Here is a 57,671-nt window from a genome sequence, read left to right as displayed (position 1 = left end):
TGAATATAAATGCTCTTCTTCCAATACTGCAATGGTCGGTTGGGTAGTCATCTATTTCTCCTTTATTTTTCTATTTTTTCATGTTTAATGATGGCTTGCAATTCCTGAAAGAATATGGGACACTAGTACCATGAAAAAGATATATCGTGAATTTCAAAAAATCTATTACAACTTAGACAAGATTCTATTACTCTTTTTTACCCTGTTCGCATTTATGGAGTTTGTGTGGATACCACTTAATTCGTGGGTCTCAGAAAGGCTATTAGCCCTAACAGGTCATGCTTATCTTTCACCGACGAATCTTTTATCGGTATTTTCTGAGAATCTTTTTGTTTCTGGCTTGTTTATTCTCTTATTTTTCGCCAATATTGGGATTGCCTATCTGGAGTTAGCTCTTCTATTTACTGGGGTTTGGCAATTGTTAGATGAAAAAGTCAAGCACTTATCGGATTACTTGAGAGATGTTAGAGATAGTATGGTCGCAATTATCCGTCATAGTAGCTTACCAAAAATTATCTTCCTCCTTTTTTATTCAGTTCTCCTTTTACCCTTTCTACGTCGAATATTAAATATTTATTATTTTAATAAAATCGTTGTGCCACAGTTTGTCCTTGATTACCTATCCAACACAGTCTGGATAGGGGTCTTGATTTTAGTTTCCCTCCTCCTTTTCTTTTGGCTTGCCTCCCGACTCATGTTCGCACTACCGAAAATCTATTTTGAACATAGGAGTGTGAAAGAATCTATTGCATTTTCTTGGAAGCATACAAAGGGAATCAAACAAGTCAATTACCTTGTGCGTTTAGTTGGCTTGGTCACTTTTCCGGTTATCTTTTTTACGGGAGTTGCATTGTTGCTCTATTCTATACAGCTGTTAGTAGAAGATTATGCTCCAAGTCTTTCATATTGGTTAGCTGTTGTTTGCTATATAGTATTAAGGTTAACCTATTACGGAGTCATTGCTCTCTTTATGATAGGTTTTATCAGTCTATTAACCGGAAAGAAGCTACCAATATACCGTCGCAAGCGTCTCCGTCATCGTCTTCGATTGGCTATTTTTCTGGTATCTAGTCTTGTTTTTGGTGTCCAAGGGGCATTGCTCCTTTATTACCCATTTGACACCTTGCCAGTGACTATTTCCCATCGAGGTGTTGACAATGGCAATGCTGTTCAGAATTCGATTGAGGCTCTGGAAAAGACCTCTCAACTCAAGCCGGACTATATTGAGATGGATGTTCAGGAGACCAAAGATGGCCAATTCATTGTCATGCATGATACAGATTTAATGGCTTTGACGGGCAATACCGGAGGGACACATGACTATACTCTAGCAGAGTTGACGGCGATGACTGCATCAGAAAATGGGATGACAGCTCCTGTTCCTTCTTTTGATGAGTATCTAGAAAAAGCTGATGAGCTTGGTCAGAAATTATTAGTGGAAATTAAAGTAACAGATGCAGATTCACCAAATCTTACACGAAATTTTCTGAAAAAATATGGTCAACGTCTAATTGCTAAAGGTCATCATATGCATTCGTTAGACTATCGTACGATTATTGAAAGCAAACAATATAATGAACAACTGGTTTCTTTCTTCATTCTTCCGTTCAATTCCATTTATCCAACCACTGTGGCTGATGGATATACAATAGAATATACTTCGCTTGACAAGAATTTCATGACTAAGTCTTGGATCCGAGGGAAATCTGTTTATGCTTGGACACCAAACGATGAAGAGAGTATGACCAGGATGCTCTTGCTGCAAGTAGATGGTATTATTACTGATAATTTAACAGGTCTAAAAAGTTTGATGAGTGAATTGGAAGAGAATCATCGCTATCCTGATCTATTTTTCCTTGAATTTCAGCACTTACTCTATAATTTTGAATAACAAAAAGACGTGAACGGTCACTATGCCACTCGCGTCTTTTTATGTTTTAAAATGGTAATTTACCTGCAAATGCACCAAGTTTTTTCTGAGTTGCCTCATCAACTTTTGTCAGAGCATCATTGATAGCCTGGACTGTCATTTCTTGCAATGTCTCAATATCGTCAGCATCAACAACTTCAGACTTAAAATCGATTGATACTAATTTTTTATCCCCAGTAAAGGTTGCAGTAACTAAGTCCTGTACAGAACTACCTGTAAATTGAGTAGCAGCTAGTTCAGCTTGACTCTTCTCCATTTGCTTTTGAAGTTTTTGAGCTTGGCGCATCATATTTTGCATATTCATCATAAGATTATTAAGCTTCCTTTCGTATAAAGGGTTTAGACCCTTTTATTTTGAAAATTCAACCTATTTTGACCACTTTTTCAGAAGTAATCAATTGTAGAGGAGATTTCTTGTATGATTAATATTATATCATGATTAAATAATAACTCAAAATGAAGAATGGGTTAATCAGATTTATCAATCAAACATATATACAATCAAAATTTTTCAAAGTAGCTAGTTATAATCATTTACTCTAGAAATTAGTGCAAAATTCCATGTAACTGTAAATTTGATATATTAACCTATTTTAAATTGACATTGCTGAGCGAACAGGTTATAAATAAAACAAAAACTGATTATAACCAGAGGCAAGGAGAAGTTATGTTTCGTTTAGCAAAAGAAGAACTTGAAAAATTGGGCGCAAGTATTACTGCAAAGGAAATTTCCCAACAACCTGGTTTATGGCAAGAGGCATATCAACTATATGTGTCTCAGCTAGAAGCGATAGAAAGTTTTCTATCGGGGATAAAAGAAAAACATGATTTAATCCAAGTAATTTTTACCGGAGCAGGGATATCAGACTTTGTTGGTCAGAGCATTGCAAATTATCTAAACCAAGTCAATGACTTGAAATACATTCGTTTTTCTACAGTTGGTTCTGTTGAACTAGTTGGACGCACCTATGATTATCTTCAAGCGGATATTCCAACTATTTTAGTTTCGTTTGCCCGTTCAGGAAATTCACCTGAGAGTTTAGCTGTAGTTGAGATTGCCAAACAATTAGTGGATGAACTTTACCAAGTGACAATCACGTGTGCACCAGAAGGAAAACTAGCTGTTGCGGCTGAGGGGGATACCGATAACCTCTTGCTCTTGCAACCAGCAGGTTCAAACGATAAAGGTTTTGCAATGACTGGAAGCTTTAGTTGCATGTCTTTGACAGCCCTTCTAGTATTTTCACCAGCTAGCCAAGAAGAAAAGGCTCATTGGGTTGAAACGATTGTTCGCTTAGGTCAAGATGTCCTTGATCGGGAGGACTATGTACAAGATCTAGTCAATCTAGATTTTGAGCGTGTAATTTATCTGGGCGCTGGTGGTTTCTATGGCTTAGCTCACGAAGCTCAATTGAAAATCCTTGAGCTCACTGCTGGTAAGATTGCTACACTGTATGAATCTCCACTCGGATTTCGTCATGGTCCAAAGTCATTTATTAATGATAAGACACTGGTTATTCTTTTCGCATCAAATGATGCTTATACTCGCCAGTATGATGTTGACTTTACTTAATGAGGATGGTATTGCCAAAAGTGTTGTTGCACTTTCAGCTGATCAATTGGGGGGAACTGAGGCACCGAACTTTATCCTCTCTGAAGGGGGACTATTCTTACCGGATGTTTTCTTAATGTTCCCTTACATTCTTTTTCCTCAGACAGTGTCTATCTTAACTGCAATTAACTGCAAAAATTTACCAGATACACCGTCACCAACTGGGACAGTAAACCGTGTTGTGCAAGGTGTTATTATTCATCCATTAGAAAAGTAGAACATTCATTCGAGTTGTATAGTAGTGCGACTCGTTTTGACTCGTCTATTTGAATTGGTAGAAGCAATTTACATTGAAAAAACGCATAGAATCATAATGAATATGATTTTATGCGTTTTGTTTTGGGTATTCCATTTTAAATAAAACGGAATAGAAATATTTTATTAATGCGGTAAGATTAATTGAGATTGGCTTAAATCAAGGCTGATTTGCCATTCGGAATTATCTCTTACAGTGCACTCAAAATCAGTCGTATAAAGGACTAAGCGGAGTTTATCACCTTTTTTAAGTTTATAAATAGTTGGTTGCAGTTCCCATCGAAGCGTCATCCAATGATTTGGTGTAACGGCTTCTACAGTCAATAAATCGGTACGATTTTGAAGATTGATGAATCCTTTGGTAATCAGGCGATAAGGCGTTTCTGTAAATGGAAGCTCAGTTAGGTTTTCTTGGGCGTAATACCGACCGTTATCCAAGCTGTTTCGAGACACCATTCCTGGAATTGGGCTGAGTCGTTTGGCAGGGCCAAAATCCAAGAGTTGGGCTGAAAGCAATCCTTTGCTGACACTTGATTTGACCTGTAGTTGAAGGATGGCTCTCCCATTTAGATGGATATCTTGATCCAATTCGAAGTCGATGGTTACTTGGTTGGCTTTGTCTCCAATGAGATCTTGGTGAAATGTAGGATAAGATTTGCAATACTTTTCAAAGGTTTCTTCGTCGTAATGATTTTGGATTTGCGCTTGATCTTGTCCCAATGGGAATTGAGATTCTGTCTGTCCTCCAAACGTTTCTAAGTCAGTCCATGTTTGAGCTGCGCTGTTATCTTGCCAAATGACAGTAGGAAGTTGGTAGTCATTGTCATATCCGAGTAATTTTTGGCTAAGTAGAGCATTCATGGATTCACGGAAATCGATTGACTGCCAATTATTCATATAGACATGGGCGCCGTTATGGAAGAAGAGATGTTTCTTGATATGGCTAGGTAAAGCATGGAACATGTTCCACACATGAATTGGTTTCACATTCCAATCTTGTGATCCATGGGTAAAGACAACTTCACAGTTAACCTTGTCCGCGTGGAGAAGATAGTTACGATCGTGCCAGTATTGGTTGTAATCGCCATTTGAACGCTCAAGTCCGACGCGCTCAGCTGCCAGTCCTCTTTCGTAGGCTTCTTTGTTACGAAGGAAGTCACCTGCTTGTAGGCTCTTAGAATAGGTTAAAGCAGTTAAGCTATCTAAATCTTCTCCAGGATAGCCTCCTGGACTGGTAACGAGCCCGTTTTCCCGGTAGTAGTCATACCAAGAGGAAATTCCTGCTTCTGCGATGACGACTTCCAAACCCTCTACACCAGTTGTTGCTAGGGCGTTAGACATTGTACCCAAGTAAGAGAGACCAGTTGTAGCTACCTTGCCATTTGCCCAATCAGCTGTGACTTGAAGTGAACGTGTATGGTCTGTATAGGCCTTATTACGGCCGTTTAGCCAGTCGATAACTGCCTTATACCCTTCTACCTGTTGGTAGTCTCCAGAGGTCATATAGCCCGTAGATCCTAGCGTACCGACACCCGAAACATGAATGCTGGCAAATCCACGACTAAGGAAGTATTCGTTTAGGGAATAAGAGCCAATATGGCCTAATTTTTCAGTTGCGGGGCTGCTTGGGAAATCCCGATTGTCCAATTTCAGTTTGTTGATTGTGCTTGATACGACCGAAATAGTGCCAGCTGGTTTCTCAGTTAACTCGCCCTCCATCTTATGCAGGGCTTTGTCGCTAGCTATCTCGTTGACACCTTGATGATAAGGACTGTTGGTAATGACCGCAGGAATTTGTCCATTAAAGCGTGGACGGAGAATGGACACCTTGACCAAATCCGTTTGCCCACTGTCAGCTGTATCTACAGGAGCTTCAACATAGACCACCTCACGGATGAGCTGTTTGGTCGAAAAAGTTGCTAGGGATTTGCCATTGAAGAAGTGGTACTGGTTATCTTCAGGAATCAGATCATCGCTGACAAGTTGATCTATCAAGGTATTACCAGACTTGGTACGAGTATTGAGCAGATGGTAGATATTTTCGATAATATCGCTGTATACAATTGGGAAATTGGTTTTCTTTACAAAGTCGTCAATATCTGTGTAATCAAAATTTGGAACAAATCCAAGCAATTGGAAAGCTACATGATAGAAAATTTGGTCTGTAACCTCGCGCTCAGAGCGGAAAAAAGTTAGTAAATCTGTTTCCCAGTCCGCAATCATATTGGACAATGGGAGGTCAGTATTGCTAGTCAGAAAATGGCATTTTCTCACAAATGTTTCTAAATTTTCCTTGTTACTGGCATTTGGATTTAGGTGGAAACCGAGACTGGCAAGTTCTTGGAGGTAGATGGAATCCTCTTTTTTGATAAAAGAATATTGGTTAAAGCGCATAAATTCTCCTCTTTTTTTTGATAATAGTCTATAATAGACATTATATCCGATGCTCCTTGCTTTGTCTAAGGGGAAGGGAATTTAAGCAAATAAATTTACCGAGAAAGTGTAAAAATCGACATTAAATCAGTTGTAAAAATGGATAAAATTCTATAAAATAATAAGATACAGTAGGAGGAGAAACGAGATAGAGTGTTAAATACAAAAGCAGCAATTGTTCCGGTTGTACGGATCAATAATAGAAAATTAAATCAAGAATTTTTAGAGAGAGACTTAGGGATGAAAACCATCCTTGAAGAGGGGGCATTTGCAGAGTTTAGTGGACATGCTGGTGTGGAGACAAAGCTTGTACTTGTTGAGTCACCAAGCATGAGAACCCGTGCGGTAAATGGGACAAAAAAGTTAAATAAGATCATCATAAAAGTAGACAAGGCTGAAGAGATAGAAGCCCTATTAGCAGCGGGTACACAGTATAGCAAGCTTTACCAAGGAAAAAACGGATTTGGATTTGAAGCTGTTTCGCCTGAGGGTGATACATTTCTGTTGCATGCGGAAGCATCTGCTGAGGAGTTAAAAACGATTCTTCCACCAGTTCCATTTAAAGGACAGGGTGATTTTTCTGGCTTGACGGCTTTTACAGTTGAGTCAGTTTGGATAAATACTCCGCAGCCAAGCGTCAGCCAAGATTTTTATGAAACTATCTTGCCAAATCAAACTTTTTTGCGCTTCATTGGTGCAGAAGGCGAAGAGTTATTAGCCCCCGCAGAACAAGTATGGGATTTAGATAGTTTACGTTTCCCAGTTGAGAAAGATTTTGATTGGGCAAACTTGGAAAGCCAGTTAGAGGGTCCGTTCTTTAAGGACAAAAAAGAGACATTCATTCAAACTGTGGACCCAAGTGGCATTGAATTGTGGTTCGAAAAATGAGACAAGTTATCATAGACAAGATTTCAGAGCAGATTGAACAAGGGGTCTATCCTGGTGTCAGTCTGGCTCTTTTTTCTAAGGGTCAGTGGCAGGAGTACTATCTGGGCACACAAGACGGTCAGGTGCCAGTTCAGCCAGGCTTGACCTATGATTTAGCCTCCGTTTCCAAAGTAGTGGGTGTAGGGACGCTCGTGATTTTTTTGGTCAATAGCGGAGCTCTGGAGTTGGATAGGACCTTACAGTCTTACTATCCAGCTTTTCAAAATAGCCAAGTAACCATCCGTCAATTGCTCACTCATACCAGTGGTATTGATCCTTTTATTCCCAATCGGGATAATTTAAATGCAGAGCAACTTAAAGAAGCGATATTGAACATTAGGGTCACAGATAATAAGGATTTTCTCTATACAGACCTCAATTTTCTTCTATTGGGCTTTTTGTTGGAGGAATTAAGTGGAGACAGTCTGGACCAGCTTATCAGACGAGACGTTCTAGAGCCCTTTGGCATGTCCCAAACCTCCTTTGGCCCGGTGAGTCAGGCAGTGCCGACAGTGCGTGGTGTGCCGTCTGGTGTGGTGCATGATCCCAAGGCGCGTGTATTGGGTGTCCACGCGGGAAGTGCAGGTCTTTTTTCGACGGTTAAGGATTTGGAAATCTTTTTGGAACATTACCTGACAGAGGATTTTGCGGCAGATTTGACCCAGGACTATGGTTTTGATGTCAAGCGCAAGCGGTCGCTGGCCTGGGATAAAAAGGGGGATTGGCTGTCGCATACAGGCTATACGGGAACCTTTATCATGTACAATCGACCTTTGCAAAAAGCGGCTATTTTTCTCTCGAATCGTACCTTTGAAAAGGATGAGCGTGCCCAGTGGAAATTGGATCGAAACCAAGTGATGGCTCTAATTCGGCAGGTTTTAGAGGGTGAAGTGAAATGAGATATGTTCTTCTACTGAGAGGAATCAATGTTGGTGGTCGTAATAAAATTGTGATGGCGGATTTGCGTCAAGCAGTGGCTGATTTAGGTTATGACAATGTTGAGACCTACATTAATAGTGGCAATCTTTTCTTCGATTCTACAAAGGATAGGAGGGAGATTGTTGCCGATTTTCAAACTTTTTTCACAGAAAGATACCCCTTTGTGGAGCAATATGCTCTGTTAGATGCCCAAGATTATCAAGCAGAAATCGATCAACTTCCAGCTTGGTGGCAAGAAGAATTGGCGAGAAAGGATGTTCTCTTTTTCACCGAAGGTTTGGAAAAGCAGACTATGATTGACTATATTCAATCCTTAATGTTAGGCGACGAAATTGTGTTTATTTCTGCTTATGCAATCTATTGGGGCAAATACTCCGAAGATAGCTATTTACAAACGGCCTACCACAAGCAGTTGGCTAAGTCACCTTTTTACAAGCAGGTAACCATACGAAATTCAAAAACATTTTCAGCAATATCAAACTATTTGAATACTAAAAAAATACTAAAAGTCACTGATTTGTAACGATCTTGACATCTTTCTTTTTGCAATTATTGGTAAAATATAAGCAATGACGAGGATGTGTCATATGAAAAAGTTTTGCTACAAATCTATTTTGTCTTTAGGAGGAGTCCTTGTTGCGCTAACAGTTGCATCGAGTGTAGAGGCTGCTAGTCATGTAGTAGTGGAAGGGGATTCCATGTTCTCTATTGCGGAGCAATATGGGATTGATCCATATCAGCTAGCAGAGGCAAACACTATGGATATTAATGGATTGATTTTGCCTGGTCAAACCTTAGAAGTTCCAGGAATATTTCAAGAAATGACTTCATCAACAAGCCAAGTGAGTACAAGCAAATCTTCAGAGTATGTTGTTCAAGAAGGTGATTCCTTCTATGGAATAGTGGACACTTTTTCGTTGGATCTCAATGAATTTTTAGCTCAAAATCAACTGTCAATTGGAGAATCAATCCATCCAGGACAGATTTTGACGTTAAGACAGACCCTATGGACTCAATCAGCTGATACAAGCGGAAGTAGCTATTATATACCAGGCTATGAGTATGAGCCAGGTATTAACTACCCTGTTGGTCAATGTACATGGGGAGTACAGAAAGTTGCCCCTTGGGCAGGTGACTGGTGGGGCGATGCGGCTTCTTGGGGAGCCAATTCGGCGCGTGATGGTCTCCGTACAGGAACAATACCTGAAGTTGGAGCCATTATCTCTTGGAATGACGGTAATCTTGGGCACGTTGCCTACGTCACCGCTGTTAATGAATTAGGACAAATCCAAGTCTTGGAGGCCAACTACCGTGGTCAACAGTGGGTGGATAATTTCCGCGGATGGTTTAATCCGACGGATACCATCGGAGAAATTACCTATATCTATAATAACTAGGATAAATAATCATCCCTTTTCGAATCCAATTTCGAAAGGGATTTTTTTATGAACTGGTTCTGTATCCTTCCGAAAATCTGCGGTGCATCCTTCCGAAGATTTACTATCCTTCCACAGCACTCAGAAGATTTTTCGACATAGTAAAAAGGACCTGCATTGCAAAGTCCTTTTGTGTTTGCTTGATTAAGCTTGACCTGAAACTTCAGCAGCGTGGTCGTCCATTGAAAGAACTTCGTGGAAGACACGTTGAGTCAATTCAGTTTTTTGCTCTTTAGTGAGGTATTTAGTGTTTACGCAGTATCCAGAGATACGAACGATAACATCTTCACCAGCCATGATTTTTTCATAAACGTCGTTCAAGTCCATAACGTTCAAGTTAACGTGTTGACCACCTTGTTCAAAGTAACCATCAAGGATTGTTACCAAGTTGTTTACTTGCTCATCGAATGTTTTACCAAGCGCTTTTGGAGAAACTTGAGTAGTCAATGAGATACCGTCGTTGGCATGTTTGAAGTTGAGTTTAGAAAGGGTGTTCAAGTTTTGCAACCAACCACCACGAGCTTTAGAAGTTGGGTTAGCACCTGGTGGGAAGAATTCTACCTTAGAAGTGTTCACAGAACCATCTTCATTGAGGAATACACCACGGTGAACTGGAGAGTTACCAGTTTGTTTAGAGTAAGCAACGTTTGAAGTGATTGTCAAGATAGACACAGTAGCTTCAGCATTCTTGTACAATTTATGTTTGTTCAAACGAGTGAAGAATGCTTCCATGAGCCATTTCGCAATATCATCTACGCGGTCATCGTCTTCACCGTAACGTGGGAAGTCGCCTGTTACTTCGTAGTCGTAGATAAATCCATCTTCATCACGGATTGGTTTAACTTGTGCATATTTGATTGCTGACAATGAGTCAACAGTGTTTGCGAAACCACAGATACCGAAGCCCATGTTCGCACGAAGGTGAGTTGGCAAGAATGCCATTTGAACTGCTTCGTAGTTGTATTTATCTGTCATGTAGTGGATGATATTCATGGCATCAACATATGTATCAGTCAACCAGTCAAGGGCGATTTCAAAGTTCTTAATCACTTGGTCGTAGTCAAATACTTCAGATGTGTTTGGTTCAACACCGTCGAATACTTTGTAATCTTTGTGAACGTCATCGTAACCGTTGTTCCAGCTTGAAAGAAGGGCTTTAAGGACGTTTACACGAGCACCAAAGTATTGGATGTTGTGGCGTTGGTCTTCGCTTTCTGGATCAAGTGGAGATACACAGCAAGAGATACAAGACATTTCACCATAACCATCTTTCGCCATTGTTGTTACACCTTCATATTGGATAGAAGAGTGTTTGTGGCTCATTGCCATACAGTAACGACGGAATGAATATGGAAGTTTGTCTGACCAAAGAACTGTCAAGTTTGGCTCTGGAGAGTTACCGATGTTGTCAAGAGTATTCAAGAAACGGTAGTCCATCTTAGTAACACGGTGACGACCATCGTTACCCATACCTGCCATAGATGTTGTCAAGAATGTTGGGTCACCAGAGTAGATTTCGTCGAAGGCTTTTGTACGAGCAAATTTCACTGTACGAAGTTTCAATACGAAGTCATCAACAAATTCTTGGATTTCAGCCTCAGTAAATGTACCACGAGCCAAGTCACGTTCAGCGTAGATGTCAAGTACGATTGGCACACGACCAAGTGAAGTAGCAGCACCATTGATAACACGACATACAGCCATGAAAGCAATGTTTGTCCATTGGATAGCTTCTTTCGTGTTCATTGCAGGTTTGCGAACGTCAACACCGTATAAGTCACCTAAACGCACAACTTGTTGCAAAGCTTGGTACTGAAGGTTGATTTCTTCACGAAGGCGGATTGACTCTTCATCGATTTCAGTAATCGCATTCCAGTCAGCTACTTTTTCTTCCATCAAGTAGTCTGCACCGTAAAGTGCCAAACGAGCGTACATACCGATGATACGACCACGTGAATAAGCATCTGGAAGACCTGAAACGTGGTGTGAGTGGCGAGCACGGCGAATGTCAGCTGTGTAAGCACGGAAGATACCATCGTTTACAGTTGTAGCGTGTTTTGTATAGATTTCATGAAGGAGTGGGTCTGGTGTATAGCCGTTTTCGATCAAAGTTGTTTCAGCCATACGAATACCACCACGTGGCATGAAATTAAGTTTGAAGAGCTCATCATTTTGGAGACCAAAGATGAGTTCGTTTTCTTTATCGATGAAACCTGCTGGAATATCAGCGATAGAAGTCGCACGGTCGATATCCATTGGGAAACGAGTTTCCTCGTATACAGCTTTTGTTTCGTCAATAATTTTCTTGATATGAAGTGTACGCTCAGTTGGGCCTGCAAGGAAGCTTTCATCTCCATCATATGGAGTGTAGTTGGCTTGAACGAAGCGAGTTACACTTGCTTTTTCTTGCCAATCTGTACCTTTGAAGCCTTCCCAGGCTTGGGCGAAAATGTCTTCAGCAACATTTTTTGTTTTTACTTTTGTTGACATGAGGGTTCTCCTTTTGAACATTTCGGTTAATACCGTTATGGTATTATTATAGCACTTGAAAGCACTTACTTCAAGGTTCAGCATTGTGAAAGTTTGTGAAAATTTTTTCAATCTTTTTCATGTAGAAATAGGTACGTGCAAGACGTTTAAATGGAGTCATTTGGATAATCTGTTCAGAGTAGCTTTCTTTTCATTAGCAGCTGATTGCGGTATAATCTAAATTGTAAAGGAGTAACCATGTTAGTATTTCCCTTAATCAATGATTTATCTAGAAAAATTATTCATGTAGACATGGATGCTTTTTTTGCTGCTATTGAGGTAAGGGACAATCCTGAGTTGAAAGGAAAGCCTGTTGTTATTGGAGCTGATCCAAGACTATCTGGTGGTAGAGGCGTTGTGTCGACCTGTAATTATGAGGCGCGTGCCTTTGGGATTCACTCGGCTATGTCCTCAAAAGAAGCCTTTGAACGTTGTCCGCAGGCTATTTTTATCTCTGGTCATTATGAAAAATACCAAGATGTTGGGCGACAGGTTCGAGAAATCTTTCATCGCTATACTGATTTGGTGGAGCCGATGTCAATTGATGAGGCCTATCTAGATGTGACGGAAAACAAGTTAGGCCTTAGCTCGGCAGTTAAAATCGCCAAACTCATCCAATACGACATATGGAATGAGTTGCATCTGACAGCTTCAGCTGGTGTTTCCTATAACAAATTTTTGGCAAAGATTGCTTCGGATATGGAAAAACCACATGGATTAACCTTGATTTTACCAGAAGAGGCTGTGGGGATATTGGCATCCTTGCCGATTGAAAAATTTCATGGTGTTGGCAAGAAAACTGTAAAACGACTACATGATATGGGGGTCTACACAGGGCAGGATCTGTTAGATGTATCAGAGATGGTTTTGATTGATACATTCGGTCGTTTCGGGTTTGACCTCTATCGTAAGGCGAGAGGAATTTCCAATTCACCTGTTAAGGCGGATCGAGTGCGCAAGTCTATTGGTAAGGAAAAAACCTATCGGAAATTACTTTATCGGGATGAGGACGTACTGAAAGAGTTAACCAGTCTTTGTCAACGGGTTGCTGGTAGCTTGGAGCGTAATGAAAAAAAGGGCCGAACAATTGTGTTAAAGGTGCGTTATGGTGATTTTTCTACACTGACTAAACGCCATAGTCTTGATGAATACACCGACCAGTTAGATATCATTGAAAAAGAGGTTCGTCAGTTGATTGAAGAGATTGGACAAGTTGAAAAAGGTATCCGGTTGTTAGGAGTGACAGTCACAAACTTTCAGGCTTGAGTTCTGTGGGAGTGAGAAAGGACTCAATTACAGAAGAGTTTGTTATCAATTTCTCTCCCTTCAAAAGGTCTCCCAGATAGTTGGAACGAGTTCTAACCGCAAACTGAAAGAACATATTAGAGTAAAACCAGCAAATCTACTGACTTGCTGGTTTTTATACTTTAAAAAACTCTTCAATATCTGCCTGATCTATGCCAATCATGGGGTCAATGGTTAGCAGGTTGTCCACCGTTAGAATATATTCTCTAGGTTGGGCACTTGCTTTTTCTGGCTGGTCTTGGTCAAGAAGGGACAGTTGCTGGCTGAATTCTGTTACTGGCTCTGTTTGTTTTGGCTTATCCGATTGAGCAGGTGGCTGGCTTTGCTTGGCTGTGGCTGTTTTGCTTTCGTTGTTTTCAGTCAAGCTTTCCTTGCTGTCGTGCTTTGCCATTTCTCCTTGGAAACGTGGGACCAGATAGGTTTTGCGAAGGGTGCCAGCATTTTTGACGGCGTAGTCAAAGGCGGAGATTTCGCCTAGAAGAATGAGCTTGCTCTTGGAACGGGTGATAGCGGTGTAGATCAGGTTGCGCTGGAGCATGCGGTGGCTGGTGCGGGTGATGGGAAGGATAACGACCTGAAACTCACTACCTTGGGATTTGTGGATGGACATGGCATAGGCCAGGGTAATCTTGTACCACTCATTGCGGGGATAGGTGACCTCGCTACCATCGAAGTTGATGGTAATCTCATCCTGCTTGGAGTCTGTGTACTTGGCAGGTAGAAGGTCGGTAATGTAGCCCAAATCACCATTGAAGACATTGGCCTCGGCATCGTTGACCAGATGGATGACCCGGTCGCCTTGGCGGAAGGCCTGCTCATTGTGGAGGAACTCGAGTTCTCCGTCTTTTAGAGGATTGAGCAGGGCCTGGGTCATGGTGTTGAGTTGGTCAATGCCTGCGGCCCCACGGTACATGGGAGCGAGGATTTGGACTTCGTTTGCAGGGATGCCTGACTTGATGGCTGCGCCGACAATGCGTTCAATCAGAGCTGGAATTTGTTCGTTTTGAGCTTCAAAATAGGAGCGGTCAGCCTTTTTCTCACGGAAATCGCTCGGCAGGGCCCCTTGGCGAATCTGGCTGGCTAGGGTAACAATAGTTGAATCATCGGATTGGCGGTAGATGCGTTCCAGAGTGATGCTGGGTAGCTTGTCAATTTTTAAGAGGTCAGCTAGGACTTGGCCGGGACTGACAGAAGGTAATTGCTCCGCATCGCCGACAATCAGAACTTGGGTTTGGGAGGAAATGTTCTGGAAGAGCTGGTTTGCCAACCAAGTATCTACCATAGAAAACTCATCCACGATGATAAAGTCGGCATCCAAATAATCATCACGGTAGGATTCTTCTTGTCCTTCTACCAGACCGAGGTGGCGGTGGATGGTGGCGGAAGGCAGACCTGTCAATTCATTCATCCGTCTGGCTGCTCGTCCAGTTGGAGCGGCTAGGAGGACAGGGCATTCTTCTCGGTTGCCAGTTAGGTCAATCTTATGCAAGATGGCGTAGACCGCGATAATACCGTTAATAACCGTTGTTTTTCCAGTCCCTGGTCCGCCTGTCAGAATGAAAAGCGGATTGGTAATGGCTTGGACGATGGCTTCTTTTTGAATGTCATCGTAGGTAAGGGAAGACATAGTTTCTAGCTCTGCTATAGCAGCCTCAACGTCTGCGCGTGGGAAGGGTTTGAAACCATTTTTCCCCATCAGGCGGGTCAGGTTTTTATGGATACCATGTTCGGCAAAGTAGAGGCTGTTGTCAAAAATCTTTGTGCCTTCTTGCTGTACCTTGTCGTCTGCAATCAGTCCCGTCAATTCTTTGGCAACAGCAGCGGGGTCGAGCTCTGTATGGCGGGATTTTTCCAGCAGTTCAAGGGTTGCTTCCAGTAAGTCTCTGGCCTCCACATAGGTATCGCCTGTTTCCATGGAGCGATGAATGAGACTAAAGAGCATACCAGCCCGAAAGCGTTGGGGGGAATCGCTGGCAATTCCCAGGTTTTCCGCAATCCTATCGGCAATGGTGAAACCGATCCCTTGGACGTCTTCAACCAGTTGATAGGGATTTTCTTCAATCATTTGGAGTGTTTTTTCCTTATACTTGTCTTGGATTTGAAAGGCCAATTTATTGGGAATGCCATACTCGGCTAGTTTTGCCAAGATCATTTCGGTTCCATAATTGAGCCGGAGTTTTTCGACAAATGCCTGCCTGTTCTTGCTGGATAGGCCTGTGATTTGGGTCAGTTTTTCAGGTTCAGCTAAAATCTTATCAATGGTATCTTCGCCATAGAGCTCAACGATTTTTTCAGCCGTTTTGCGTCCAATTCCCTTGAAATGATCACTGGAGAAATATTTGACAACTCCGGCGGAAGTGGGCTTGCTGCGTTCGTAACGCGAAATTTGCAGCTGCTGACCATACTTGGGATGGGTAACCAGATTGCCATAGAAACGATAGTCTTCTCCTTCAATGACATCGGCAATCGTTCCGGTCACAATTATTTCGTAGTCGTCATATCCTGCGTCAGTTTCCTCGATTTCAAGGAGAAGGATTTTATAAAAATTACTAGGATTTTCAAAAATAATCCGGTCAATAGTACCGGTAACATACACTTCGTTCATAGAGTTTAGTTCCAATAATAATGAAAAAGAAGTTTGGAACGGATTGCTCCAAACTTGTTTGTATTAATCAACAGTCCCGATTCGGTTGAATGGCCACATCCGAAAGACGACTTCCCCTTTGATGTTTTCACGGGAAAATGTTCCTACACTACGACTATCTAGTGAGACAAGGCGATCATCCCCCATCAAGAAGTACTGACCTTCTGGGACCGTTATAGTGAAATCTACGTAACCATTGGCATCCTGTGTAAAGGCCTCAGCAGATTGAGCAACGGCCTGGAATTGAGTATTGTAAGAATAGACTTCTTGAAGTTTATCTTTCTGGAATGCGTCTAGATATTCATCTAAGTAAGGCTCGTCCACTTTTTGGTCGTTCACATAGAGGACATCGTTTTCGTAGCGGATGGTGTCACCTGGCATGCCGATAACACGTTTGACAATTAATTTTTCGTCACCATTACTGTCTGTCTCGCTCGCAACAACAATATCGAAACGATCGATTGATGTTGTTTTCAACATAATCAATTTTTCTTGGTGTTTAAGCGTCGGGTCCATGGAATGCCCGTGAACTGAAACTGGATTCCAGATATAGTATCGACTGGCGAACACAGCTACGATAAATAAGATAAAGAATCCCCATTCGGCAATGAATTTCATGAATGGGGAACGATTGGTACCTTTTTTAATTCCCATGAATGTATTTTCCTTATTTCAATAATTTTTGTGCTTTTTGCGTATTAGCAAAGTGAAGTTTGGCAGTCTCATTGAGACCAGCCGTGCCATATTGTTTTAAGATGCTTGCTGCGACTTGGTCGGATTTACTGCCCGCTCCAGACGGTAGTTGCATTCCAACTAGTTGACCAAGCTGGGCAAGATTTTCTAAAAACATACTTCTTGCAATGATAGAAGATACTGCCACAGCCAGATACTTACCCTCAGCCTTTTCTTCTAGTGTGACGGGGTTGGGAAATTGATTGGCTTCCTTCTTCAAGTACTTTTGATAATTTTGACTGGATGTAAAAGCGTCAATGACAATCTTCTCAGGCTTTATTCCCTTTTGCAAGAGTAGGAAAATCGCTTGATTGTGCAGGGCAACCTTGATAGATACTGCATTATAGCCTTGCTCAATGACTTCGTTGTATTTTTTCGGTGACAATAGCAGAGCTTGGTGGGGGATTTTCTCTTTTAAGAGAGGAGCGATTTGGCAGATTTTTTGGTCTGTCATTTTCTTAGAATCATCCACACCTAGCGACTTGAGAAAAGCATGGTCTTCTGGGCGGACAAAACTAGCAACGACTGCCAAACCTCCAAAATAAGACCCGTTTCCAACCTCATCTGTACCAATCATGGGCAGGTTTTGACCAGGATTGGTTGTCTGTTCAGAGCTTTCTGGCTCATAGCCCCAGAGCCTTGCTTCCTGCTCCGCCATTTCCCCCTGAAAAACGATTTTTCCAGAAGTGTAGATGGACAGGCTAGCACCGGTCAGTTTGAAAAATGCTTCTATGTAGGGATTTTTACTGGCCTGCCGATAGCGGTCATAGTGAGCCATCATGGCCTGTTTTTGCTGGACAGATGCCTTTAGTACAATGGTATTCATGTTCTTATTGTAACACAAATGCTAGTTAGAGTGTGCAGAAAAAGGTAGAATTTACTATAATGGGAAAAGAAAGAGAGAATGTGTAATGACTGAAAAAATGCAGTATAAATGGGCGACTCTGGGAACAGGTGTCATTGCCAACGAATTGGTTCAGGCCTTGCAGGCTATGGGAGGAAATCTTTATTCGGTGGCTAACCGTACCTATGGCAAGGGTGTGGAATTTGCGCAAAAATATGGCATCGAGAAAGTTTATCAGGAAATCGATGATGTGTTTGAGGATCCTGAAGTAGACATTATCTATATTTCTACGCCTCACAATACCCATATCAATTATTTGAGAAAGGCCTTGAAGGCTGGGAAGCATGTCCTCTGTGAAAAATCTATTACGCTTAATTCAGAAGAATTAGCAGAAGCCATTCAACTGGCAGAAGAAAATCAGGTTATCCTGGCAGAAGCCATGACTATTTTCCACATGCCAATCTATCGTCAGTTGAGCGAAGTTGTTGCCAGTGGCAAGCTTGGAGATTTGAAGATGATTCAGATGAACTTTGGCAGCTACAAGGAATACGACATGACCAACCGCTTTTTCAATAAAAACTTGGCAGGAGGCGCCCTCTTGGATATTGGTGTCTACGCACTGTCATTTGTCCGTTGGTTTATGACGGAAAAGCCAAATCAAGTCCTATCACAGGTCAAATTGGCTCCGACAGGTGTGGACGAGCAGGTAGGGATTTTGCTCAGCAATGATGCAGGAGAGATGGCGACCATCGCCCTGACCCTCCATGCCAAACAGCCAAAACGTGGAACGATTGCCTACGACAAGGGCTATATCGAACTCTACGAGTATCCTCGTGGTCAGAAAGCAGTCATTACCTATACTGAAGACGGTAGTCAAGAGGTAATCGAAGCGGGCGAGACAGCCAAGGCTCTTTCTTATGAAGTGGCGGATATGGAAAAAGCTGTCGCAGGCATCGAAAATACCATGCACCTAGCCTACACCCAAGATGTCATGGACATTATGACCCAACTCCGTAAAGAATGGGGTTTGGCTTACCCTGAAGAGGTGTAGTAACGAATTCGAATGTGTTATTTTGGGTCAGGCCAGTAAACAGGGAGCCTCATAAATAGTTTCTGATAAGCCCTTAGCTGGTATTACTTTTTCAGAAAATGGAGAGGGAAATCTAGAAATATACAAATACACAGAAATCTTGTGTAGTAATCATATTATCAAACGCATAAAATCGATGTTGCAGGCAACATGATTTTATGCGTTTTTGTGAATTGTAGGATTCTTACTTCTTTAGTGAATAATTTGTAAACGACCATTGATAAGAATTTACAAAGAAATTACAATCTATACTTAGATATTTTACGTAATTTTCATTGGAATTTGATGAAAATGGGTTAGACTAATTTTGGACTTAAGTCTGAATAATACCAAGGAGTTTTAAATGAAAAAGAAATCTACCTATCTTCAATGTGCAACGATCTTGTTTGCTACTTCAGTGCTTCTTTTAGCAGCTTGCAGTAACCAAGCAAGTGTTAAATTAGATACTGAAGCTGTTAATGATGCAGCTTTAGCTGAGCAGACAGCGAATGGAAAAACAGTAGCTCTTTATGATACTAGTAGGGCTAAAACGGAGGATTATTCCAAGGTAAATGAAAATCAGGCCAAGTATGTTTTTCTTTTCATCGGAGATGGGATGGGGGTTACTCCGGTAACAGCTGCAGAGAATTATCTAGGCTATACCCAGACCAATAAGGGAGAAATTTACCCAGACAGGATGAATTTTACAGAGATGCCAGTTGTTGGTATGAAGACTCAATTCGACTGCCACTCTTTTATTCCAGACTCAGCCTCTACAGCGACTGCATTTGGGACAGGAATAAAAACTCAAACGGATACGGTGGGGCTTTCTGGAGACTTTAGTCAATCTGCAGATTCAGTGGCAGAAAAAGCTAAACGAGCAGGTAAAGCTGTTGGTATCATTTCCTCCGTGACTTTAAACCATGCAACACCTGCTGCATTTTATGCTAATGTAGAATCACGTAATTCATATTATGATATTGGCTTACAAATGGCAGAGACAGACTTTGATTTTTTTGGTGGTGGTTCCCTCAAGCATCGAACAGGGAAGGAAAAAGATCAAAAAGATCTATATACCATTTTAGAAGAACGTGGCTATACTATCGCAGATACCAAACAAGAAGCTGAGCAAATTACAGCAGATTCAAAGAAAGTGTATATGGTAGCTGAGGACTTGCAGGATGATGCTGCCATGACATATGCTATTGACCAAAACAGTGATAGCCAGACCTTGAAAGATGTAGTGGACAAAGGTATTGAAGTACTGTCAAATAATCCAGAAGGTTTCTTTATGATGGCAGAATCAGGGAAAATAGACTGGGCTGAGCATGCCAATGACGGAGTGACCACAATGGAAGAGGTCATTCAGTTTCAAGAAGCAATCCAGTCTGCAGTGGATTTTTACGATGAACATCCAGACGATACCTTGATTGTGGTAACTGCAGACCATTCTACAGGTGGTTTCACCATAGGAAATGGTTCAACTGGGTATGAGACCTATTTTGACCTCTTAACAAATCAAAAAGGTTCACAAGTTGCTTTCCAAGAGAAGGTAAAAAGTGCTCTTGAGACCAATCCAAATATTTCATTTGAAGAATTTGCATCTCAGATTACAGCATTCTTCGGTCTAGTTCTTGATCCTAATGCCCCAGCAGAAACTGGTACAGAAGCAGCAGTTGAAGCCTATAAGGAGCAACAGGAGAGCAATCGCTTGATTTGCTCGCAAGAGGAATACCAGGAACTCAAAACTGCTTTTGAAGAAAGTAAGAAGGCAAGTGAAGAACAAAATGTCCAGTATGGTGGCTATGATCCAGTTTCCATTACAGCTACCCATATTTTAGATAAAAAAGCAGGGTTAGCTTGGACAACGACTGCCCATGCGGGTGAAAAGGTACCAGTCTATGCTATGGGTTCCGGGGCCTATATGTTTGACGGGGAATTTGATGATACGGATGTCGCAGTTCGCTTGGGAGAAGCCATGGGCTTTAATGGAGAGGTAGCAGGTCCGAAAGACCAGATGGAAACAGAAACCAAGAAACCTGTTGGTGTTGGCCTAATTCCTCCTGCTTCTGGAAATGAATAATTTTAGCTTAGGCTCAAGCACAGGCTACTAGTCAGACTTGGGATCAACATTTTGTGCAGTGGTTGATTAGCTTTACTAGTCTGGGAGAATTAAACAGCTTTAGAGGAATTGTTTCAGCTAATCACTTTGAAATTTACATGTGACCAGAGAAAGTCCGAACCTAGATACTAGGAAGTGAGGGAACACTCCTAGTCAGGTTGAGTTCTATCCTTTTCCAAAATCTCTTCGTTTCTTAAGTTCGTATGACAATTTCATGACAGAATCCTTTTCTAGATTACAGAGTGAAAACATTTTGTTAAAAGACTGGTTTTAACCTTGTTTTTTAGCTTTGATTTATATAAGATAGAACCATTAAATTGGAAAAGGAATGAAAAATGAAACGTAAGAAGTTATCAAAATCACAATATATGCGTCGCAAGAGAAAAACACCTGTTATGAAAGCCAATAAGAAGGTGCTTTACACATCATCATTGGCCCTTTCATTATTTGCTACTGGGATTACAGCTTCAAATGTTTTTGCATTGGATTGGACTCCCCGTAGTGTAAGTGAGATTAGCCAAGAAATCGAAGATAAAGGCGGAAAATTAACCTATACCGTAAAGTATGGTGATACCTTAAGTGCGATTGCCGAGGCTATGAATATTGATTTGGATATTTTAGCTCAGGTTAACCAAATTGCAGATGTGAATTTGATTTTCCCTGATACAGTTTTGACTACTACGGTTGATCAAAATCATCAAGTAACGCAAATTGAAATTCAGGCACCTGTACAAGAAGAAGCTGCTGAAAATACTGTGCAAGCAACAGTCGATATTGCAGCTAATGAAATTACAGTAAATGATACAGTTATCCCACTGGAGTCAACGGATGCGCCTAGTTCATCAGCTTCAATTACAGAAGTTTCAGTTGAAACTCCAGTAGAGGAAGCACCGGTCACAGAAGTCCCTGTAGAAACCCCAGTAGAGGAAGCACCAAACACAGAAGTCTCAGTTGAAACTCCAGTAGAGGAAGCACCGGTCACAGAAGTCCCTGTAGAAACCCCATTGGAAGAAACCCCGGTAGAAGAAGTTCCAGTTACAGAAGTCTCAGTTGAAACTCCAGTAGAGGAAGCACTAGTCACAGAAGTTCCAGCAGAAACTCCAGTAGAGGAAGCACCGATCGCAGACGTGAACTCTGTAGAGGCAGCCCCTGTGACTCCTACACCAGCCGCGTCAACTGCAACAACATTTGCTACGGTTTCAACAACTTCATCAAGTACTACTAGTTCATATGATGTTGGACTCCAACCTCAGGTTGCAGCATTTCGAGCTGAAGTAGCTAATGCCTATGGAATCACGTCATTTTCAGGTTACCGTGCGGGTGACACAGGGGATCATGGTAAAGGATTGGCAATTGACTTTATGGTTCCTCAAAGTTCGGCTTTGGGTGATCAGGTCGCTGCATATGCTGTGGCTAATGTAGCATCGAAAAATATTAGTTATATCATTTGGAAACAACGATTCTACTCACCCTATGCTAGTATTTATGGACCAGCATATACATGGAACTTAATGCCAGATCGTGGAGGTATTACGGAAAACCACTATGATCATGTTCATGTGTCCTTTAATCAGTAAAATTGCAATAGCAAAAGCCAAACTCAAAGCGAGCTTGGCTTTTTGAATGTAAGCAATTAGATTAATACTTTCAAGAAAAGTTGGTTTTATATTTTTTTGCAGAAAACAATCCTATCCCCAAAACTTAGTGTAGCCCTTCTTATCATACATATTAAAAAAATCATGTTTCGGAGGAGTTGCCAATCAACTTTTTGGTTTTACATTATTTTGAAGAGGTTATTGGTTGCTTCGTAGTTTGCTGCCTTGATATCGTTTGTGAAGATAGCCATAGGAGCAATGGAAATGTGGTTCTTGGCAACCGAGAAACCGATAATAAAGGTTCCATTCATGATAAAAATAGGCTGGTTCCATTTCAATTCTACTGTTAGATTTTGAAATTCTTTCTGAATCTGTTCAAAGATTGGTTCTAATTTGAATTTTAAGATGGGGTTCTTAAAATTGCTCAAAAAAATTGGAGCATGAGGCTTCCTCTTCTTCATTTCTATCATACTAAAACTAGAGAGGAGCATTGCCCCTCCTTAATCTTTTATCATCCCCAAATTGCTGTTGCTTGATAAGGTTTGAGGGTTATTGTTTTGCCTAGCTTACTATCAGGGTAATTGCTAATCAGGATATGTCCCTGTGCGTAGTTGTCTAGCAGTTCTATTTCAACCTCTTCCGGAAAGAAATTATTTAGGACAAGCAATTGTTCGCCATTTAACAAGCGCTCGAAGGCATAAACCTTGTTACTTTCATGATAGGCAGCTCGGTAATCACCTTCGGAAATGATAGGAAGTTTTTTTCTGAGTCGAATCAACTCTTGGTAGAAGGTGAAGATCGGGCCATTTTTTTCATTTTCAACGTTTATCGTTGGGTAGGATTTGCCAGCTTTTAGCCAAGGTGTAGCTGTTGAAAATCCGGCATTTTCGCTAGCATCCCATTGCATAGGTGTGCGAGAATTATCACGGGATTTTGCTTGAATAATTTTAAAGGCTTGTTCCGGACTCTTGCCTTGATCCAGAAGCATTTGGTAGGCATTGATAGATTCTACGTCAACATAATCATCCATACTATTGTAATCAGGGTCAATCATGCCGATTTCTTCTCCCATATAGATGTAAGGAGTTCCCCGAGAAAGATGGATGGATGCAGCTAACATCGTCGCTCCTTCATTGCGGAAGTTTTCTATATCCACAAAGCGATTGAGGGCGCGGGGTTGATCGTGATTGTTGTAGAAAAGTGCGTTCCAGCCATTTCCGACTGACATCTCTTCTCCCCAAGTGTGGAAGAGGCGTTTGAGTTCCTCAAAGTCAAAGTCCTTAATGGTCCACTTTTGACCATCTTTGTAATCCACTTTCAGGTGGTGGAAGTTGAAGGCCATGGACAACTCTTTACGCTCAGGTGCTGTATATAATATACAGTTGTCAATGGTAGTCGCTGACATTTCACCGACTGTGATAAACCCTTCTTCACTACCGAAGGTTGCATTGTTCATCATTTTGAGATAGTCGTGGGTGATGGGGCGGTCTGTGTAGGCTGGTTTTCCATCATCAATAGGACAGTCTTCTAAGACTTCGTCCTTTCCGATGACATTGATTACATCAAAGCGGAATCCTTTAACACCCTTATTTTTCCAGAAATTGACAACCTTGAATAGCTCTTCACGAACAGATGGATTCCGCCAATTAAGATCAGCTTGCGTTACATCATAAAGGTGTAGATAGTATTTCCCAGTTTCTCCGAAAGGAGCCCATGCACTTCCACCAAACTTGGAAACCCAGTCAGTGGGTTGGTCTCTCAAGATAAAGAAATCCTGGTAGTATTTGTCTCCAGCCAAGGCTTTTTGGAACCATTCGTGGTCTGTCGAGCAGTGGTTAAGGACCATGTCTAGCATGAATTCAATTCCTAATTTCTGACCAACGGCTACCATCTCTTCAAAGTCCTCCATTGTACCAAAATCAGGGTTTACTGCGGTATAGTCTGATATATCATAGCCGTTATCTCGTTGTGGACTTGGATAGAAAGGGTTGAGCCAAATCATATCAATGCCTAGCTCTTTTAGATAAGGAAGTTTTTCGATAATCCCCCGTAGATCCCCAACACCATTTCCAGTTGTATCCTTGTAAGATTTTGGGTAGATTTGATAAACTACTTTACGCTTGTCTATTGTCATTTCGCTCTCTCTTTCCTGTTTTTCTTGGTTGATAAGCAATGATAGGAGGTGCAAGCTATCTTGCGCCCTCCTAGAACATTAATTCTTTGTAATTGTCAGAATGGTCTTGCCTTGTGTGATTGTACGAGGAAGATTTCCGATAACTTGAGTGTCAAAATCAGTTTGATTTGTCACAATGATAGGTGTTTCAGCAACAAGACCAGCAGCCTTGATGACTGCGATGTCGAAATCAATTAGAAGGTCGCCAGCTTTTACTTTGTCACCTTGTTTGACATGGGCTGTAAAGCCTTTTCCTTCTAAACCAACAGTATCCATACCGATGTGCATCAGCAGTTCAATACCAGTTGAAGTTGTAATACCAATCGCGTGGAAAGTTGGGAAGAGTACAGAGACCTCCCCGTCTACAGGAGCGAAAAGCTTGCCTTCACTCGGGTCAATTACAATTCCTTTTCCCATCACACCAGATGAAAATACTGGATTAATAGCTTGTGATAAGTCTCTTGCTTCACCAGTTAGCGGACTAATAAGCTGGATTGATGTGTCAGCAACAGTCGAAGGAACAGAAGCAGCTTCTTGTGCAGCTTGCAGTTTTTCGTCTTCTGCTTTAGTTAAAATACCTGCTTTACGGAAGAAGAATGTTAATACAAATGGAATAGCAATCGCAACAGCCATTGCAAAAGTAAATGGTAACCAGTATTGTGCTTTAATAGCCAAAATACCTGGAAGTCCACCGACACCAATTGCGTTGGCAGTGATATTCAACGAAGTTGAAATGAGACCTGCTAAACCAGAACCAATCAAACCAGCCACGAATGGATATACATATTTAACGTTTACACCAAAGAGAGCAGGTTCAGTTACACCGAGGTAGGCAGAAATAGCTGCAGGAAGTGAAATTTGTGCTTCTTTTTCGTTGTGTCGGTTCATAAAATAGTATGCCAATACAGCAGAACCTTGTGCAATGTTAGAAAGAGCAATCATTGGCCATAAGCCAGTTCCCCCAGCATCAGCAATCAACTGAGTATCGATAGCATTTGTCATATGGTGGAGTCCAGTAATAACAAACGGAGCGTAAAGTGCACCAAAGATTGCACCAAATACAGCTTTAAATGGACCTGTTAAACCAGCCAAAACAACCGTTGATAAGGCTTGACCAAGTGTCCAACCAAGAGGGCCAAGGATTGTATGAGCTAGAATAATAGCAGGTATCAATGAAAGAAATGGAACAAAAATCATTGATACAACTTCTGGGATGCGTTTACGCCAGAAAATTTCTAGATAAGAGAGTGATAGACCCGCAAGCAAGGCTGGAATAACTTGAGCTTGGTAACCAATACGATTGATCGTGAAACTACCAAAATTCCATACCCAATCACTAGCAATCGTTGCAGCATCAGTACCTGGAACAGCGTAAGCATTGAGCAATTGTGGAGAAACCAAAGAGATACCCAGTACAATACCGAGAATTTGAGTTGTTCCCATTTTACGAGAAACAGACCAGGTAATTCCTACAGGTAAAAAGTGGAAGATTGCTTCACCTGGTAGCCATAAGAAATGGTTAACACCGTTCCAGAATGGAGATACCATAGTGATGGTGTTCCAGACGGGGTTTCCATCGGCATCAAATACCTTAACTCCATCAGCAACTTGTTGTCCTAACCATGGCATCCCAACCGCTTCAAGAACGTTACGGAAACCAAGGATAAGACCACCTACGATAATAGCTGGAATAATCGGTGTGAAAATTTCAGCTAGCATCGTCATGACACGTTGAATGGCATTTTGATTACTCTTAGCAGCTGTTTTAGCGGCTTCTTTAGATACACCTTCAATACCAGATACGGCGGTGAAGTCATTATAGAAAACCGGCACATCGTTGCCAATGATAACTTGGAATTGACCTGCGTTTGTAAATGTACCTTTTACGGTAGAAATGTTTTCAATTGTTTTAACGTCTGCTTTGCTTTCATCAGCTAAAACAAAACGCATACGAGTTGCACAGTGTGTTACTGCGGTGACATTTTCTTTTCCGCCAATGGCTTTCAAGAGTTCCTGGGCTTCATGTTGATATTTCCCCATTATTTTTCCTCCTCAGTGGCAAGATCTGCCACCACCTAAATTTTTCCAATATATAAATAATTGGTTAAATTATTTATATAAATTTACAATATTTGTACGGACAAATATATTTCAAAAATATTGTATACGATTCCATAAAACAATGCAAGCGTTTTTACTCATTTTTTTTAAAAATTTGTTATAATATTCTAGTTGTATGATAAAAAACAGACTAATGTTGGAGTAATAAAATGAAAAAATATCAAGAAATATATAATGATTTAAAAGAGAAAATACGAACAAATGTCTATCCTGCTGAGACTTCTTTACCAACTGAACAACAATTGCAAGAAATGTATCAAGTTAGCCGAGATACTGTTCGAAAAGCACTGGCTATTCTGACAGAACGCGGAATGATTCAAAAAGTTCAAGGAAGAGGTTCTCTAGTTTTAAAACAGGAACTATTGAATTTTCCTATTTCTGGCTTAACTTCGTATCAAGAATTGACGGATGCTTTGCAGTTGCAGTCAGATACAGCGGTTGTTGATTTGGAGCTCATTACAGTAAATAGTAATTTATCTCAATTAACAGGATTTGAACCATTTAGTAAAGTATGGAAAATTGTACGTACAAGGTCCATAGATGGAAAGGTTTCAGTAGTTGATACGGATTATCTCTCTTCAGATATTGTTCCGAAGATGGATAAAGAAATCGCAAAAGGTTCAATCTATCAATATTTAGAAAAAGAACTAAAATTGGATATATCCTATGCTCAAAAAGAAATTACGGTTGAACCAACCAGTTGGGAAGAACGTGAATTGATGAAGACTCAAGATGATTACTTGGTATTGATAAAATCAAGAGTTTTTCTAGGCGATACACGACAATTTCAATATACTGAAAGCAAGCATAAAATTGATAAATTCCGCTTTGTGGATTTTGCTCGTAGAAAGCATTCATTATAGTAAGAATTAGCCAAAAATAGGTTTTTACGTTATAATAGATGGAAGATGAGGGGAAATATGGCAAATTTAAATCGATATAAATTTACTTTTGGCGAAAAGCAACTGACTTTAACGACAGAGCATGATAATCTTTTTATGGAAGAAATTGAACGAGTTGTTCAAGAAAAATATCAAGCATTAAAAGAAAAAATGCCTACTGCGGATTCTGAAACTCTAGCCCTTTTATTGGCAATTAACGCACTATCTGTACAGCTGACACGCGAAATAGATTTTGAAAAGACCGAGGCTGAGTTGGCAAGCCTGAAAGCCAAGGATAAAGTTTCAAAAGAAAATGTGACCTTGGTTGATTTGGATGAACTTGAGGAAAAAGTATGATTACACTAGCAATCATTTTCATTCTAGTATGGAGTTTTTATATCGGATATAGCAGAGGTATAGTGTTACAAACTTTCTATGGTTTAGGAACTATTGTTTCATTAATGGTTGCATCTGCACATTTCATGAAGTTGGCACAATTTTTATACCTCTGGGTTCCGTTTGCAAATGCAACTCAAGGAAGTTATAACTATTTCTTTGATGAGAAGTATCTTTTTGACTTAGATAAGGTTTTTTATGCGGGGTTATCATTTTTGCTACTCTATGTAGCTGTTTATGCCTTGGTACGTTTTATAGGAATTTTTGTCCATCTTTTAGAAGGTTTTAATCCAGATACTCAGTTGAGCAATCTCATCAGTGGCATTGTAGCGGTTATGGTAACCTTTATTTCCCTGCAGATCGTGATGGTTCTATTGTCTAGTATTCCACTTGCAGTGGTGCAAGAGAAGCTTCATAGTAGTTTTTTTGCCAATTTCATGATTCAATACACACCATTCACTAGTAGTTTTTTTAAATCTCTCTGGTTGAGTAATATTACAGGGTAAGGGAGACCTTATCCTTTTTATCATCATTTATACTCTTCGAAAATCAAAAGCAGACGTTGTTGACTTGATTTGATGAGTGAGAGTGGGAAAGAACTCGACCAGTCTAAAAAGAGTTTGTCAACAAGTCTTTATTTCTAGTTGTTGAGCTGAAACAGTCTATCCCCAGACTTCAATTTATGTGAGCTGACTGCCGTCAGCTTATATTTCCCACTTTAAAAGGTCTCCCAGACCTTTTAAACTCCCGCCCCCGCATAGCTCCAAATATTCCCCAAGCCTTTGGAGCTAGTCTGATTTTGATTTTGATTTTAATTGAGTAATTGAGTATTAGTTGACTGTGAAAACTTTGATGTTAGAGTGGAAAAGACCATATAATCAGCTATTTTATCTTATATTGTTTTGATAATGAGATAAAATTAAGGAGAAGACTAAGTAGGAACATATGAATAATAAGATTATAGAAACCCTTGAATTTCACAAGGTAAGACAAAAAATTGAGCCCTATCTCTTGACGGAACAGGGCTTTGAAGAATTGCGACAGTTGGAACCCATGGTGGAAGTTCACCGTATCCAGCAGGCCTTTAACGAGTTGACAGACATAGCGCAGATTTTTGTAGAAAATCCCTATTTCAGTCTGGCTGCTACTAGTGACATCGGTCCAGCTATGCGTCGTTTGGAGCTAGATACCGATCTTAATATCACTGAGTTACTAGCAGTGAAAAAAATATTGGAAGTTTCTAAGTCTCTCTTGGATTTTTATGAAAATCTGGAAAATGTCAGTCTTACCCAGCTGGATAAACTCTTTGAAAAGATTGAGCTTTTTCCACACTTACAAGGCTCCCTCCAATCCATCAATGATGCGGGGTTTGTAGAGGATTTTGCTTCAGAAAAGCTGGGTCGTATTCGCAGAAAAATCCGTGAAACCGAAGACCAAGTTCGTCAGGTCATGCAGGATATTTTGAAGACTAAGGGGGACATGCTGTCCGATAGCATTTTGGCAAGCCGTAATGGACGCAATGTACTTCCTGTCAAAAATACCTATCGCAATAAAATTGCAGGGGTTGTCCATGACATTTCTGCTTCGGGTTCGACCGTTTATATTGAGCCGCAGGCAGTGGTGACCCTGAACGAAGAAATCAGTCATCTGCATGCAGAAGAACGCCATGAGCTCAATCGAATTTTGCAGGAAATGTCAGATATGCTTCGACCTCATAGTGGTATTCTCCGAAATAATGCTTGGATCATCGGTCATCTTGATTTTGTCCGTGCTAAACATGTCTTTGCGCGTGATCATCAAGCGATTGTACCAATCTTGTCAGAAAAACAAGACATAGCATTACTGAATGTTCGACATCCGCTCATTGCTGATCCTGTACCAAATGACCTGTATTTCGGTAGTCAGTTGACGGCTATCGTGATAACAGGTCCCAACACAGGTGGTAAGACCATCATGCTCAAAACCTTGGGATTGACTCATTTGATGGCTCAGTCTGGTTTGCCTATTTTGGCTGATAAGGGTAGTCGGGTAGCTATCTTCAAAGAAATTTTTGCGGATATTGGAGATGAACAGTCGATTGAGCAGAGTTTATCAACCTTCTCCAGTCACATGACCCACACGGTGGAGATTCTAAGAGCAGCTGATCAAGATTCTCTCATTCTATTTGACGAGTTGGGAGCTGGGACAGATCCGCAAGAGGGTGCGTCTTTGGCTATGGCCATCTTAGATGACCTTCGTTTGCGGGGGATCAAGACCATGGCAACCACCCACTATCCTGAGCTCAAGGCCTATGGGATAGAAACCTCTGGTATTGAAAATGCCAGCATGGAATTTGATACCAATAGCCTACGGCCAACTTATAAGTTTATGCAGGGTGTTCCTGGGCGGTCCAATGCCTTTGAAATAGCCCGTCGTTTGGGCTTGTCAGACAACATTATCCAGTCGGCTCAGTCTTGGACGGATACAGATAGTGATGTGAACCGAATTATTGAAAAATTGGAAAGCCAAACGGTTGAAAGCCGTCGTCGCCTAGACAAGATTCGTGATGTGGAGCAAGAAAACTACAAGATGAACCGGGCCCTTCGCAAGCTCTATGACGAACTCAATCGTGAGCGGGAAAATGAGCTCAACAAGGCACGCTTGGAAGCCAAGGAAATTGTAGATATGGCATTGGCAGAAAGCGAGGAGATTCTTAAAAATCTTCATGCTGCAGCCAGTCTTAAGCCCCACCAGATTATCGAAGCCAAGGCAGAGCTGAAAAAGTTGGTGCCTGAAGTGGTGGATCTATCTAAAAACAAGGTTCTGAAGAAAGCTAAAATTCAGCGGGAGGCCAAGGTGGGCGATGACATTATCGTTACAGCTTATGGACAACGTGGGACCCTGACCAATCAGCTTAAAGATGGACGTTGGGAAGCTCAGGTTGGCTTGATTAAGATGATCTTGGCCAAAGATGAGTTTGAGTTAGTCAAGGCGGAAAAGGCAGAGCAACCTAAGAAACGCCAGGTTCATACAGTTAAACGTGCCAATGTACGAGGACCAAAAGCCCGCTTAGATCTCCGTGGCAAACGCTACGAAGAGGCTATGATGGAGCTGGATGAATTTATCGACCAAGCCCTTCTCAACAATCTGGCACAAGTCGATATTGTTCACGGTATTGGTACTGGAGTTATCCGAGAGGGAGTGACTAAGTACCTTCGTCGAAACAAGCAAGTCAAGGAGTTCGGCTATGCCCCACAAAATGCAGGTGGATCAGGCTGTACTATTGTGACGTTTAAGTAAAAAATAAGGTATAGATGAATAATATCAGGTGATATAGTATTGCCCAAGTAATTGGGATATCTCAGTACTTCAACTGGAACTGATAAATAGTGGATTCCATTTAATTCTTTATGCAACTGCGGTCATGCTCAAGTTGACTATAAAGCTAAACAACTTATTTTTCTAAAAATATGATTCACTTTATCCTTTGTAGCAAAAATTCGCTTTCTATTTTCTTTTGGTGTACAATAATAGTACAAAAAAAGAAACGGAGAATTAATTGTATGGTTCAAGTTGTTACAGATGCAAACTTTGAAGTTGAAACACAAGAAGGCGTAGTCCTTGTTGACTTTTGGGCACCATGGTGTGGTCCTTGTCGTATGCAAGCACCAATCTTGGAACAATTAGATGGTGAAGTGGACGAAGACGAATTACGCATTTATAAAATGAATGTAGATGAAAATCCAAACACAGCTCGTCAGTTTGGTATCATGTCTATCCCAACACTTCTGTTCAAAAAAGATGGAAAAGTTGTAAAACAAGTTGCTGGTGTTCATACGAAGGAGCAAATCAAAGCGATTTTAGCTGAAATTGGCTAATTGAAAATGAAAGCAAGTAGTGGACTCAGATTCGCTGCTTGTTTTTTTCACAACTGAAAGCATGTTCAAAAAAACGGATTGTGAAGATTGACACAAGATATTATAATAACCTTATCTTTGTCAACTATTAGTTACTAACCATTAAATCTCTATCGTCAGTTCAAATCAGCAACTCAAGAGTTTCCAAATGTTACCATTTATTTTGACCAACCCTACGCATCCTTCTCTGAATTAGGATTGGAAAATACCTATCAAACCGTTTTTGAGGCCATTTAAAAAAGAGCTGCCCAATTTGCAGAGGCAGGTATTGTTGGCTATGGAGACAAGGTGGTTCTGTATAAGAGCCCAGCTTTCGACACCTATTTGTTAGCAGTAGCGGTAACGGCATTGGGTGCTGTTCCTGTTATGATTTCCTATCATTTGCCATCTTCGAATTTAGATGTGTTTGCGGAGCGATTGGAAAAGTCTTTCATTGTCTACGACCAAGAAACGGAAGAACGTGTAGCAGGAGTGACTCGAACTGACCTGGTAACAAAGGTATTTTTACCCCAAGTCCTAGTGCAAGAAACAGTTGCTTTTGAAGAAAATCTCCTGCCAGAAGATGTCATTCAATACATGACCCATACTTCGGGAACGACAGGTGTTCCAAAATTAATCTGCCACACAGCACAGACCATGGGCTGGCGAGTAGCTTGACAACAAACTATTTTTGAAAAGATGACGGAGAGAGGCTTGCTGGCCTTCCATATCTCCCCTGTACATTCACGCTATAATATCGGCGTGTCTTCGGCGATTGGGCTTGGATTCCCCCTCTATCCGCTTTCTTCTGCAAGAAAAGGGGCGCTTGCTCTTCATCGTCCAAGTGCTCTGGAAACCCATCCTAATAACTTTGTCCAATGGGCAAGAATGGCCAAGGAAAAACCAGAGGTCTTTAGTAGCATTCGTTATTACCATTCGACCTTTGATGCTATCAATATTGGTACGCTTCGCGCCTTCTTGGAGGCTTCTAAAGAGCAACATCCAGTCTTTATGCAGGTTTATGGTCAAAGTGAATTTGGTCCAATGATTTTACGTTACCATCGCTTGGAAAATATAGGAACAGTTAGTGGACGAGATATGGGGATTGGTCTGGAAGGTTACACAGAAGCACGCATCACAGACGCCCAAGGGAATCCTCTCCCAGCTGGAGAAAACGGCCATATCCAGTTTCTGTCAAAAGGCCGTGCTGTGACCTACTATAAAGGATATGCCCGCTTCCAAGATAATGTGTACGGTGCTTGGTGGGATAGTGGTGACTACGGCTGCATGACTCCAGAGGGTACACTTCTTCTAAAAGACCGTCAGGTTGACCTCATTGAGCATATCGACAGCAACCTTGCCTTGGAAGATGTATTGTTGGAAAAATTGGACTTTTTATCAGAAGTCGTGATTATCCGCGATGTCAATGGTGCACCGCAGCCGATTATCGCTCTGGCAGACGATGCTAAGATGAACTGGGAAGCTTGGTGGGCCATGGTTGCAGACCTACCACTATTGAAAGAACCCATCTTGATGGCTTATGACGTCATTCCAAGTACTGCGACTATGAAGGTTCAATGCCTCAAAATGGAAGCAGAAATGAAAGAAAAAAATCTGTAAGAGTGACGAAACCACGCTTGCAGATAAGAAGGAGTTTACATGAAAGAAATTTATCTAGCAGGCGGTTGTTTCTGGGGAATGGAAGGCTACTTTTCCCAGATCGATGGTATTCTTGACACCAGCGTTGGCTATGCCAATGGACAGGTGGAGACGACCAATTATCAACTCCTCAAACAAACAGACCACGCAGAGACGCTCTATCTAGCCTATGATGAGACTCGTATCAATTTGCGGGAAATTCTCCTCTACTATTTCCGTGTCATTGATCCCTTCTCTGTCAATCAGCAGGGACCTGACAAGGGGCGCCAGTATCGGACTGGTATCTATTATACAGATGAGGTTGATTTGCCGACCATCGAGCAGGTCATGACGGAGCAGTCCCAGCTCTTTGGTGGACGCCCCCTAGCCGTTGAAGTGGAGCCACTCGCGCATTACATCCCCGCCGAAGACTACCATCAGGATTATCTCAAGAAAAATCCCCAAGGGTACTGTCATATCGATCTTGGGCAGGCAAAAATCCCTCTGATTGATGTTGCAGACTACCAAAAGCCAGACCAGCAAGTCTTAAAAGACAGCTTGACCGACCTCCAGTATCAAGTCACTCAAGAAGCTGCGACGGAAAGACCCTTCGAAAATGAGTTTTGGAATAGTGAACAAGCTGGCATCTACGTCGATATTACGACTGGCGAACCGCTCTTTCTCTCGACGGACAAATTCGATTCAGGTTGCGGCTGGCCCTCCTTTACCAAACCAATCAGCAAAGAAGTTGCGACTTATTTCCAAGATAAGTCCCATGGCATGAACCGTATTGAAGTCCGTAGTCGGGCTGGTCATGCTCATTTAGGTCATGTCTTTGATGACGGACCGCGTGATAAAGGCGGTCTCCGTTACTGTATCAACTCAGCAGCCCTTCGTTTCATACCGAGAGAGGAAATGGAAGAAGCAGGATATGGACTATTTTTAGATATTCTTTCTTGATTTTTCTGAAAATTCACTTGATTTTTTCTTGAAATAGGATTAAAATATAGGCAAGATAAAACTGAATAACCGGTTGATAGTGAATAGGAAGGGTTGCTGACTGTTCACAGGACGGAACTCTGGAGAGACCATCATGGCACCGAAGGGGCAAGGTGGGGTTGCTGAATGGAAAAGTAATCCTACTCAAACTCTCAGGTAAAAGGACAGAGCGTATTAATATAGGGTTTTCCTATATTTTTCGCATTACATCTAGAGGTTGAATTGTTCAGCCTCTTTTTAGTTTTTCCAAAAGCTTTATCTAGACCTATTTTTTCGGAGGAATTATGTTAGAACTATTTAAGGCCACCAACAACTTTGTTTGGGGACCGCCACTTCTATTGCTTTTAGTAGGTACAGGTGTTTATTTCACCATTCGTTTAGGATTGTTTCAACTAAGTAAACTACCCACAGCTTTTCGTTTGATTTTCTCAAGTGATCAGTCTGGTCAAGGGGATGTGTCGAGTTTTGCGGCATTGTGTACGGCCCTTGCAGCGACTGTCGGGACAGGAAATATTGTCGGGGTGGCAACTGCTATTACTACAGGTGGTCCTGGAGCCCTTTTCTGGATGTGGGTTGCTGCATTCTTTGGTATGGCAACGAAGTATGCGGAAGGATTTTTAGCAATCAAGTACAGAACTAGGGATGCAGATGGTCATGCGGCAGGTGGACCAATGCATTATATCACCATTGGTATGGGACAGAAATGGAAACCCCTAGCAATCTTCTTTGCCATTTCTGGAGTTCTGGTGGCTCTTTTGGGGATTGGGACATTTTCACAGGTCAATTCAATTACTTCTTCATTAGAAGTAAGCCTTGGTTTATCGCCGCAGTTGATTAGTATCCTCTTGGCCATTCTAGTGGCTGTCATCATCTTTGGTGGTATCGAAACAATTTCCAAAGTATCAACCAAGGTTGTTCCGTTCATGGCCATTCTCTACATTTTAGCAACAATTGTGATTTTAATAACAAATGCAGATCAGTTGATTCCTGCGTTGAAGTTAGTAGTTAGTTCAGCACTGACTCCTTCTGCAGCTGTTGGTGGTTTTGCTGGGGCAACAGTAAAAGAAGCAATCCAGAGAGGAATTGCTCGTGGTGTATTTTCTAATGAATCTGGTTTAGGTTCTGCTCCCATTGCCGCTGCTGCAGCCAAATCAGACAATGCCGTTGAGCAAGGTTTGATTTCTATGACCGGTACTTTCATTGATACCATTATTATCTGTAGTTTAACAGGTTTATCTATTTTGGTGACTGGTCAGTGGACGGTGGAAGGACTTGAGGGTGCTCCGCTGACTCAGGCAGCATTTGCAACTGTTTTTGGTAATCCAGGGACAATTGCCTTGACTGTTAGCTTGGTTCTCTTTGCATTTACAACGATTCTGGGCTGGTCATATTATGGTGAGCGCTGTATTGAATTTCTTTTCGGAACAAAATCAATTTTACCCTATCGGTTGGTCTTCATACTAATGGTAGCTCTCGGTGGTTTCCTGAAGTTGGACTTGATTTGGACGATTGCAGATATTGTGAATGGTCTCATGGCCCTACCAAACTTAATAGCTTTACTAGCCTTATCACCAGTTATTATCAAGGAGACACGTTTGTATTTCCAAGCTACTCATCGAAAACCGTCATTTATTTTCAGTGAGTTATTTAATAAATTAATCAAAAAATCGAGCTAAGTCTCGGTTTTTTAATTATTCAAAAACATATATACGTATGTTAGAATGATGATTAGATCTCTGGAAACGGAAAGTGAGATACTAGGAAAGGCTAGTATTCTTTGGAAATCGTGGTAGGAGGGGAATGCGCGTGCCATTTCCTTCTATGAAAAAGTTGGCTTCCGATTTGATGATGTCAAAAAGATAGTTAATCTAGGTGCAGAACGTACAGAGTACCGCATGGTGTGGGGACGGATATCACAATTATTTCAACCAAGGTTTGATGGATTCTGTTAGGCCCATTCTCAAATATTTTTGACGTATTAAGTCAGCCACTCGGCTATCTTTTTGTTCTTTTAGGGTGTTTTCTGCTATAATTATCTCATGAATGATTTTATTACAAAGTACTTGTCTCAGTTTAATGTTGAGGCGATTGTGACTGCTAGCCTGAACAAGATTTTTTCTCTTATTTTACTGTTCATTACATTTTATATTCTGAAGAAAATCGCTAAAGCTTCAGTTAAAAAAGTGCTTGTACCGTCTCTAAAGATTTCAAACCGTGAGCAAGGACGACAAAAGACAATCAGTCGATTAGTGGAAAGCAGTTTAAACTATCTCCTTTATTTTATTCTGCTATACTGTGTACTCAGTATTCTAGGCTTACCTGTCTCAAGCTTGTTGGCAGGTGCTGGGATTGCAGGGGTTGCTGTTGGACTGGGAGCACAAGGATTTTTGTCAGACTTAGTCAATGGATTCTTCATCTTGATTGAACGACAGTTTGATGTAGGGGATGTTGTCAAGTTGACAAATGGACCAATTACTATTTCTGGTACGATTGTTAGCATGGGGATTCGGACAACGAAAGTGCGTGATGCAGATGGAACCCTACATTTTATTCCAAATCGTAATATTTTAGTTGTCAGCAATCAGTCGCGCGGGGAAATGCGTGCACAAATTGATATCCCATTGAAATTTAATACAGATCTAGAACAAGTTTACCGTATCATAGAGGAAGTCAATAATCGTGAGTTAAGCAAGTTTGAACAGATTACCAATGTCAGCATTTTAGGGCCGAAAACGACGGAAACAGGACAATTTGTTTTTCGTGTCAACTTATTTGTAACAAATGGTCAACAAACAGTAGTCTATCATCAATTTTTTGGTTTATACCAAGATGCACTAAGGCAAGCAGGTATCGAATTGCCATAAGAGAACCAAGCGTAAGCTGAAGAGGAGGAGAAGATTGAAAGACTTTGTTATTGAAGATGGACAAATGTACTATCGAAAGAAACCTTTATACCGGCAACCACTTTTTTGGACAACAATTGTTGGGTTGGTACTAACATTTGTACTAGGGTTTACATGTGTTGTTTTGACTTTAGGTCTCAATGTATCACAAAGTCGAGGGACAACCTATCCAGATTATTTAGACGAGACTTTGACATATAAAGAGTACCAGATAGGTGATAAAGTTAATTTTTCAGATGGTCTGGATGTAACAGTGATATCGATGGGAAAAGATGACAGCGTAAGCTTAGTGGATGATTATTATAGTTCAGCATACGTTGTTGAGATGGAGGTTGAGAATGCAACAGATGAAAGAGTGTATTTTGACGAATATTATTTCAACCTTATCGATCAAACGACTCAAATACCTTATACATTAGACTTAAGTACATATGATGTCAATTTGGTTGAAAAGTTAGAACCAGGTGAGAGAATAAATGTAAAACTCATTTATGGTGTAGATGACGAGTCAAGTTTTGGTCTCGTTTATGAAGAGGCCATGTGGACAGATTTGATTTCTGAAGGAATCTAATAGAAAAAATCCCGAATTGATTTTTGCAATTCGGGATTTCGCTTATAGTTATTTAATTGGTTGGAGGCTATCACAAATAAGCTGGAGATTATACCAAACCTTGAGCAATCATTGCATCTGCAATTTGTTCAAACGCAGCAATGTTAGCACCAGCAAGGTAGTCTTTACCAAGGTCGTATTTTTCTGCAGTTTCTTTAGCTGTGTTGAAGATGTTTGCCATGATGTCTTTAAGACGACCATCAACTTCTTCACGAGTCCATGACAAGCGAAGGCTGTTTTGGCTCATTTCAAGTGCTGATACGGCAACACCACCAGCGTTCGCAGCTTTAGCAAGCCCGTAAAGAACACCGTTTTCTTTGTAAACTTTGATTGCATCTAGGTCAGATGGCATGTTAGCACCTTCAGCTACACAGTAAACGCCATTTTTCACAAGGGCAGCAGCTTGCTCGCCGTTGATTTCATTTTGAGTTGCACATGGAAGAGCAATGTCTGCTTTGCCATCGTAGTTCCATACAGAACCTTCAAAGTATTTTGCAGTTGGTTTTTCAGCAGCATATTCAGTCAAACGAGCGCGGCGTTTTTCTTTAATGTCTACCAAGAGGTCGAAGTCGATACCAGTTTCGTCAATGATGTAACCATTTGAATCAGAAACTGAGATGACTTTTGCACCAAGTTCAGCAGCTTTTTGAACTGCGTATTGAGCAACGTTACCAGAACCTGAGATAAGAACGGTTTGATCTTTGAATGATTTGCCGTTTGCTGCCAACATATTGTCAGTGAAGTAAACTAAACCATAACCAGTTGCTTCTGGACGGATCAATGAACCACCAAAGCCAAGAGATTTACCAGTCAAGACACCGGCATCAAATTGACGTAGGCGTTTGTATTGACCAAACAAGTAACCAATTTCACGTCCACCAACACCGATATCACCAGCAGGTACATCAAGTGAAGGACCGATGTGTTTTTGCAATTCAGTCATGAAGCTTTGGCAGAAACGCATGATTTCAGCGTCAGTTTTTCCTTTAGGATCAAAGTCTGAACCACCTTTACCACCACCGATTGGAAGACCAGTCAAAACGTTTTTAAAGATTTGTTCAAAACCAAGGAATTTCAAGATAGATTGTGTAACAGTTGGGTGGAAACGAAGACCACCTTTGTATGGGCCTACAGATGAGTTAAACTGTACACGGTAGCCACGGTTAACTTGAACATTTCCATCTTTATCAGTCCATGGAACACGGAAGCTGATAACACGTTCTGGCTCAACGATACGAGCAAGAATGTTTTCTTCAATATATTCCGGATGTGCTTCAAAGACAGGCTCAAGGGTAGAGAAGAGCTCTTCTACAGCTTGAAGGAATTCTGTCTCGTGTGGATTACGAGCTTTAACAGCTTCGAATGACGCTTGGATGTATGCTTTTGCATTTGTCATGTGGATCACCTAATTTCTTTATTATTTATTAAATTGTCTGACAATTTAATTTATCTGAAAATTATTATAGCATTATGATTTTTAATTGTAAAGAAAAAATGTAAGAATTTTAAAAAAATTTAATAAATTTTTAAAAATCCGAACGTTAGTTGTAAATGAAGAAAATCCATTTCTTTCTTATGATATAATCAAGAGAGAATGACCTATATGGAGGATAATATGGTTTCAACAGCAACAAGTTTAGGTGGATTTCAGTTTGATAATTGCTTGATGAATGCAGCTGGTGTTTGGTGTATGACCAAGGAAGAGCTGAATGAAGTGAAACAGTCTGCAGCAGGAACGTTTGTTACAAAAACAGCAACCTTAGAATATCGTTCGGGAAATCCAGAACCTCGGTACCAGAATGTGCCACTTGGTTCAATTAATTCGATGGGCTTGCCGAATCAAGGCTTGGATTATTATTTGGATTATTTGTTGGAATTGCAGGAAACGGAACCAGAACGCACATTTGTTTTATCCTTAGTTGGAATGTCGCCAGATGAAACTCATCAGATTTTAAAAACAGTAGAGGCTAGTGACTTTAAAGGATTAACAGAACTAAACCTCTCTTGTCCCAATGTTCCCGGAAAACCACAAATTGCATATGATTTTGAAACGACGGAAGCCATTTTGCGCGAAGTATTCACGTATTTTACAAAACCGCTTGGTATAAAGTTGCCACCTTACTTTGATATTGTTCATTTTGATCAAGCAGCAACAATCTTTAATCAGTTTCCACTAGCCTTTGTCAATTGTGTCAATTCAATTGGTAACGGTCTCTACATTGAAGATGAATCAGTTGTTATCAAACCCAAAAATGGTTTTGGGGGTATTGGAGGAGAATATATCAAACCAACTGCCCTTGCCAATGTCCATGCCTTTTACCAACGGTTGAAACCTGAAATTCAGATTGTTGGAACAGGTGGTGTTCTGACGGGACGTGATGCTTTTGAGCATATTTTATGTGGTGCTAGTATGGTTCAAATTGGGACTACTCTTCATAAAGAAGGTCCTGTTGCTTTTGAACGAATCACAGCTGAATTGCAAGCCATCATGCTTGAAAAAGGCTATCACAGTATTGAAGACTTCCGAGGGAAGTTACAGCATTTAGATGATTAACATAATGACATAATTGAGAACGAAAAGAACTGGAAGTATACTCTTGTAGACAGTTTCAATAACTGATCTTAGTAAGCATACTGCCGGTTTTTGTTTTCTATTGTTGGAAACCAATTATCCCCATAAGAGGCCTAATAATAGGCTTGCCATCACAATGAGTGGAGCAGGTATTTTTTTATAAAGAAGAAAAGCCAGTGAGGCGAGGAAGACCAACCACATACTAAGCGAATCATTGAGTAGTGGCATTTGTTTGAAGGCAGTCCATGTAATGATCGCAGCAACGACAATTGAGACACCTTTTAGAAAATGTCGTACATAGTGCAAGTTGCGGTATTCTTGCCATAGTGGAGTTGCGAAAAAGACCAATAATGTCCCGGGCAGAAAGATCAGTGCTCCTCCAACCATACCTAGCAATAGAATAAGAAAAGGTGAGCCTGTTAATGAGCGTGAAGTAACAAATGCAGCAAAACTAAAAAGGGGTCCGGGAACAGCTTGATCTAATGTATAACCTGCTAAGAAGTCAATTTGGTTTAGGAAATGTTGTCCATTAACTAAATCTTGGATCATTAGAGGAATCATGACCTGACCACCACCAATGACGGAATAACCATAACGGTATATGGAAGAAAATAAGGAGATATTTCCACCCCAGAAAAAAGTTGCAGACTCAAAAGAAACAGCTAGTAAAAGGATGATTCCAACTAAAAACCACTTGGGCTTGCTATGCGTTGTTACTTGCTTCATTTCATCTCGGACCTTGAAAAGATTTGGAAGGATTCCTAAGAAACCACCGAATAGCAACAATGCAAGTACCATCCAGACAGACCAGGGAATAAAAAGAAAAGCCAAGCAACAAAAGAGAAGATACTCAAGCCCATCATTTTTGGAGTGAATAACCTTGCGGGTTAGTTGAATAGCAGCGTAAGTAATAAAGGCAATCGCTGTTGCAGGAAGAAAGGTCAGTAACGACTGCCATTGTTGATGATATGTCAACCAATCTAAAATAATTCCTAAAAGGCTCATCGTAAAGAGGGCTGGCATTATCCATATGCCAAGTGTTGTGAGAGCTATTACTGGACCACCTACACGGTATCCTATCGCAGTAATCGTTTGAGTACTAGAAGGTCCTGGGAGCAATGAAAATATGCCAATCAGTTCAGTCAATTCTTCCTGGCTAATGTACTTCTTTTTTTCAACCATTTCTTTACTGAAAACGCCATAATGGGCTTCTGGTCCCCCGTAAGATGCAAGAGTACAGATAACGACGGTTTTTATGAACTCACGTGTCTCAATAGCTTGTTTCATATCATTCTCCTGTAACAGTTCCTATTCTTTCAGTCTATCATACTTATTCACAAAATTCGAAACAATTTGATTGGAGCAACAACTGAATACAGTCCAGAACTTACTGAAACACTTATGTTGCTCCTTTTATATCCTTTTTAAGAGATAGATAGGATATGCTATGTTTCTATTGGTTGTTTTTTTATCGTCTGTGAACACTATTGTTTTAGATTTTTCGTTGAAAAAGTCGTATAATAAGTAAGTAAAGGACTTAATATGAGGAGGATTGATATGGGAAGAAGAACTAGCTATGGTCGCAGAAATAGACGAGCAGTATCACGGACAAGAGGACACTTTTTCTTCATTTGTGCATTAGCCGGAGTATTGTTGTCTATCATACTTTTAAATGAATATTTCACATCAGGAAAAAGTCAGCCGGCAGAAAAACAACAAACTGAGTCTAGTAAGGTCACGCCATCAAGTCATGCTTCAACAGTAGATACTGTTCGGATTATGGCCCATGGGGATTTACTGTATCATTTACCAATTCTTCGAGGGTCAGAGCAATTTGATGGGAGTTATGATTTTTCGGAGAATTTTACCTATGTCAAGCCCTGGATAGACCAGGCAGATTTTGCTATTGCAGATTTTGAAGGGACTATTTCGCCAGATTTTGATTTGGCGGGGTATCCACTTTTTAATGCCCCTAGCATCGTTGCCACCAATATTCATGATGCAGGCTATGACTTGGTGGACTTGGCTCACAATCATATCCTAGATTCTCATCTTTCAGGTCTGATTTCCACAGTTAATGCTTTCCAGCAAGCTGGGGTGGACACGGTTGGAGTCTTTTCCGACGGAAATCGGTCAACTGCTCCAGTCTATATTCGTGAGGTAAATGGTATTCGAATTGCAGTATTAGCCTATGCATATGGTTTCAATGGGATGGAGGCTTTGCTGAGTCAAGAGGAATATGATGCATATTTATCAGATTTCAATCAAGAAAAGATGCAAAAAGAGATTGAACAGGCTGAAAAAGAGGCGGACATTACCATTGTCATGCCCCAGACGGGTGTGGAATACCAGTTGCAACCAACGGAAGAACAGACGAGTCTATATCGGGAAATGGTAGACTGGGGAGCAGACATCATTTTTGGAGGACATCCTCATGTGGTTGAACCAGCTGAAATTATTGAGAAAGACGGCCAGAAAAAATTGATTATCTATTCTATGGGAAATTTTCTGTCTAATCAGCGTATAGAAACCATGGGAGATACCCCTAATGCCCAGTGGACTGAGAGAGGTGTTCTAATGGATGTGACCATTCAGAAAAAGGATGGTCAGACAAGTATTCAAGCAGCTCAAGCTCATCCCACCTGGGTTAGTCGTGTTTCAAAGGGTACTTATTCAACAGAAGGCTATGAACAATTCACTTATCAAACCTATATATTAGAAGATTGGATTGCTGGTGGGCAGTATTATGGACAATTGGACCCTGAGACACAGGCGCGTGTGGATACAGCCTATCAGGAAATGAAAGATTTTGTTAACTTAAACTGGTAAGGAGAAAAAATGACGGTTGAATTAATCGCAACAGATATGGATGGAACATTTTTAGATGGTCAGGGAAGTTTTGATAAAGAACGTTTTTCTATCATTTTGAATCAGTTAAATCAAAAAAATATTCCTTTTGTGATTGCTAGCGGCAATGGAATGGTTAGATTACTGCAACTTTGTAAAGGATTTGAAGACCGACTAATCTTTGTAGCAGATAATGGGGCTCATGTCTATCAGAATGGTAAAACACTTATTCGTCGTACTATTCTGCAAGAGGAAACGAAGGCTATTTTAGATTTTTTCAGTGGTCAATGGGCTGACGTGTGTCTGATGTTATCAAATGAAGAAAATATTTATATGCAGGTAGGAGCAAATATGCCTTTTGCAGGAACTGATTTACCAATCGAGCCTGCACAAATGGCTGCTTTCCAAAATCGAGTGAAATACTTAGAAAATCTCAATACTTATCCCACCACTGATCCGATTTATAAGGTCGGTCTATGGGTGACTGAAAATCGCGTAGATCAACTAACTGAGTGGTTTAATCAGGCTTTTCAAGGTCGATTAGTTGCAGTAACAAGCGGTTATGGCTCAATTGATATCTTACCACATGGTATTCATAAGGCTTGGGGCTTGGAGCAAGTTTTGAACAGTTTAGGGATTGATCCTGAACACGTGATGGCATTTGGTGATTCAGACAATGATATCGAATTATTGTCCTACGTAGGGTACTCCTATGCTATGGAAAATGCGACTGACAATGTTAAAGCTGTTGCAAAATACTTGGCTCCCCACCATAGTCAAGCTGGTGTTTTTCGTGTAATAGAAAATTATATTGGAAAGGAAGAATAATATGATTCGCTTAGTTGCTTTTGATATGGATGGAACTTTTCTAAACTCACAAAACGATTATGATCGTTCAAGATTCAAGAGAATATTTAAACAACTACAAGAACAGGGGATTAGAGTAGCGGCCATTTCTGGAAACCAATACCAACAGATTCGTTCTTTTTTTACGGAAGAGGGAAATCATATGACTATTGTTTCTGAAGTGGGTGCCGTTATTGTGGAAAATGGTGTTAGAATTTTTGATACACATTTTGAGAAGCCTGTTGTTGAGCGAGTACTGGAAATATTACATCAAAAAGATTTACTTAAATCTTGTTCCGTTAGTGGTTTTAAAGCACTTTATTATGCAAAAGATGTGAAGGATGATTTTAAACAATTAATTCAAGGTCATAATTTTGTCTGTGAGGAGGTGGAAAGCCTCTTGCAGTTACCAGATGATGAGATTACGCTGATTACTCTTAATCTACCTAAAGAGACAGTTTCAGCATTATTGGAGGAACTGAATCAGGCTACTCACGGACAAGCTCGTGCTGTGTCAAGTGGATTTGGTTTTATTGATATTATTCCTCCTGGAGTGAATAAGGGTGTCGCTTTAGACTTTCTTGCCCGTCGATGGGGGATTTCTCCTGATGAAGTAATGGTCTTTGGTGATAGTGGTAACGATTTAGAAATGCTTGAATATGCTAAATATTCCTATGCGATGGAAGGTAGTCCAGAGGAAGTGATTAGAGCAGCAAAATTTGTCGCTCCTTCAAATAATCAATCAGGAGTATTAGAAGTGGTTGAACAAGTACTGCTGACCTCAAACTAAAACAGCTTGACTGCTTAAAGGCGGTCAAGCTGTTTTAGTAGGTAATGATATCGTCATTTAGATTATACTCTTCAAAAATCAAAAGCAGATGTTGTTGACTTGATTTGATGAGTGAAAGGCTCCAGTGGAGCCTTTCAGCCTGTTACCTTGAAATAAAATAGTAACAGGGCTCTATCTGCATCAGCGTCGCCTAGTCTGATAAGGAACTGAGGTGAAGGCCGTACTGTCTGTAGCTTGTCGCCTAGGACTAAAACCAAACTAAAACACTCAAAAAGCAACGGTCACTGACTTTATTTCCAACTTAAAGAAGTCCCCCGGACTTCAGCTACAGACATCCAGCTCCGCTGTCTTTTATTTCCAACTTAAAGAAGTCCCCCGGACTTCAGCTACTGACATCCAGCTCCGCTGTCTTTTATTTCCAACTTAAAGAAATCCCCCGGACTTCAGCTACAGACATCCAGCTCCGCTGTCTTTTATTTCCAACTTAAAGAAGTCCCCCGGACTTCTTTAACCACCTACACTGGTGAATTTGGTCATGCCGTAGCGGAAGATTTTGTAATTGATGCTAAATATGACGATAAGGACAAGTGGCAAGGCCAGTCCCCACATAGATAAATCTAAAAAATAGAGTGCTGGGAAATAAGCTGTAAAGGCGTAAGGAAAGACAAATATCAGAAGAATTTGAATGATTTTTGGATAGATATTTAGAGGATATTGGGCCATCTGATTGAGGGAAAAAATACCCATAGTTAATGGAAAAGACTCTACAATCCAAAAAGCTAGAGCAGTAGGTCCAAGCTGTATTGCTGCATAGAGTAGGCCAATACAAATTGTAATAAAAATGAGTAAGATTAGTTTGCCAAGACTCCATTCCAGGCCAAGTTCTTTGGAAGCTTGAAAGAGGGCAATGGAACCGATAAGCGTCGTTCCAATTCCTTGTGGCTGAATTCGTTCACAAATGAGTTGAAAGAGTGGATTGACAGGCATCAATATGAGTCGTTCAAATTCTCCCTGTCGGATATAGCGACTACCAAATACCCAAAGATTATCAAAGAAAATTAAGTGAATAGATCGACCGACTGTTGCAATTCCATAGATGAAAAGCATTTGGCCGTAATTGAAACCGGCAATTTCCTTAATGTTTCCAAAGAGAATGTTGAGGAAAATGAGATAGACAATTTGTTCAATCAAAGAGGAGAAGAGCCCGATAAAGAAGTCCACGCGAAATGACATCTGAGCCATCATGAAGACTTTGATATTATACAAGTAGAGGCTGATATATTTTTTCATGTTAACCTCCAAAAATGACAATGCGTCGTTTGGCTTGAGACCAAAGGCCTACAATAAAAATAGCGAGAAAAGGTATCCAAAGAACTTGCAAGCCCAAAGCCCTTAGATCGCTTTCTTGCCCAAGTAAAATGGAGATAGGGACATTAACAGCATAATTATAGGGCAATAGCTTTAAAAAGTTTTCCACGGCCTTTGGATAAAAGCTGAGTGGCAAGAGTGCTCCAGAGGCTAGATTGAAGAGACCGGTTCTTAAGAGCATAACGCCCCAAGCGTTGACTGTAAAAAAAGCCAAAAATCCAAAAGCCATATCAAGTAGCTGGACGATAAACATGCCGAGGATGGAGCTGACGAGAAAAAGGAGTAGTGTTTTCCCATCAGGCAAATAGAAATCTTGATGAACAAGCAAGATTCCGATAAATACTAGTCCAAATTTAAAGAGTTCCAACAGTTTATTTCCTAAATCTTTGAAAAAGAGGGCTAGGATAAAGGAGTAGGGTCTGAGAAATTCTCCAGCAATGCTCCCTTTCAAAATACTATAAGATAAATCTTCACCCAGTGAGAAAGAATTCAAACTGGCTAGTAAATTCGCGAAAATAATATAAGTGGTAAAAGTCTGCAAGGTAAAACCGTTGACTTCAGATTGAGTAAAGAAAATAGTTTTCCAGACATAGAGAGCCACCAAGATCTTCACTGCCAGTGAAACGAAGGTTGCTAGAAAGAAAGCCTTGTATTGCATGGCAGTCATCATAGTCAGGCGGGTCATATAGAAATATTTACGCATGAATACCCTCCTCATAAATTTGGCGGACCATGGTTTCAATTTCCAAATCTTTCATGGTAACATCTTCCACAGTAAAGTGATTGAAGACTTGCTCAATCACCTGAGCACTGGTCCAAAATTTACTTTGGTAGTGAATTTCAAAGTGAAAATCATCTTTACGAACAAATTCCAAGCCTTCCAATTGTAAGTCCTGTTCAATTGGTTTTTCTGTGGAAAAAAGGATGGTTTTGATAGTGGAAAACCGTTCTTTTAGAATGGTCAGAGAACCATCGTAAACTTTTTTGCCTTTATCAATGATGAAAATCCGCTCACAGAGACTCTCAATGTCCTTCATATCGTGGGAAGTAATCAAAAAGGTGGTTTGATATTGCTGATTCATGTAGCGAATAAAGGAGCGAATAGTCTCCTTTACGCTGGCATCCAAGCCGATGGTCGGTTCGTCCAAAAAGACAACGGCAGGTTGGTGAATAAAGATAGCTGCAAATTCACAGCGAACTCGTTGTCCTAAAGAGAGATTACGGATAGGTTGCTTCATGATGTCTGACAAATCCAATAAGTCAATCAATACAGTTAATCTCTCTTTAAATAGCTGATCTGGAACATCATAAATTTTGGCGTGTAGAATAAAAGATTCCTGTACGGGTAAATTCCAATCAAGATGCGATTTTTGCCCAAAGAGGACGCCAATTTGCTTATTCACTTCCTTACGCTGCTCTTGTGGGTTCAACCCGTTGATGCGGACTTGTCCTTGGTCAGGAAATAAGACTCCAGTTAACATTTTGATTGTGGTTGACTTACCAGAACCATTTGAGCCAATATATCCAATAATTTCTCCTTTCTCAACTTGCAAGGAAATGTCTTGAACTGCTGGAATTAATTTTTTCTTTGGTTTGAAAAAGGCTTTAATTGATCCTTTTAAACCGACTTCTTTATCTATAACTGAATAAGTTTTTGATAGATGCTCTGCTTGAATCATATCTGAATCTCCTCACTGAAAACGTTTGCGCAACAGTTAGTATAACACAATTAAGGAGATTTGGAACGAAAAATGAAGCATTACGGCAACATTTTAATAAGGAAATCGGTCATATATTGAGGAGATTCTTGCTTCCCGTTTTTTATCCATGCTTGTACAATTCCAAAGAAGGCGTGGGAAAAGTAGATACTCCGATATTCTTTTTCGAGTGAGGATAGATCCTCTTTACCCAAACGTTCAGCCAAATCATTTGAAATGAGCAATCGTACTTTGTTGATGAGGAAATTTTGGATTTCTTGGGTACCATTATGGGTCAGTAAGGATGATAATAGTTTTTCACGGTAGAGTAGTTCAAAAATTTCTAAGAAAGAGGACTGTCGATTTCCATCATAGCGATCAAATATGGCCTCTAACTTGTGAAATAAGCCTTGTTGGTAGGAGTCAATCAATTCATACTTATCCTTATAATGGGTATAAAAACTTGAGCGACTAATTCCTGCTGTCTGAGCGAGATGGGTGGTTGTAATCTCATTAAATCCTTGAGTTTCTAAGCAAGTCACCATTGCTTCTAAAATGGCTTGACGAGTTCGTTCTTTTCGATTATCTGTTTCCATATTCTCTCCTTTTGAACATTTTTAGACACATTGTCTAAAAACAATTCTTCCTACTTGATTTTGAAAATGATACTTGTATAATGTATTTTATCAGTTTTTAGACAGGGTGTCTAAAGAGGAGGAGTTTTTATGTCAGAAAAAGTAAAAAATTTTTTCACTAGACCAATGACCTTGATTACCATTATTGGTATAGCTTGTGTCCCGGCCTTATACAATCTTAGTTTCCTAACCTCTATGTGGGATCCTTATGGACGATTGGATCAGCTACCTGTAGCAGTTGTAAACCAAGATCAGTCTGCAACCTTTCAAGATAAAACCTTAACCATTGGTGATGATATGGTGGATGATATGAAAGAAAGCAAGAGTCTGGATTTCCACTTTGTATCAGAAAAAGATGCAGAAAAAGGTTTGGAAGAAGGGGACTATTATATGGTCATTACCCTACCAGAAGATTTGTCAGAAAAAGCATCTAGTCTCTTAACGGACCAGCCAGAGCATCTAACAATTTCCTATCAAACCTCTAAAGGTCACAGCTTTGTCGCCTCAAAGATGAGTGAATCAGCTATGGAAAAATTGAAAGCATCTGTTTCAGAGACGATTACTGAAACATACACCTCGGCTGTTTTTGACAGCATGGGAGAGATTCAATCTGGTATGGTTGAGGCGGCAGATGGAAGTCAACAATTGAAAGATGGAGCTAGTCAATTAGAAACCGGAAGTCAGACTCTATCATCAGGCCTATCTACCTTATCTTCATCAGGCCAATCACTCGTGACAGGAGCAAACCAATTGGCCACCGGAGTTGTGTCATATACAGATGGAGTCAATCAGGCTGCTTCAGGAAGTCAAACACTTTCCAGTGGCTTAACCACCTACACAAATGGGGTAGCGAGTCTTGCTTCAGGTGCGGAACAAATAAATGCCAATTCCTCTCAGCTCATCGCTGGGGTGGGACAATTAAAATCAGGAGCAAGTCAGGTTGAACAACTGGTAACAGGAGCCAATCAATTGCAGGCAGGCTTGGAGCAACTCGCTAGTTCAACTAGTTTGTCTGCCGAACAGTCTAGTCAGATACAGTCCTTATTGACAGGGCTTCCTCAGTTGCAAGTGGCCATCAACCAATTAAATGATAGCCTATCAAGTATCGGAGGAGTTGCAGTGAATACCACTACTCTATCTAGTCTCTTGACGGAGATGGGTGCTCAAGCTCAAGGATTGTTAACTACAGCACAAGCCGATAAAACAGCCAGCATTGCAGCCTTACAAGCAACGGCTACCTATCAAAGCTTGACAGCTGATCAGCAAGCTGAATTGGTTGGAGCCCTCCAAAATTCGCCTTCTACAACAGTGGCAGCAGCCCAAACGATTTTGGGCCAATTATCTCAACTGAGTCAAGCCTTATCTAGTCTACAAAGTCTTTCTGGTCTTGGAACGCAGTTAGGTCAATTGCAATCAGCTGTCGGTCAGATCAACACGGCTGCCAATCAGGCATTACCAGGTGCTACAACAGCCATTAAAAACCTATCAAGTGGCTTAAGTCAGGTCAACACAGCTTTGAACAAGCAAGTTCTACCAGGAACTCAAGCCTTGACGAGTGGTGTGAGTCAACTTCAAACGCAACTGTCAAGTGGAGCTAGTCAACTCATGTCAGGGGTGACAGCATATACAGCAGGTGTTGCCCAACTAGCAGAGGGTGGAGCTCAGTTGGTTGCTAACAATAGTAGTATCCAATCTGGAGGTAGCCAGTTAACATCAGGATTGGCAACCTTAGCTGCTAACTCTAGTCAACTTGTCAGTGGTTCAGGGCAACTGGCTTCTGGTAGTCAGCAATTAATTGCTGGTGCGGATCAATTAGCTAGTGGTGGGCAAACCTTGACAAGTGGTATTTCGACCCTACTTGTCGGCAGTGAAACCTTAACAAATTCACTCAGTTCAGCCAGTCAACAACTATCAGTCATCTCTGTAGAAGACAAAAATGCACAAGCAGTTTCTCAACCAGTCACCTTGGAACACAGTGACCAAGATGATGTGAAGACCAACGGTGTCGGAATGGCTCCTTATATGGTATCTGTCGCACTAATGGTTGCAGCCTTATCTACGAATGTTATTTTTGTCAAACACATTGATAATCGTTCCTACAAAAATCGTTGGGATTGGGCTAAAGGGAAACTGTTATTGAATGGCGCAATTGCCAGTCTGGCAGCACTGATTTTATATGGAGTTCTTCTGTTAATTGGGGTTGATCCGGCTCATCCAATGGCAACCTTGGGATTAATTCTTTTGGCCTCATGGACCTTTATGGCCCTCGTTACAGCCTTGGTGGGCTGGAATAATCGGTTCGGTTCCTTTGCAAGTTTAATTATCTTGTTATTGCAACTGGGTTCAAGCGCAGGTACCTATCCGATCGAACTTAGCCCACGCTTCTTCCAAGTCATTCAGCCCTATCTTCCAATGACGTATTCTGTTTCAGGTCTTCGTCAAACCATTTCTATGGCTGGAAATAGTAGTCATCAAGTTTGGATGCTGAGCCTCTTCTTAGTAGGCTTCATGGGATTAGGTCTCTTGATTTATAATCAGAATAATGAATAATTAGAAAACCAACTGCTCACAATGTGGACAGTTGGTTTTTCAGTTAATTTTGGTTGGTAATTGCACTTTTATCGGGGTCGTTATGTGCGATTCGACTAGCAGCAGCGGCTGCAATTGCGCAAACGATATCGTCTAGAAAAGTATGACAATGCACCCCATCCTTGCTATTGAGTTTGGCGATGATTCCTGGTTTTGATTTGTCTAAATATCCATAGTTGGTAAAGCCAATCGTACCGTAAAGATTGACGATTGACAATCCCATAATTTCATCAATTCCATACAACCCCTCATCTGTCATCAGAATAGACTGAAGGGGTTGAGAAAGTGCTCCTTGTTCAGCTAATTTATCCAATTCGATTCCAGTAATAATTGCGTTTTGTACCTCTCGCTTCGTTAATACTGCCTCAACGTTTTCTAAGCATTCTGATTGTGTCAAATGTGGGATATACTTATTTTGTAGATGCATGACTAGGTCAGCAATATCCTCAAGTTGAACACCTCGTTCTTTCAAGAGATCATAGGAGTAAATCTGAAGAGGTTTAGTTGACATAAATGAGTCCTCCTTAGTGTGTGATTGAGTCTTTTTGGTAAAAAATACAGATATTATTCAGTAATGTATCTCGACGATATCTGCCAGTGTTTAGGGCGACCATTCTTTACCAAGCTGAATGACTCCATTTGTGGAAGTAATAGTCAATTTATTCTTGCTATCTTTTTTCCCACTTGTAAAAGTTTGTTTGGTGTCTTCAACGGTAACTGTTTGGTCCTTATAAACGCCCTCAGGGAAGATTCCAATCTCTTTTAATTGTTCCTGTAAATTGGCATCTTCTTTTATGAGATTCCCAATTTCTTCATCCGTCAGGTTGCTTTCTCCATAATAGAAAAGTTTTCGTTCATCGATGGATAGTTCTGCAGTAAGCAGAGCCTCCTTTTGGCTTTTCTCAGATAAATTGATACGTGCATTTGTGTGTGGATATTCCTCGTTGCCCGTAAAACTATTTTCACCAATCACGGTGATGTTGGTAGTATCCATGCGATCGTATGCATCCCATTCAGTGTTTTCAAGTTGACTGTCAGAAATATGGAAGCTACTTGCATATCCAGTCACAGTTATATTTTTAAGAGTAGAATCTTCAACATAGATATTACCATAGTCCGTATTAATGCTCCCATTTTCGATAGTAGATTGGATAATGGACGTACTGCCATAAAGTGAAACTTGTTCGATATGGATGCCTTCTATAGAAAGTTCACCATTCGTACCAGATTCCAATCTTTTTAGTATTTTTCCTTTTGGGATTTCGATGGTAACCTCTAGATTCTCGTAGTTACGAGTAGCAACGGTCTCTGCAAGAAACTGCATGATACCGCTGATTTTGAAATCAGAAACAATAGAATCAAGAATCAATTCTCCATCATTTTCTGTAACTTGGAAGGGAAGTTGGAACCCTTTTTCAAAATCATGGTACCGAACGTGATAGTCACTGTCTTCAGATTCGATGATACGAATGGATCGTTCCCATCCACTGTTGATTAGAACAGAGTCTAATTGCTTGTAGGATTGCTCTTTGTAGGTTGGTTTCACGACATTACTTAATTGATCAACCCCTCCAGAGAAGAAGCCAATCCCTGTCATAATCAAACCGAGTATCAAGCAGACAAAACCAGTAATGCTGGCAATGAGTAATTTCTTTTTCATGCTCGTTTACCTCTTTTCAATATCCATTGGAAAAAAGCTTTAACTAGTTTCCAAGACCAATAGGCAAAAATAAGAGTCACTAGACAGACTAATAACGCTCCGCCTAACATGGTTAAGCCACTACCGAATCCTAGTAAGAATACACTGATGCCATGTGAAAGTAGACTAAATCCTTCCCAGATAAGATAGCCTCCACTGACAAATAGTCCGACACCGAGAACGAATCCTCCCATGATGAAACCAATTATCAGCAAGACGAGAGCTACTAAGGCACCAAGTAAGACAAGGAGAACGGGTATGGCAATTGGAAGTGTAACGATGGCCAGCATGGCTAACCAGATAACTTTTTTTGCTTTTCTAACTTCTTGAAAGTTTTTTCCTAAGTAAAAGGCTCCTGCAATCGAAGTGATAAAAATCCCAGCGATGCCAAAGAGGGGTTCGATAAAGAGGAAAAATACAGATAGTAAGAGGGCAAGGACAAGACCGGCTACTATGTATAGTGGTTTATAGTTGATTGGTTCATCATCCACTTCTTGAACGTCCTCAACTTGAATATGGCGGTTTAATATATTGGTAATCAACTCACTGGCTGCTTCTTTCGGGGAACCTAATTCCTCCATGATTGCGGTTTCTTTTTCTGGACCAGCTTCGTCAAAATATTCATTGAAAAAAGTAATGGCTTCTTGGAATTCTTTATGAGGCAATTTTTTCAAATATTTTTCCAATTGAGCCATGTATTCAGTTCTTGTCATGACGGACGCTCCCTTCTATAATGCCGTTTATCGTGTTAGTATATGTATCCCAGTCATCTTTTAATCGGACCAATTCTTCGTGCCCCAATTGGGTCAAACTATAATATTTCCTCATTCTTCCCTGGTATTCACGGGAGTAGGTCGTTAAAAAGTCATTTTGCTCCAATCGCTTTAGGATGGGATAGAGGGCGGACTCCTTGATGTTGGCAATCAGCTTAATGGTCTGACAAATTTCATAACCATAAGAATCATTTGACTCTAAAATGGCCATGATGAGAAATTCTGTCAGCACAGCAGGAACTGGAAAATGCATGGCTGTCACTCCTTTCACTTATTTTGGCAATCTTGAGTATTATTTTGATATATGCTTTTATCTTTTATATATAAAATTTCAATATATATAAAATATACACCCGTAAACCAATCTTGTCAAGCGTTTATATGTAAAAAATATCCGCAAACTATTTTCAAGGGATTTCAGGTGTAAACGTTTTATCGCCTTGAAAAATAATTTCAGAGTAGTAAACTTAATGTATGGAATAGCAATTTTTATGATTTCATACTGTGAAGGTTATCTGAAATGAAGGAATTGTTAATGTAGGGGACATGATTCGTGTATTACAAACGGCCATAGGAGTTGAATGGAGGAATGGAATGAAATTATATGTTCAGTTTATGATTATTTTGGTATTTTCATTTTTAGGGGAAGCTATTTCGATTATTTTTCATCTTCCTATTCCGGGAAGTATCATTGGTTTAATCCTCCTATTCTTAGCCCTAGAGTTCAAATTAATTCGTCTTCGCCACATTCATACGGTTGGAAATTTTTTGCTGGCTAACATGACCATTCTTTTTTTGCCTGCAGCGGTTGGGATTATGGAGAGATTTGATGCAATTAAAGAGTATTTACTTCCTATTATCATCGTCATCTTAGGCGCCATTTTTTTAAATATCTTAGTAATTGGTTTTGTTGTCCAATTTGTGAAGCAGCAGTTTGAGGGCGACTACGTTGATGCGGAGGGAATTCATGACTGAACTTTTTTCCAATCCTATTTTTGGTATTATGTTATCAATTGCAGCATATTTAATTGGAATGCTGATCTATCGGAGATTTCCTCATCCAATCAGTACCCCACTGTTGGTAGCTACAGGATTGATTATTGTCTTTTTAAAAATGACAGGTATTTCCTATAAGGAATATTATGCAGGAGGTTCCTATCTAAATATGCTTATTGTGCCTTCAACGGTAGCTCTAGGAATTCCTTTATATCGTTCTTTCCATCTAATGAAACATCACATTCGAAGTATTTTATTGGGAATTTTTGCTGCTTGTATTGTCAATACTGTCTTTACTGCCCTGATTGCCAAATGGTTTGGGATGGATTTTTTTCTAGCAATCTCTCTTTTTCCAAAATCTGTCACCACTGCTATGGCTGTTGGTATTACTGATAAAATGCAAGGAATAGCAACAGTTACTCTTGTAGTCGTTGTTGCAACAGGGATTCTGACAAGTGTTCTTGGTCCGGTCTTTTTAAAGCTACTAAAAATTGAAGACCCGGTAGCTGTTGGTCTTGCTTTGGGAGGAACAGGACATGCCATTGGAACGGGTACAGCGATAAAATATGGGCATACGCAAGGGGCGATGGCTGGCTTAGCTATTGGGATTACAGGCATCATGTATGTGGTGATTAGTCCTATAGTTGCGCAGATTATCTTACAATAAAAAAACTACGATTGGAATTCCAACCGTAGTTTTTTTAGTCTACATAAAGTTTGGATTGATTATTCAACCAACTATAAAGAAGTCCGATAAAGAGACCGCCACCAACGTAGTTTCCTAGTCCAGAAAAGAGGAAATTGCTTAATACACTTAATAGGTTCATTCCCTCAACTGGTCCACCATTTGAGAAGAAGGCTAAAGAGAAGAGAGAGAAGTTTGCGATGACGTGCTCATATCCCAAGAAAGCAAAGATAAAGATGATGAAAATAACGGAAATGAGACGTCCGGCATCATCTTTGATGCGTAAGAAGGTAAATACGCCGATATTCACAATAATATTAGCAAAGATTCCTTCAATAAACTGGGTAAGAGGTGTTTTTTCTAGTTTTGTCACTGTCGCTTCAAATAGGTAGCTATGAGCATCAACGTGCTGATAAGGCAGAGTCAGTGAGACCAAGTAACAAACAAGGACAGCGCCGATGAAATTGAAAAGGATACAGGTTGCCAACATCTCGAGGGCTATTTTAGTAGGAATTGTTTTTCGGTGAATGGCAACAGTCATATACATCATGTTGGATGTTCCAAGTTCGGCATTCATATATAAAATCATGAGTAATCCCCAACCAAACATCAAACCGTAGCTAAATTTTCCGAGCCCTTCTGCGACGTGGTTTAGTTTATCTGCCGTATAAAGAGAAATGACAATCCCCAAACCTAGATAGAGGCTGGCTAACATCGATCGAACAGCGTAGGCAGAAAAGCTGTGTTCAAACAAATCTGCTTTTTTCTTAATGCTTTTTTCAATTGTATATAGTAGTGTATCTTGGGTTGCTCCCATCCTAATCTCCTCACTTTATCTACTACTTTTTTCGAGTAAACGTTTTCATTTTACCGAATAGCTTTACTTTGTTTATTATACTTGATAAAATGGTTGTTGTCCAAAATAATTCAACTTTTGAAAGGAAATTTAGAAAAATATGGATGTTACATGGACAGTGAAATATATCACTGAATTTATTGCGACTGCACTCCTCATCATCATTGGTAACGGTACAGTTGCAAACGCTGACCTTAAAAGCACTAAGGGAAACAACTCTGGTTGGATTCTGATTGCGATTGGTTATGGTTTGGCAGTTATGATGCCAGCATTGATGTTTGGTAATGTCTCTGGAAACCACATCAACCCAGCCTTCACCCTCGGATTGGCAGTATCAGGCCTCTTCCCATGGGAACATGTTGCACAGTATATTGTTGCTCAATTGTTAGGTGCAATGTTTGGTCAATTGGTTATTGTAACGGTTTATAAACCATACTTTATGAAAACGGAAAATCCAAACCATATTTTGGGTTCATTCTCGACGATCAACGCGCTTGACAATGGTACAAAAGAAAGTCGTAAAGCGGCAACGATCAATGGTTTCTTGAATGAGTTTGTTGGTTCATTTGTATTGTTCTTTGGTGCTCTTGCTTTGACTAAGAATTTCTTTGGTGGAGAGCTTGTTGGTAAAGTCATTGAACAAGGTTACGACAAAACAGTTGCTGAAACAATGGTTGCGCCATATACATCAGGTTCAATTGCTGTTGCTCACATTGGAATTGGTTTCCTAGTTATGGCTCTTGTGGCTGCTGTTGGTGGACCAACAGGTCCTGGTCTTAACCCAGCGCGTGACCTTGGTCCACGTATCGTCCATGCCCTACTTCCAAAATCTGTTCTTGGTGAAAACAAGGCTGATTCAAAATGGTGGTATGCTTGGGTTGGTGTATGTGCTCCAATTCTTGCTGCAATTGTTGCTATTGCACTTTTCAAATTATTGTATCTTTAATAGTGAACCCGATTCGTCGGGTTTTTCTTTTTTGTTTTATGGATACTGAGGTGATTCGGTTGTCTGCTCTGCTATTTTCCTAGAAACTATGCTACAATAAAGTTAGAAAAAACCGGAAAAGAGGCTAGAATATGTCAGATGTTATTGCTTTTGGTTATGGAAGCAGTCGAGCGGAGATGCAGCTCAAGCGACTCAATCGTCATGGAATCATCGCAGGTGCGACAGGTACAGGGAAAGACCGTAACCTTAAAGGTCTTGGCAGAGCAGTTGAGTGATGCGGGCATTCCAGTCTTCCTATCAGATATCAAGGGCGACTTGAATAGTTTCAGGCTCTTTGTCAACTGTAGTGGGTAGATGAAAAGCTAACACCTAGAGAGGACGAACTTCGTCCTCTCTTTCTTTAT

47 protein-coding genes, 3 pseudogenes and 1 riboswitch (1 of these 51 running past the window's edge) are annotated in these 57,671 nt (G+C 40.6%); of the genes and pseudogenes, 29 read left to right on the top strand and 21 right to left on the bottom strand.

From position 1 onward, the window contains the following. Positions 1 to 51, bottom strand: the beginning of a protein-coding gene (locus ACPC58_RS05245; RefSeq protein ID WP_434065451.1) for a hypothetical protein. The gene continues 321 nt to the left of window position 1, outside the view; 51 of the gene's 372 nt are visible here — the first part of the coding sequence; the start codon lies at positions 49 to 51; its stop codon lies off the left edge, out of view. Positions 52 to 130: 79 nt separating this feature from the next. Here ACPC58_RS05245 and ACPC58_RS05240 point away from each other — a divergent pair, with 79 nt between their 5' ends. Further along, positions 131 to 1,891, top strand: coding sequence for a glycerophosphodiester phosphodiesterase (locus ACPC58_RS05240; protein WP_434065450.1), 1,761 nt, complete (start codon positions 131 to 133; stop codon positions 1,889 to 1,891). Positions 1,892 to 1,937: 46 nt separating this feature from the next. Here the strand turns inward: ACPC58_RS05240 and ACPC58_RS05235 are convergent, their stop codons facing one another. Further along, positions 1,938 to 2,237: a YbaB/EbfC family nucleoid-associated protein gene (locus ACPC58_RS05235; protein ID WP_024403999.1), complete on the bottom strand. Its 300-nt coding sequence runs from the start codon at positions 2,235 to 2,237 to the stop codon at positions 1,938 to 1,940. Between the two features lie 360 nt (positions 2,238 to 2,597). Here ACPC58_RS05235 and ACPC58_RS05230 point away from each other — a divergent pair. Continuing rightward, a pseudogene (locus ACPC58_RS05230) lies at positions 2,598 to 3,759 on the top strand (SIS domain-containing protein). Positions 3,760 to 3,923: 164 nt separating this feature from the next. Here the strand turns inward: ACPC58_RS05230 and ACPC58_RS05225 are convergent. Continuing rightward, positions 3,924 to 6,191 (bottom strand): Xaa-Pro dipeptidyl-peptidase, encoded by a 2,268-nt coding sequence (locus ACPC58_RS05225; RefSeq protein ID WP_434065449.1) that lies wholly within the window; start codon positions 6,189 to 6,191, stop codon positions 3,924 to 3,926. A 192-nt stretch (positions 6,192 to 6,383) separates the two neighbouring features. Between ACPC58_RS05225 and ACPC58_RS05220 the strand changes: the two genes are divergently transcribed. From ACPC58_RS05220 to ACPC58_RS05205, 4 genes are all read left to right on the top strand, one after another. Beyond that, a complete protein-coding gene (locus ACPC58_RS05220; RefSeq protein WP_434065448.1) occupies positions 6,384 to 7,118 on the top strand; it encodes a CppA N-terminal domain-containing protein in 735 nt (244 codons plus the stop codon). Further along, on the top strand, positions 7,115 to 8,056 hold the full coding sequence (locus tag ACPC58_RS05215) for a serine hydrolase domain-containing protein (protein ID WP_434065447.1): 942 nt from the start codon (positions 7,115 to 7,117) through the stop codon (positions 8,054 to 8,056). Before ACPC58_RS05220 ends, ACPC58_RS05215 begins: the two co-directional genes overlap by 4 nt. Then, positions 8,053 to 8,619 carry a DUF1697 domain-containing protein gene (locus ACPC58_RS05210; protein WP_277837512.1) on the top strand — a complete coding sequence of 189 codons (567 nt, stop codon included), beginning with the start codon at positions 8,053 to 8,055 and terminating at the stop codon, positions 8,617 to 8,619. Before ACPC58_RS05215 ends, ACPC58_RS05210 begins: the two co-directional genes overlap by 4 nt. Before the next feature lie 64 nt (positions 8,620 to 8,683). Then, on the top strand, positions 8,684 to 9,493 hold the full coding sequence (locus tag ACPC58_RS05205) for a COG3942 and LysM peptidoglycan-binding domain-containing protein (RefSeq protein WP_434065446.1): 810 nt from the start codon (positions 8,684 to 8,686) through the stop codon (positions 9,491 to 9,493). Between the two features lie 183 nt (positions 9,494 to 9,676). Here ACPC58_RS05205 and pflB read toward each other — a convergent pair whose 3' ends face one another. Beyond that, the gene (gene pflB / locus ACPC58_RS05200) at positions 9,677 to 12,022 is read right to left on the bottom strand and encodes a formate C-acetyltransferase (RefSeq protein WP_434065445.1); all 2,346 of its coding nucleotides are present in this window, start codon (positions 12,020 to 12,022) and stop codon (positions 9,677 to 9,679) included. A 237-nt stretch (positions 12,023 to 12,259) separates the two neighbouring features. On the opposite strand from pflB, the gene dinB reads away from it, so the two are divergent. Continuing rightward, positions 12,260 to 13,327: a DNA polymerase IV gene (dinB, locus tag ACPC58_RS05195; RefSeq protein WP_277837509.1), complete on the top strand. Its 1,068-nt coding sequence runs from the start codon at positions 12,260 to 12,262 to the stop codon at positions 13,325 to 13,327. 154 nt (positions 13,328 to 13,481) lie between these two features. Here dinB and recD2 read toward each other — a convergent pair whose 3' ends face one another. The 3 genes from recD2 to rnhC all read right to left on the bottom strand — a co-directional run bounded on the left by recD2 (position 13,482) and on the right by rnhC (position 17,568). Beyond that, positions 13,482 to 15,971: an SF1B family DNA helicase RecD2 gene (gene recD2 / locus ACPC58_RS05190; protein WP_434065444.1), complete on the bottom strand. Its 2,490-nt coding sequence runs from the start codon at positions 15,969 to 15,971 to the stop codon at positions 13,482 to 13,484. A gap of 63 nt (positions 15,972 to 16,034) precedes the next feature. Further along, on the bottom strand, positions 16,035 to 16,664 hold the full coding sequence (lepB, locus tag ACPC58_RS05185; RefSeq protein ID WP_274504301.1) for a signal peptidase I: 630 nt from the start codon (positions 16,662 to 16,664) through the stop codon (positions 16,035 to 16,037). Between the two features lie 13 nt (positions 16,665 to 16,677). After that, positions 16,678 to 17,568 (bottom strand): ribonuclease HIII, encoded by an 891-nt coding sequence (rnhC, locus tag ACPC58_RS05180; RefSeq protein ID WP_434065443.1) that lies wholly within the window; start codon positions 17,566 to 17,568, stop codon positions 16,678 to 16,680. 85 nt (positions 17,569 to 17,653) lie between these two features. Here rnhC and ACPC58_RS05175 point away from each other — a divergent pair, with 85 nt between their 5' ends. The 3 genes from ACPC58_RS05175 to ACPC58_RS05165 all read left to right on the top strand — a co-directional run bounded on the left by ACPC58_RS05175 (position 17,654) and on the right by ACPC58_RS05165 (position 22,354). After that, the gene (locus tag ACPC58_RS05175; protein WP_277844529.1) at positions 17,654 to 18,637 is read left to right on the top strand and encodes a Gfo/Idh/MocA family protein; all 984 of its coding nucleotides are present in this window, start codon (positions 17,654 to 17,656) and stop codon (positions 18,635 to 18,637) included. Positions 18,638 to 19,019: 382 nt separating this feature from the next. Beyond that, positions 19,020 to 20,738 carry an alkaline phosphatase gene (locus ACPC58_RS05170; protein ID WP_434065442.1) on the top strand — a complete coding sequence of 573 codons (1,719 nt, stop codon included), beginning with the start codon at positions 19,020 to 19,022 and terminating at the stop codon, positions 20,736 to 20,738. A 434-nt stretch (positions 20,739 to 21,172) separates the two neighbouring features. Further along, positions 21,173 to 22,354: a LysM peptidoglycan-binding domain-containing protein gene (locus ACPC58_RS05165; protein ID WP_434065452.1), complete on the top strand. Its 1,182-nt coding sequence runs from the start codon at positions 21,173 to 21,175 to the stop codon at positions 22,352 to 22,354. 197 nt (positions 22,355 to 22,551) lie between these two features. Here ACPC58_RS05165 and ACPC58_RS05160 read toward each other — a convergent pair whose 3' ends face one another. The 3 genes from ACPC58_RS05160 to treP all read right to left on the bottom strand — a co-directional run bounded on the left by ACPC58_RS05160 (position 22,552) and on the right by treP (position 26,585). Then, entirely contained in the window at positions 22,552 to 22,800 is a 249-nt protein-coding gene (locus tag ACPC58_RS05160) for a hypothetical protein (RefSeq protein ID WP_434065441.1), read from the bottom strand. A gap of 83 nt (positions 22,801 to 22,883) precedes the next feature. Then, entirely contained in the window at positions 22,884 to 24,506 is a 1,623-nt protein-coding gene (gene treC / locus ACPC58_RS05155) for an alpha,alpha-phosphotrehalase (RefSeq protein WP_434065440.1), read from the bottom strand. 78 nt (positions 24,507 to 24,584) lie between these two features. Then, positions 24,585 to 26,585, bottom strand: coding sequence for a PTS system trehalose-specific EIIBC component (gene treP, locus ACPC58_RS05150; protein ID WP_434065439.1), 2,001 nt, complete (start codon positions 26,583 to 26,585; stop codon positions 24,585 to 24,587). A gap of 230 nt (positions 26,586 to 26,815) precedes the next feature. On the opposite strand from treP, the gene treR reads away from it, so the two are divergent. From treR to ACPC58_RS05100, 10 genes and pseudogenes are all read left to right on the top strand, one after another. After that, positions 26,816 to 27,529 carry a trehalose operon repressor gene (gene treR / locus ACPC58_RS05145; protein WP_434065438.1) on the top strand — a complete coding sequence of 238 codons (714 nt, stop codon included), beginning with the start codon at positions 26,816 to 26,818 and terminating at the stop codon, positions 27,527 to 27,529. 57 nt (positions 27,530 to 27,586) lie between these two features. Beyond that, positions 27,587 to 27,904: a hypothetical protein gene (locus tag ACPC58_RS05140; RefSeq protein ID WP_130554395.1), complete on the top strand. Its 318-nt coding sequence runs from the start codon at positions 27,587 to 27,589 to the stop codon at positions 27,902 to 27,904. Further along, the gene (locus tag ACPC58_RS05135; protein WP_130554394.1) at positions 27,901 to 28,449 is read left to right on the top strand and encodes a CvpA family protein; all 549 of its coding nucleotides are present in this window, start codon (positions 27,901 to 27,903) and stop codon (positions 28,447 to 28,449) included. Before ACPC58_RS05140 ends, ACPC58_RS05135 begins: the two co-directional genes overlap by 4 nt. Positions 28,450 to 28,888: 439 nt before the next feature. Further along, complete coding sequence (locus tag ACPC58_RS05130; protein ID WP_434065437.1) at positions 28,889 to 31,222, top strand: endonuclease MutS2; 2,334 nt, start codon at positions 28,889 to 28,891, stop codon at positions 31,220 to 31,222. 263 nt (positions 31,223 to 31,485) lie between these two features. Then, positions 31,486 to 31,800, top strand: coding sequence for a thioredoxin (gene trxA, locus ACPC58_RS05125; protein ID WP_130554392.1), 315 nt, complete (start codon positions 31,486 to 31,488; stop codon positions 31,798 to 31,800). Between the two features lie 117 nt (positions 31,801 to 31,917). Further along, positions 31,918 to 33,438: pseudogene (locus ACPC58_RS05120) on the top strand (AMP-binding protein). Between the two features lie 39 nt (positions 33,439 to 33,477). Beyond that, positions 33,478 to 34,416 (top strand): peptide-methionine (R)-S-oxide reductase MsrB, encoded by a 939-nt coding sequence (gene msrB, locus ACPC58_RS05115; RefSeq protein ID WP_171989545.1) that lies wholly within the window; start codon positions 33,478 to 33,480, stop codon positions 34,414 to 34,416. Positions 34,417 to 34,525: 109 nt separating this feature from the next. After that, positions 34,526 to 34,633, top strand: a riboswitch (glycine riboswitch). Positions 34,634 to 34,739: 106 nt separating this feature from the next. Next, entirely contained in the window at positions 34,740 to 36,131 is a 1,392-nt protein-coding gene (locus ACPC58_RS05110) for an alanine/glycine:cation symporter family protein (protein ID WP_434065436.1), read from the top strand. A 363-nt stretch (positions 36,132 to 36,494) separates the two neighbouring features. Continuing rightward, a complete protein-coding gene (locus ACPC58_RS05105; protein WP_434065435.1) occupies positions 36,495 to 37,319 on the top strand; it encodes a mechanosensitive ion channel family protein in 825 nt (274 codons plus the stop codon). Between the two features lie 34 nt (positions 37,320 to 37,353). After that, entirely contained in the window at positions 37,354 to 37,929 is a 576-nt protein-coding gene (locus tag ACPC58_RS05100) for a DUF4352 domain-containing protein (RefSeq protein WP_434065434.1), read from the top strand. 88 nt (positions 37,930 to 38,017) lie between these two features. Here ACPC58_RS05100 and gdhA read toward each other — a convergent pair whose 3' ends face one another. Next, on the bottom strand, positions 38,018 to 39,364 hold the full coding sequence (gene gdhA / locus ACPC58_RS05095) for an NADP-specific glutamate dehydrogenase (protein ID WP_274504291.1): 1,347 nt from the start codon (positions 39,362 to 39,364) through the stop codon (positions 38,018 to 38,020). 219 nt (positions 39,365 to 39,583) lie between these two features. Between gdhA and ACPC58_RS05090 the strand changes: the two genes are divergently transcribed. Next, positions 39,584 to 40,522, top strand: a complete 939-nt coding sequence (locus tag ACPC58_RS05090; protein WP_171989573.1) for a dihydroorotate oxidase — start codon at positions 39,584 to 39,586, stop codon at positions 40,520 to 40,522. Positions 40,523 to 40,636: 114 nt separating this feature from the next. On the opposite strand, the gene ACPC58_RS05085 is transcribed toward ACPC58_RS05090, so the two are convergent. Beyond that, positions 40,637 to 41,827, bottom strand: a complete 1,191-nt coding sequence (locus tag ACPC58_RS05085) for a chromate transporter (protein WP_434065433.1) — start codon at positions 41,825 to 41,827, stop codon at positions 40,637 to 40,639. A 270-nt stretch (positions 41,828 to 42,097) separates the two neighbouring features. Between ACPC58_RS05085 and ACPC58_RS05080 the strand changes: the two genes are divergently transcribed. Genes ACPC58_RS05080 through ACPC58_RS05070 form a run of 3 tightly spaced genes read left to right on the top strand, consistent with a single transcriptional unit; the run spans position 42,098 to position 45,023 of the window. Then, the gene (locus tag ACPC58_RS05080; RefSeq protein WP_277837492.1) at positions 42,098 to 43,369 is read left to right on the top strand and encodes a CapA family protein; all 1,272 of its coding nucleotides are present in this window, start codon (positions 42,098 to 42,100) and stop codon (positions 43,367 to 43,369) included. Between the two features lie 9 nt (positions 43,370 to 43,378). Continuing rightward, a complete protein-coding gene (locus ACPC58_RS05075; RefSeq protein WP_434065432.1) occupies positions 43,379 to 44,215 on the top strand; it encodes a Cof-type HAD-IIB family hydrolase in 837 nt (278 codons plus the stop codon). Position 44,216: 1 nt separating this feature from the next. Continuing rightward, on the top strand, positions 44,217 to 45,023 hold the full coding sequence (locus ACPC58_RS05070) for a Cof-type HAD-IIB family hydrolase (RefSeq protein WP_434065431.1): 807 nt from the start codon (positions 44,217 to 44,219) through the stop codon (positions 45,021 to 45,023). A gap of 507 nt (positions 45,024 to 45,530) precedes the next feature. Here ACPC58_RS05070 and ACPC58_RS05065 read toward each other — a convergent pair. The 4 genes from ACPC58_RS05065 to ACPC58_RS05050 form a co-directional block, all read right to left on the bottom strand. After that, positions 45,531 to 46,313: an ABC transporter permease gene (locus ACPC58_RS05065; protein ID WP_217374265.1), complete on the bottom strand. Its 783-nt coding sequence runs from the start codon at positions 46,311 to 46,313 to the stop codon at positions 45,531 to 45,533. A 1-nt stretch (position 46,314) separates the two neighbouring features. Then, complete coding sequence (locus ACPC58_RS05060; RefSeq protein WP_172036838.1) at positions 46,315 to 47,094, bottom strand: ABC transporter permease; 780 nt, start codon at positions 47,092 to 47,094, stop codon at positions 46,315 to 46,317. Continuing rightward, positions 47,087 to 48,070, bottom strand: a complete 984-nt coding sequence (locus ACPC58_RS05055; RefSeq protein ID WP_434065430.1) for an ABC transporter ATP-binding protein — start codon at positions 48,068 to 48,070, stop codon at positions 47,087 to 47,089. Before ACPC58_RS05055 ends, ACPC58_RS05060 begins: the two co-directional genes overlap by 8 nt. An 80-nt stretch (positions 48,071 to 48,150) precedes the next feature. After that, positions 48,151 to 48,684, bottom strand: coding sequence for a TetR/AcrR family transcriptional regulator (locus ACPC58_RS05050; RefSeq protein WP_434065429.1), 534 nt, complete (start codon positions 48,682 to 48,684; stop codon positions 48,151 to 48,153). A 129-nt stretch (positions 48,685 to 48,813) separates the two neighbouring features. Between ACPC58_RS05050 and ACPC58_RS05045 the strand changes: the two genes are divergently transcribed. Continuing rightward, positions 48,814 to 51,273, top strand: coding sequence for a YhgE/Pip family protein (locus ACPC58_RS05045; RefSeq protein WP_434065428.1), 2,460 nt, complete (start codon positions 48,814 to 48,816; stop codon positions 51,271 to 51,273). Positions 51,274 to 51,316: 43 nt separating this feature from the next. Here ACPC58_RS05045 and ACPC58_RS05040 read toward each other — a convergent pair whose 3' ends face one another. The 4 genes from ACPC58_RS05040 to ACPC58_RS05025 form a co-directional block, all read right to left on the bottom strand. Further along, positions 51,317 to 51,823, bottom strand: coding sequence for a phosphatidylglycerophosphatase A family protein (locus ACPC58_RS05040; RefSeq protein ID WP_130554381.1), 507 nt, complete (start codon positions 51,821 to 51,823; stop codon positions 51,317 to 51,319). Between the two features lie 90 nt (positions 51,824 to 51,913). Next, the gene (locus ACPC58_RS05035; RefSeq protein WP_434065427.1) at positions 51,914 to 52,972 is read right to left on the bottom strand and encodes a DUF4097 family beta strand repeat-containing protein; all 1,059 of its coding nucleotides are present in this window, start codon (positions 52,970 to 52,972) and stop codon (positions 51,914 to 51,916) included. Further along, positions 52,969 to 53,724, bottom strand: coding sequence for a DUF1700 domain-containing protein (locus tag ACPC58_RS05030; RefSeq protein ID WP_434065426.1), 756 nt, complete (start codon positions 53,722 to 53,724; stop codon positions 52,969 to 52,971). The genes ACPC58_RS05035 and ACPC58_RS05030 overlap by 4 nt, the downstream gene beginning before the upstream one ends. Then, complete coding sequence (locus tag ACPC58_RS05025) at positions 53,711 to 54,037, bottom strand: PadR family transcriptional regulator (protein ID WP_171989561.1); 327 nt, start codon at positions 54,035 to 54,037, stop codon at positions 53,711 to 53,713. Before ACPC58_RS05025 ends, ACPC58_RS05030 begins: the two co-directional genes overlap by 14 nt. 341 nt (positions 54,038 to 54,378) lie before the next feature. Here ACPC58_RS05025 and ACPC58_RS05020 point away from each other — a divergent pair, with 341 nt between their 5' ends. Next, positions 54,379 to 54,759 carry a CidA/LrgA family protein gene (locus ACPC58_RS05020; protein ID WP_434065425.1) on the top strand — a complete coding sequence of 127 codons (381 nt, stop codon included), beginning with the start codon at positions 54,379 to 54,381 and terminating at the stop codon, positions 54,757 to 54,759. Continuing rightward, on the top strand, positions 54,752 to 55,447 hold the full coding sequence (locus ACPC58_RS05015; protein ID WP_434065424.1) for an LrgB family protein: 696 nt from the start codon (positions 54,752 to 54,754) through the stop codon (positions 55,445 to 55,447). Before ACPC58_RS05020 ends, ACPC58_RS05015 begins: the two co-directional genes overlap by 8 nt. A 34-nt stretch (positions 55,448 to 55,481) precedes the next feature. On the opposite strand, the gene ACPC58_RS05010 is transcribed toward ACPC58_RS05015, so the two are convergent. Next, positions 55,482 to 56,282: a formate/nitrite transporter family protein gene (locus ACPC58_RS05010; RefSeq protein ID WP_434065423.1), complete on the bottom strand. Its 801-nt coding sequence runs from the start codon at positions 56,280 to 56,282 to the stop codon at positions 55,482 to 55,484. 139 nt (positions 56,283 to 56,421) lie between these two features. Between ACPC58_RS05010 and gla the strand changes: the two genes are divergently transcribed. Both gla and ACPC58_RS05000 read left to right on the top strand, forming a co-directional pair. Next, positions 56,422 to 57,267 carry an aquaglyceroporin Gla gene (gla, locus tag ACPC58_RS05005; protein WP_418126757.1) on the top strand — a complete coding sequence of 282 codons (846 nt, stop codon included), beginning with the start codon at positions 56,422 to 56,424 and terminating at the stop codon, positions 57,265 to 57,267. 131 nt (positions 57,268 to 57,398) lie between these two features. Then, a pseudogene (locus ACPC58_RS05000) lies at positions 57,399 to 57,591 on the top strand (helicase HerA-like domain-containing protein); the annotation flags it as partial. Positions 57,592 to 57,671 lie beyond the last annotated feature (80 nt).

This window comes from Streptococcus sp. VTCC 12905, from assembly GCF_049893385.1.
GTDB lineage: Bacteria > Bacillota > Bacilli > Lactobacillales > Streptococcaceae > Streptococcus > Streptococcus suis_AA.
This window is presented reverse-complemented; position numbering and strand designations above follow the sequence as displayed.

Coding starts and splice junctions, on each gene's coding strand:
- ACPC58_RS05240 (WP_434065450.1), top strand. CDS start 131: ATGAAAAAGATATATCGTGAATTTCAAAAAATCTATTACAACTTAGAC.
- ACPC58_RS05235 (WP_024403999.1), bottom strand. CDS start 2,237: ATGATGAATATGCAAAATATGATGCGCCAAGCTCAAAAACTTCAAAAG.
- ACPC58_RS05225 (WP_434065449.1), bottom strand. CDS start 6,191: ATGCGCTTTAACCAATATTCTTTTATCAAAAAAGAGGATTCCATCTAC.
- ACPC58_RS05215 (WP_434065447.1), top strand. CDS start 7,115: ATGAGACAAGTTATCATAGACAAGATTTCAGAGCAGATTGAACAAGGG.
- ACPC58_RS05210 (WP_277837512.1), top strand. CDS start 8,053: ATGAGATATGTTCTTCTACTGAGAGGAATCAATGTTGGTGGTCGTAAT.
- ACPC58_RS05205 (WP_434065446.1), top strand. CDS start 8,684: ATGAAAAAGTTTTGCTACAAATCTATTTTGTCTTTAGGAGGAGTCCTT.
- pflB (WP_434065445.1), bottom strand. CDS start 12,022: ATGTCAACAAAAGTAAAAACAAAAAATGTTGCTGAAGACATTTTCGCC.
- dinB (WP_277837509.1), top strand. CDS start 12,260: ATGTTAGTATTTCCCTTAATCAATGATTTATCTAGAAAAATTATTCAT.
- recD2 (WP_434065444.1), bottom strand. CDS start 15,971: ATGAACGAAGTGTATGTTACCGGTACTATTGACCGGATTATTTTTGAA.
- lepB (WP_274504301.1), bottom strand. CDS start 16,664: ATGGGAATTAAAAAAGGTACCAATCGTTCCCCATTCATGAAATTCATT.
- rnhC (WP_434065443.1), bottom strand. CDS start 17,568: ATGAATACCATTGTACTAAAGGCATCTGTCCAGCAAAAACAGGCCATG.
- ACPC58_RS05175 (WP_277844529.1), top strand. CDS start 17,654: ATGACTGAAAAAATGCAGTATAAATGGGCGACTCTGGGAACAGGTGTC.
- ACPC58_RS05170 (WP_434065442.1), top strand. CDS start 19,020: ATGAAAAAGAAATCTACCTATCTTCAATGTGCAACGATCTTGTTTGCT.
- ACPC58_RS05165 (WP_434065452.1), top strand. CDS start 21,173: ATGAAAGCCAATAAGAAGGTGCTTTACACATCATCATTGGCCCTTTCA.
- treC (WP_434065440.1), bottom strand. CDS start 24,506: ATGACAATAGACAAGCGTAAAGTAGTTTATCAAATCTACCCAAAATCT.
- treP (WP_434065439.1), bottom strand. CDS start 26,585: ATGGGGAAATATCAACATGAAGCCCAGGAACTCTTGAAAGCCATTGGC.
- treR (WP_434065438.1), top strand. CDS start 26,816: ATGAAAAAATATCAAGAAATATATAATGATTTAAAAGAGAAAATACGA.
- ACPC58_RS05140 (WP_130554395.1), top strand. CDS start 27,587: ATGGCAAATTTAAATCGATATAAATTTACTTTTGGCGAAAAGCAACTG.
- ACPC58_RS05135 (WP_130554394.1), top strand. CDS start 27,901: ATGATTACACTAGCAATCATTTTCATTCTAGTATGGAGTTTTTATATC.
- ACPC58_RS05130 (WP_434065437.1), top strand. CDS start 28,889: ATGAATAATAAGATTATAGAAACCCTTGAATTTCACAAGGTAAGACAA.
- trxA (WP_130554392.1), top strand. CDS start 31,486: ATGGTTCAAGTTGTTACAGATGCAAACTTTGAAGTTGAAACACAAGAA.
- msrB (WP_171989545.1), top strand. CDS start 33,478: ATGAAAGAAATTTATCTAGCAGGCGGTTGTTTCTGGGGAATGGAAGGC.
- ACPC58_RS05110 (WP_434065436.1), top strand. CDS start 34,740: ATGTTAGAACTATTTAAGGCCACCAACAACTTTGTTTGGGGACCGCCA.
- ACPC58_RS05105 (WP_434065435.1), top strand. CDS start 36,495: ATGAATGATTTTATTACAAAGTACTTGTCTCAGTTTAATGTTGAGGCG.
- gdhA (WP_274504291.1), bottom strand. CDS start 39,364: ATGACAAATGCAAAAGCATACATCCAAGCGTCATTCGAAGCTGTTAAA.
- ACPC58_RS05090 (WP_171989573.1), top strand. CDS start 39,584: ATGGTTTCAACAGCAACAAGTTTAGGTGGATTTCAGTTTGATAATTGC.
- ACPC58_RS05085 (WP_434065433.1), bottom strand. CDS start 41,827: ATGAAACAAGCTATTGAGACACGTGAGTTCATAAAAACCGTCGTTATC.
- ACPC58_RS05080 (WP_277837492.1), top strand. CDS start 42,098: ATGGGAAGAAGAACTAGCTATGGTCGCAGAAATAGACGAGCAGTATCA.
- ACPC58_RS05075 (WP_434065432.1), top strand. CDS start 43,379: ATGACGGTTGAATTAATCGCAACAGATATGGATGGAACATTTTTAGAT.
- ACPC58_RS05070 (WP_434065431.1), top strand. CDS start 44,217: ATGATTCGCTTAGTTGCTTTTGATATGGATGGAACTTTTCTAAACTCA.
- ACPC58_RS05065 (WP_217374265.1), bottom strand. CDS start 46,313: ATGAAAAAATATATCAGCCTCTACTTGTATAATATCAAAGTCTTCATG.
- ACPC58_RS05060 (WP_172036838.1), bottom strand. CDS start 47,094: ATGCGTAAATATTTCTATATGACCCGCCTGACTATGATGACTGCCATG.
- ACPC58_RS05055 (WP_434065430.1), bottom strand. CDS start 48,070: ATGATTCAAGCAGAGCATCTATCAAAAACTTATTCAGTTATAGATAAA.
- ACPC58_RS05050 (WP_434065429.1), bottom strand. CDS start 48,684: ATGGAAACAGATAATCGAAAAGAACGAACTCGTCAAGCCATTTTAGAA.
- ACPC58_RS05045 (WP_434065428.1), top strand. CDS start 48,814: ATGTCAGAAAAAGTAAAAAATTTTTTCACTAGACCAATGACCTTGATT.
- ACPC58_RS05040 (WP_130554381.1), bottom strand. CDS start 51,823: ATGTCAACTAAACCTCTTCAGATTTACTCCTATGATCTCTTGAAAGAA.
- ACPC58_RS05035 (WP_434065427.1), bottom strand. CDS start 52,972: ATGAAAAAGAAATTACTCATTGCCAGCATTACTGGTTTTGTCTGCTTG.
- ACPC58_RS05030 (WP_434065426.1), bottom strand. CDS start 53,724: ATGACAAGAACTGAATACATGGCTCAATTGGAAAAATATTTGAAAAAA.
- ACPC58_RS05025 (WP_171989561.1), bottom strand. CDS start 54,037: ATGCATTTTCCAGTTCCTGCTGTGCTGACAGAATTTCTCATCATGGCC.
- ACPC58_RS05020 (WP_434065425.1), top strand. CDS start 54,379: ATGAAATTATATGTTCAGTTTATGATTATTTTGGTATTTTCATTTTTA.
- ACPC58_RS05015 (WP_434065424.1), top strand. CDS start 54,752: ATGACTGAACTTTTTTCCAATCCTATTTTTGGTATTATGTTATCAATT.
- ACPC58_RS05010 (WP_434065423.1), bottom strand. CDS start 56,282: ATGGGAGCAACCCAAGATACACTACTATATACAATTGAAAAAAGCATT.
- gla (WP_418126757.1), top strand. CDS start 56,422: ATGGATGTTACATGGACAGTGAAATATATCACTGAATTTATTGCGACT.